61 protein-coding genes are annotated in these 55,792 nt (G+C 75.9%); 32 read left to right on the top strand and 29 right to left on the bottom strand.

From position 1 onward, the window contains the following. Positions 1–160: 160 nt before the first annotated feature. Positions 161–829, top strand: coding sequence for a potassium channel family protein (locus tag ACI79R_RS18935; protein ID WP_456575210.1), 669 nt, complete (start codon positions 161–163; stop codon positions 827–829). Beyond that, positions 829–1,491, top strand: coding sequence for a potassium channel family protein (locus ACI79R_RS18930; protein ID WP_456575209.1), 663 nt, complete (start codon positions 829–831; stop codon positions 1,489–1,491). The genes ACI79R_RS18935 and ACI79R_RS18930 overlap by 1 nt, the downstream gene beginning before the upstream one ends. 7 nt (positions 1,492–1,498) lie before the next feature. Here ACI79R_RS18930 and ACI79R_RS18925 read toward each other — a convergent pair whose 3' ends face one another. The 7 genes from ACI79R_RS18925 to ACI79R_RS18895 form a co-directional block, all read right to left on the bottom strand. Beyond that, positions 1,499–2,347 carry a DUF3159 domain-containing protein gene (locus ACI79R_RS18925; RefSeq protein WP_456575208.1) on the bottom strand — a complete coding sequence of 283 codons (849 nt, stop codon included), beginning with the start codon at positions 2,345–2,347 and terminating at the stop codon, positions 1,499–1,501. 56 nt (positions 2,348–2,403) lie between these two features. Beyond that, positions 2,404–2,781: an OB-fold nucleic acid binding domain-containing protein gene (locus ACI79R_RS18920; protein WP_456575207.1), complete on the bottom strand. Its 378-nt coding sequence runs from the start codon at positions 2,779–2,781 to the stop codon at positions 2,404–2,406. A 2-nt stretch (positions 2,782–2,783) separates the two neighbouring features. Beyond that, positions 2,784–3,572 carry an alpha/beta hydrolase family protein gene (locus tag ACI79R_RS18915; protein WP_456575206.1) on the bottom strand — a complete coding sequence of 263 codons (789 nt, stop codon included), beginning with the start codon at positions 3,570–3,572 and terminating at the stop codon, positions 2,784–2,786. Continuing rightward, positions 3,569–4,285 (bottom strand): DUF3710 domain-containing protein, encoded by a 717-nt coding sequence (locus ACI79R_RS18910; protein ID WP_456575205.1) that lies wholly within the window; start codon positions 4,283–4,285, stop codon positions 3,569–3,571. Before ACI79R_RS18910 ends, ACI79R_RS18915 begins: the two co-directional genes overlap by 4 nt. A gap of 1 nt (position 4,286) precedes the next feature. Further along, entirely contained in the window at positions 4,287–4,754 is a 468-nt protein-coding gene (dut, locus tag ACI79R_RS18905) for a dUTP diphosphatase (RefSeq protein ID WP_456575204.1), read from the bottom strand. A gap of 89 nt (positions 4,755–4,843) precedes the next feature. Then, a complete protein-coding gene (locus tag ACI79R_RS18900; protein ID WP_456575203.1) occupies positions 4,844–5,728 on the bottom strand; it encodes a hypothetical protein in 885 nt (294 codons plus the stop codon). Positions 5,729–5,765: 37 nt separating this feature from the next. Further along, positions 5,766–6,068, bottom strand: coding sequence for a DUF4193 domain-containing protein (locus tag ACI79R_RS18895; protein WP_456575202.1), 303 nt, complete (start codon positions 6,066–6,068; stop codon positions 5,766–5,768). A 339-nt stretch (positions 6,069–6,407) separates the two neighbouring features. Between ACI79R_RS18895 and ACI79R_RS18890 the strand changes: the two genes are divergently transcribed. Further along, positions 6,408–7,454, top strand: a complete 1,047-nt coding sequence (locus tag ACI79R_RS18890; RefSeq protein ID WP_456575201.1) for a phosphotransferase family protein — start codon at positions 6,408–6,410, stop codon at positions 7,452–7,454. Positions 7,455–7,584: 130 nt separating this feature from the next. Then, the gene (locus tag ACI79R_RS18885; protein ID WP_456575200.1) at positions 7,585–8,148 is read left to right on the top strand and encodes a LytR C-terminal domain-containing protein; all 564 of its coding nucleotides are present in this window, start codon (positions 7,585–7,587) and stop codon (positions 8,146–8,148) included. A gap of 28 nt (positions 8,149–8,176) precedes the next feature. On the opposite strand, the gene ACI79R_RS18880 is transcribed toward ACI79R_RS18885, so the two are convergent. After that, a complete protein-coding gene (locus ACI79R_RS18880; RefSeq protein ID WP_456575199.1) occupies positions 8,177–8,992 on the bottom strand; it encodes an inositol monophosphatase family protein in 816 nt (271 codons plus the stop codon). 45 nt (positions 8,993–9,037) lie between these two features. Between ACI79R_RS18880 and ppgK the strand changes: the two genes are divergently transcribed. The 5 genes from ppgK to ACI79R_RS18855 all read left to right on the top strand — a co-directional run bounded on the left by ppgK (position 9,038) and on the right by ACI79R_RS18855 (position 15,839). Then, a complete protein-coding gene (gene ppgK / locus ACI79R_RS18875) occupies positions 9,038–9,781 on the top strand; it encodes a polyphosphate--glucose phosphotransferase (protein WP_456575198.1) in 744 nt (247 codons plus the stop codon). 257 nt (positions 9,782–10,038) lie between these two features. After that, on the top strand, positions 10,039–11,397 hold the full coding sequence (locus tag ACI79R_RS18870; protein ID WP_456575197.1) for an RNA polymerase sigma factor: 1,359 nt from the start codon (positions 10,039–10,041) through the stop codon (positions 11,395–11,397). Positions 11,398–11,925: 528 nt separating this feature from the next. Next, a complete protein-coding gene (locus tag ACI79R_RS18865; protein WP_456575196.1) occupies positions 11,926–12,150 on the top strand; it encodes a DUF7455 domain-containing protein in 225 nt (74 codons plus the stop codon). 143 nt (positions 12,151–12,293) lie between these two features. Further along, positions 12,294–14,678, top strand: a complete 2,385-nt coding sequence (locus ACI79R_RS18860; protein ID WP_456575195.1) for a VanW family protein — start codon at positions 12,294–12,296, stop codon at positions 14,676–14,678. 81 nt (positions 14,679–14,759) lie between these two features. Beyond that, positions 14,760–15,839 carry a YihY/virulence factor BrkB family protein gene (locus ACI79R_RS18855; protein WP_456575194.1) on the top strand — a complete coding sequence of 360 codons (1,080 nt, stop codon included), beginning with the start codon at positions 14,760–14,762 and terminating at the stop codon, positions 15,837–15,839. Between the two features lie 78 nt (positions 15,840–15,917). Here ACI79R_RS18855 and ACI79R_RS18850 read toward each other — a convergent pair whose 3' ends face one another. After that, positions 15,918–16,148 (bottom strand): DUF3039 domain-containing protein, encoded by a 231-nt coding sequence (locus ACI79R_RS18850; protein WP_456575193.1) that lies wholly within the window; start codon positions 16,146–16,148, stop codon positions 15,918–15,920. 92 nt (positions 16,149–16,240) lie between these two features. Here ACI79R_RS18850 and ACI79R_RS18845 point away from each other — a divergent pair, with 92 nt between their 5' ends. The 6 genes from ACI79R_RS18845 to ACI79R_RS18820 all read left to right on the top strand — a co-directional run bounded on the left by ACI79R_RS18845 (position 16,241) and on the right by ACI79R_RS18820 (position 22,218). Beyond that, on the top strand, positions 16,241–17,167 hold the full coding sequence (locus ACI79R_RS18845) for a pseudouridine-5'-phosphate glycosidase (RefSeq protein WP_456575192.1): 927 nt from the start codon (positions 16,241–16,243) through the stop codon (positions 17,165–17,167). 5 nt (positions 17,168–17,172) lie between these two features. Continuing rightward, positions 17,173–18,048, top strand: a complete 876-nt coding sequence (locus ACI79R_RS18840) for a carbohydrate kinase family protein (protein WP_456575191.1) — start codon at positions 17,173–17,175, stop codon at positions 18,046–18,048. 155 nt (positions 18,049–18,203) lie between these two features. Next, positions 18,204–19,235, top strand: a complete 1,032-nt coding sequence (locus tag ACI79R_RS18835; protein WP_456575190.1) for an iron-siderophore ABC transporter substrate-binding protein — start codon at positions 18,204–18,206, stop codon at positions 19,233–19,235. A gap of 10 nt (positions 19,236–19,245) precedes the next feature. Beyond that, positions 19,246–20,292, top strand: coding sequence for a FecCD family ABC transporter permease (locus ACI79R_RS18830; RefSeq protein WP_456575189.1), 1,047 nt, complete (start codon positions 19,246–19,248; stop codon positions 20,290–20,292). Continuing rightward, entirely contained in the window at positions 20,289–21,341 is a 1,053-nt protein-coding gene (locus tag ACI79R_RS18825) for a FecCD family ABC transporter permease (RefSeq protein WP_456575188.1), read from the top strand. Before ACI79R_RS18830 ends, ACI79R_RS18825 begins: the two co-directional genes overlap by 4 nt. Before the next feature lie 52 nt (positions 21,342–21,393). Beyond that, positions 21,394–22,218, top strand: a complete 825-nt coding sequence (locus tag ACI79R_RS18820; RefSeq protein WP_456575187.1) for an ABC transporter ATP-binding protein — start codon at positions 21,394–21,396, stop codon at positions 22,216–22,218. On the opposite strand, the gene ACI79R_RS18815 is transcribed toward ACI79R_RS18820, so the two are convergent. The 3 genes from ACI79R_RS18815 to ACI79R_RS18805 all read right to left on the bottom strand — a co-directional run bounded on the left by ACI79R_RS18815 (position 22,205) and on the right by ACI79R_RS18805 (position 23,946). Then, positions 22,205–22,546: a DUF3099 domain-containing protein gene (locus ACI79R_RS18815; RefSeq protein ID WP_456575186.1), complete on the bottom strand. Its 342-nt coding sequence runs from the start codon at positions 22,544–22,546 to the stop codon at positions 22,205–22,207. The genes ACI79R_RS18820 and ACI79R_RS18815 overlap by 14 nt on opposite strands. 138 nt (positions 22,547–22,684) lie before the next feature. Beyond that, positions 22,685–23,281, bottom strand: a complete 597-nt coding sequence (locus tag ACI79R_RS18810; RefSeq protein WP_456575185.1) for an HhH-GPD-type base excision DNA repair protein — start codon at positions 23,279–23,281, stop codon at positions 22,685–22,687. A gap of 56 nt (positions 23,282–23,337) precedes the next feature. Beyond that, positions 23,338–23,946 carry a TetR/AcrR family transcriptional regulator gene (locus ACI79R_RS18805; RefSeq protein WP_456575184.1) on the bottom strand — a complete coding sequence of 203 codons (609 nt, stop codon included), beginning with the start codon at positions 23,944–23,946 and terminating at the stop codon, positions 23,338–23,340. A gap of 89 nt (positions 23,947–24,035) precedes the next feature. Between ACI79R_RS18805 and ACI79R_RS18800 the strand changes: the two genes are divergently transcribed. Beyond that, positions 24,036–24,542, top strand: a complete 507-nt coding sequence (locus tag ACI79R_RS18800; protein WP_456575183.1) for a DUF4188 domain-containing protein — start codon at positions 24,036–24,038, stop codon at positions 24,540–24,542. Between the two features lie 27 nt (positions 24,543–24,569). On the opposite strand, the gene ACI79R_RS18795 is transcribed toward ACI79R_RS18800, so the two are convergent. Beyond that, positions 24,570–25,118, bottom strand: a complete 549-nt coding sequence (locus tag ACI79R_RS18795; RefSeq protein ID WP_456575182.1) for a MarR family winged helix-turn-helix transcriptional regulator — start codon at positions 25,116–25,118, stop codon at positions 24,570–24,572. Between the two features lie 116 nt (positions 25,119–25,234). Here ACI79R_RS18795 and ACI79R_RS18790 point away from each other — a divergent pair, with 116 nt between their 5' ends. Then, positions 25,235–26,809 (top strand): LLM class flavin-dependent oxidoreductase, encoded by a 1,575-nt coding sequence (locus ACI79R_RS18790; RefSeq protein ID WP_456575181.1) that lies wholly within the window; start codon positions 25,235–25,237, stop codon positions 26,807–26,809. 52 nt (positions 26,810–26,861) lie between these two features. On the opposite strand, the gene ACI79R_RS18785 is transcribed toward ACI79R_RS18790, so the two are convergent. The 4 genes from ACI79R_RS18785 to ACI79R_RS18770 all read right to left on the bottom strand — a co-directional run bounded on the left by ACI79R_RS18785 (position 26,862) and on the right by ACI79R_RS18770 (position 28,934). Then, on the bottom strand, positions 26,862–27,056 hold the full coding sequence (locus ACI79R_RS18785) for a DUF1059 domain-containing protein (protein ID WP_456575180.1): 195 nt from the start codon (positions 27,054–27,056) through the stop codon (positions 26,862–26,864). Between the two features lie 222 nt (positions 27,057–27,278). Next, positions 27,279–28,046 (bottom strand): VOC family protein, encoded by a 768-nt coding sequence (locus ACI79R_RS18780; RefSeq protein WP_456575179.1) that lies wholly within the window; start codon positions 28,044–28,046, stop codon positions 27,279–27,281. Between the two features lie 25 nt (positions 28,047–28,071). Continuing rightward, positions 28,072–28,482 carry a VOC family protein gene (locus ACI79R_RS18775; RefSeq protein ID WP_456575178.1) on the bottom strand — a complete coding sequence of 137 codons (411 nt, stop codon included), beginning with the start codon at positions 28,480–28,482 and terminating at the stop codon, positions 28,072–28,074. Continuing rightward, the gene (locus ACI79R_RS18770; protein WP_456575177.1) at positions 28,479–28,934 is read right to left on the bottom strand and encodes a helix-turn-helix transcriptional regulator; all 456 of its coding nucleotides are present in this window, start codon (positions 28,932–28,934) and stop codon (positions 28,479–28,481) included. Before ACI79R_RS18770 ends, ACI79R_RS18775 begins: the two co-directional genes overlap by 4 nt. A 92-nt stretch (positions 28,935–29,026) precedes the next feature. Between ACI79R_RS18770 and ACI79R_RS18765 the strand changes: the two genes are divergently transcribed. Together ACI79R_RS18765 and ACI79R_RS18760 are read left to right on the top strand one after the other, a co-directional pair. After that, positions 29,027–29,977: an intradiol ring-cleavage dioxygenase gene (locus ACI79R_RS18765; RefSeq protein ID WP_456575176.1), complete on the top strand. Its 951-nt coding sequence runs from the start codon at positions 29,027–29,029 to the stop codon at positions 29,975–29,977. Continuing rightward, positions 29,974–31,041: a maleylacetate reductase gene (locus ACI79R_RS18760; protein WP_456575175.1), complete on the top strand. Its 1,068-nt coding sequence runs from the start codon at positions 29,974–29,976 to the stop codon at positions 31,039–31,041. The genes ACI79R_RS18765 and ACI79R_RS18760 overlap by 4 nt, the downstream gene beginning before the upstream one ends. A gap of 9 nt (positions 31,042–31,050) precedes the next feature. On the opposite strand, the gene ACI79R_RS18755 is transcribed toward ACI79R_RS18760, so the two are convergent. Beyond that, positions 31,051–31,923 (bottom strand): MOSC domain-containing protein, encoded by an 873-nt coding sequence (locus ACI79R_RS18755; protein ID WP_456575174.1) that lies wholly within the window; start codon positions 31,921–31,923, stop codon positions 31,051–31,053. Positions 31,924–31,951: 28 nt separating this feature from the next. Further along, positions 31,952–32,584 (bottom strand): LysE/ArgO family amino acid transporter, encoded by a 633-nt coding sequence (locus tag ACI79R_RS18750; RefSeq protein WP_456575173.1) that lies wholly within the window; start codon positions 32,582–32,584, stop codon positions 31,952–31,954. A gap of 70 nt (positions 32,585–32,654) precedes the next feature. Here ACI79R_RS18750 and ACI79R_RS18745 point away from each other — a divergent pair, with 70 nt between their 5' ends. Further along, a complete protein-coding gene (locus ACI79R_RS18745; RefSeq protein WP_456575172.1) occupies positions 32,655–33,545 on the top strand; it encodes a LysR family transcriptional regulator ArgP in 891 nt (296 codons plus the stop codon). A gap of 13 nt (positions 33,546–33,558) precedes the next feature. Here ACI79R_RS18745 and ACI79R_RS18740 read toward each other — a convergent pair whose 3' ends face one another. Continuing rightward, positions 33,559–34,347: an IclR family transcriptional regulator gene (locus ACI79R_RS18740; protein ID WP_456575171.1), complete on the bottom strand. Its 789-nt coding sequence runs from the start codon at positions 34,345–34,347 to the stop codon at positions 33,559–33,561. A gap of 79 nt (positions 34,348–34,426) precedes the next feature. Between ACI79R_RS18740 and ACI79R_RS18735 the strand changes: the two genes are divergently transcribed. The 4 genes from ACI79R_RS18735 to ACI79R_RS18720 all read left to right on the top strand — a co-directional run bounded on the left by ACI79R_RS18735 (position 34,427) and on the right by ACI79R_RS18720 (position 37,978). Then, positions 34,427–35,632 carry an FAD-dependent monooxygenase gene (locus ACI79R_RS18735; protein ID WP_456575170.1) on the top strand — a complete coding sequence of 402 codons (1,206 nt, stop codon included), beginning with the start codon at positions 34,427–34,429 and terminating at the stop codon, positions 35,630–35,632. A gap of 34 nt (positions 35,633–35,666) precedes the next feature. Next, positions 35,667–36,098: a D-aminoacyl-tRNA deacylase gene (gene dtd / locus ACI79R_RS18730; protein WP_456575169.1), complete on the top strand. Its 432-nt coding sequence runs from the start codon at positions 35,667–35,669 to the stop codon at positions 36,096–36,098. A gap of 248 nt (positions 36,099–36,346) precedes the next feature. Continuing rightward, on the top strand, positions 36,347–37,330 hold the full coding sequence (sigB, locus tag ACI79R_RS18725; protein ID WP_456575168.1) for an RNA polymerase sigma factor SigB: 984 nt from the start codon (positions 36,347–36,349) through the stop codon (positions 37,328–37,330). A gap of 84 nt (positions 37,331–37,414) precedes the next feature. Then, positions 37,415–37,978: a TIGR03086 family metal-binding protein gene (locus ACI79R_RS18720; RefSeq protein ID WP_456575167.1), complete on the top strand. Its 564-nt coding sequence runs from the start codon at positions 37,415–37,417 to the stop codon at positions 37,976–37,978. 13 nt (positions 37,979–37,991) lie between these two features. On the opposite strand, the gene ACI79R_RS18715 is transcribed toward ACI79R_RS18720, so the two are convergent. After that, positions 37,992–40,718 carry a bifunctional acetate--CoA ligase family protein/GNAT family N-acetyltransferase gene (locus tag ACI79R_RS18715; RefSeq protein ID WP_456575166.1) on the bottom strand — a complete coding sequence of 909 codons (2,727 nt, stop codon included), beginning with the start codon at positions 40,716–40,718 and terminating at the stop codon, positions 37,992–37,994. Continuing rightward, complete coding sequence (locus ACI79R_RS18710) at positions 40,711–41,892, bottom strand: acetoin utilization protein AcuC (protein ID WP_456575165.1); 1,182 nt, start codon at positions 41,890–41,892, stop codon at positions 40,711–40,713. The genes ACI79R_RS18715 and ACI79R_RS18710 overlap by 8 nt, the downstream gene beginning before the upstream one ends. A 162-nt stretch (positions 41,893–42,054) precedes the next feature. Here ACI79R_RS18710 and ACI79R_RS18705 point away from each other — a divergent pair, with 162 nt between their 5' ends. Both ACI79R_RS18705 and ACI79R_RS18700 read left to right on the top strand, forming a co-directional pair. Then, positions 42,055–42,762, top strand: a complete 708-nt coding sequence (locus tag ACI79R_RS18705) for a metal-dependent transcriptional regulator (protein ID WP_456575164.1) — start codon at positions 42,055–42,057, stop codon at positions 42,760–42,762. Between the two features lie 46 nt (positions 42,763–42,808). Then, entirely contained in the window at positions 42,809–44,872 is a 2,064-nt protein-coding gene (locus ACI79R_RS18700; RefSeq protein ID WP_456575163.1) for a S9 family peptidase, read from the top strand. 32 nt (positions 44,873–44,904) lie between these two features. On the opposite strand, the gene ACI79R_RS18695 is transcribed toward ACI79R_RS18700, so the two are convergent. The 3 genes from ACI79R_RS18695 to ACI79R_RS18685 all read right to left on the bottom strand — a co-directional run bounded on the left by ACI79R_RS18695 (position 44,905) and on the right by ACI79R_RS18685 (position 47,204). Next, positions 44,905–45,978 carry a DUF4192 domain-containing protein gene (locus ACI79R_RS18695; protein ID WP_456575162.1) on the bottom strand — a complete coding sequence of 358 codons (1,074 nt, stop codon included), beginning with the start codon at positions 45,976–45,978 and terminating at the stop codon, positions 44,905–44,907. Positions 45,979–46,070: 92 nt separating this feature from the next. Continuing rightward, positions 46,071–46,853, bottom strand: coding sequence for a hypothetical protein (locus ACI79R_RS18690; RefSeq protein ID WP_456575161.1), 783 nt, complete (start codon positions 46,851–46,853; stop codon positions 46,071–46,073). 57 nt (positions 46,854–46,910) lie between these two features. Then, a complete protein-coding gene (locus ACI79R_RS18685; RefSeq protein ID WP_456575160.1) occupies positions 46,911–47,204 on the bottom strand; it encodes a Dabb family protein in 294 nt (97 codons plus the stop codon). Positions 47,205–47,265: 61 nt separating this feature from the next. Here ACI79R_RS18685 and ACI79R_RS18680 point away from each other — a divergent pair, with 61 nt between their 5' ends. From ACI79R_RS18680 to ACI79R_RS18660, 5 genes are read left to right on the top strand one after another with little or no spacing between them, the layout of a single operon-like run. Beyond that, positions 47,266–48,519: a glycosyltransferase family 4 protein gene (locus ACI79R_RS18680; RefSeq protein ID WP_456575159.1), complete on the top strand. Its 1,254-nt coding sequence runs from the start codon at positions 47,266–47,268 to the stop codon at positions 48,517–48,519. Next, positions 48,513–49,298, top strand: a complete 786-nt coding sequence (locus ACI79R_RS18675) for a class I SAM-dependent methyltransferase (RefSeq protein WP_456575158.1) — start codon at positions 48,513–48,515, stop codon at positions 49,296–49,298. Before ACI79R_RS18680 ends, ACI79R_RS18675 begins: the two co-directional genes overlap by 7 nt. A 7-nt stretch (positions 49,299–49,305) precedes the next feature. Continuing rightward, a complete protein-coding gene (locus tag ACI79R_RS18670) occupies positions 49,306–50,391 on the top strand; it encodes a prenyltransferase (protein ID WP_456575157.1) in 1,086 nt (361 codons plus the stop codon). Next, on the top strand, positions 50,388–51,275 hold the full coding sequence (locus ACI79R_RS18665) for a glycosyltransferase family 2 protein (protein WP_456575156.1): 888 nt from the start codon (positions 50,388–50,390) through the stop codon (positions 51,273–51,275). Before ACI79R_RS18670 ends, ACI79R_RS18665 begins: the two co-directional genes overlap by 4 nt. Then, entirely contained in the window at positions 51,272–52,237 is a 966-nt protein-coding gene (locus ACI79R_RS18660; protein WP_456575155.1) for a glycosyltransferase family 2 protein, read from the top strand. Before ACI79R_RS18665 ends, ACI79R_RS18660 begins: the two co-directional genes overlap by 4 nt. A gap of 28 nt (positions 52,238–52,265) precedes the next feature. On the opposite strand, the gene ACI79R_RS18655 is transcribed toward ACI79R_RS18660, so the two are convergent. Genes ACI79R_RS18655 through ACI79R_RS18640 form a run of 4 tightly spaced genes read right to left on the bottom strand, consistent with a single transcriptional unit; the run spans position 52,266 to position 54,998 of the window. Then, complete coding sequence (locus ACI79R_RS18655; RefSeq protein WP_456575154.1) at positions 52,266–52,592, bottom strand: TraR/DksA C4-type zinc finger protein; 327 nt, start codon at positions 52,590–52,592, stop codon at positions 52,266–52,268. Then, positions 52,589–53,206, bottom strand: a complete 618-nt coding sequence (locus tag ACI79R_RS18650) for a class I SAM-dependent methyltransferase (RefSeq protein WP_456575153.1) — start codon at positions 53,204–53,206, stop codon at positions 52,589–52,591. Before ACI79R_RS18650 ends, ACI79R_RS18655 begins: the two co-directional genes overlap by 4 nt. Next, complete coding sequence (locus ACI79R_RS18645; protein WP_456575152.1) at positions 53,203–54,504, bottom strand: YibE/F family protein; 1,302 nt, start codon at positions 54,502–54,504, stop codon at positions 53,203–53,205. The genes ACI79R_RS18650 and ACI79R_RS18645 overlap by 4 nt, the downstream gene beginning before the upstream one ends. 50 nt (positions 54,505–54,554) lie before the next feature. Beyond that, a complete protein-coding gene (locus ACI79R_RS18640) occupies positions 54,555–54,998 on the bottom strand; it encodes an STAS domain-containing protein (RefSeq protein WP_456575151.1) in 444 nt (147 codons plus the stop codon). Between the two features lie 175 nt (positions 54,999–55,173). On the opposite strand from ACI79R_RS18640, the gene ACI79R_RS18635 reads away from it, so the two are divergent. Beyond that, the gene (locus tag ACI79R_RS18635) at positions 55,174–55,668 is read left to right on the top strand and encodes an Hsp20/alpha crystallin family protein (RefSeq protein WP_456575150.1); all 495 of its coding nucleotides are present in this window, start codon (positions 55,174–55,176) and stop codon (positions 55,666–55,668) included. The last annotated feature ends 124 nt before the right edge of the window (positions 55,669–55,792 follow it).

Raw genomic sequence — 55,792 nt, 5'->3', positions numbered from 1 at the left:
GTACGGACGCCGGGGCGCCGCGTGCCGCGCCCCACGGGCGGACCCCGCTCCTCCGGGTGGGCCGCCGGGTCGCACCGGCCGCCTCCGGCCTCCCCGGGTGTAGCTTCGCGCCCGGCACGCGGGCGGTGGGCGCCCGCGCCGCGGACAACGGGAGCGACACGTGCACGTGGTCGTCATGGGCTGCGGCCGCGTCGGCTCGGCCATCGCGCGACGGCTGGAGGAGGTCGGCCACAGCGTCGCGGTCATCGACCAGGACCCGGAGGCCTTCCGCCGGCTCGGGCCGGACTTCGCCGGCCGGCAGGTGACCGGGCTGGGCTTCGACCGGCAGACGCTGCTCGACGCCGGCATCGACTCGGCGGGCGCGTTCGCCGCCGTCAGCAGCGGCGACAACTCCAACATCATCTCCGCGCGGGTGGCCCGCGAGACCTTCGGCGTCCAGCACGTCGTGGCGCGGATCTACGACTCCAAGCGCGCCGAGGTCTACGAGCGGATGGGCATCCCCAGCGTGGCGACCGTCCCGTGGACGGTGAACCGGCTGCTGCGCGAGCTGCTGTCGGTCAAGGTCAGCGAGCTGTGGCGGGAGCCCACCGGGCAGGTGCTGCTGATGCGGGTCACCGTCACCGAGGGCTGGGTGGGCCACAAGCTCACCGAGCTGGAGGCCGCCTTCGGCGCCCGCGCCGCGTGGCTGGTGCGCTTCGGAGAGGCGCAGCTGCCCACCCCGGTCACCGTCCTGCAGGACGGCGACCAGCTGATGGTGGCGGTCACCGACGCGATCACCGCCCGCGTGCACGAGGTCGTCGAGCGCGGCCCGCAGGGAGGGGACCACTGATGCGCGTCGCCATCGTCGGGGCCGGCGCCGTGGGCCGCTCCATCGCCGGGGAGCTGCTCAACAACGGGCACACCGTGATGCTCATCGAGAAGGACCCCCGCAAGGTGCGCACCCGCGCGGTGCCCGGCGCCGAGTGGGTGCAGGCCGACGCCTGCGAGGTCAGCTCGCTGGAGGAGGCCCAGCTGGCCACCTGCGACGTCGTCGTCGCCGCCACCGGCGACGACAAGGCCAACCTGGTCGTCTCGCTGCTGGCCAAGACCGAGTTCGCGGTCAACCGCGTCGTGGCCCGGGTCAAGGACCCGCGCAACGAGTGGCTCTACACCGAGGCCTGGGGCGTCGACGTCGCCGTGTCCACGCCGCGGGTGCTGGCCGCCCTCGTCGAGGAGGCGGTGACCGTCGGCGACGTCGTCCGGCTGATGAGCTTCCGCAAGGGCGCGGCCAACCTGGTGGAGATCACCCTCGCCGAGGACACCCCCTGGGTGGGCCGGCCGCTGCGCGAGGTGCCGCTGCCCCGGGAGACGGTGCTCACCGCGGTGCTGCGCGGCGACCGGGTCATCACCCCGTCGCCAGACGAGCCGCTCGAGGCCGGCGACGAGCTGCTGTTCATCACGCACGCCGACGTCGAGGAGCAGCTGCAGGAGGTCCTCTCCGCGCGCGGCTGAGCCGGCCTCAGGCCGCCGGGCGCTCCCGGCCCGGCTCCCCGGGAGGCGGCGCGGTGCGGTGCCGGTGCAGCCGGGCGACGACCCAGAGGGTCACCGCGATCTCCACCGCGGTGACCGGCAGGCCCAGCAGCAGGGACACGACGCCGAGCAGGGTGGCGTCGCCGCTGCCGCTCTCCACGTACAGCGGATAGGCGATCGCCGCGCGGATGAGGAAGACCGCCGCCCACATGACGGTCAGCCAGGCGTAGGCGCGCAGCAGCCGGCGGTCCTCCCGCCAGTGCTGCTCGGCCTCCGGGTCGGCCGGGCGCTGCCCGGTCTCGGGATCGCGGTCGCCCGGCTCGAGCACCGCCCGGGCGCGGTGGATCCGCCCGCGCAGGCCGGTGTGCGGGCTGCCGTGCGAGGCCATCGCGCCCAGGTGGCTGGGCGCCAGGAACTCGGCGATCACGCCGACCAGCGGCCAGCGCACGGCCACCGACCCCAGCAGGACGACCCCGATGCCGGCGTTGCGCAGGATGCCGACGACGTAGAAGTCGCGGGCCTGGCCCGAGGCGGCGGCGATCGCCACGGCGATGCCGACGGCGAACAGCCCGCTGACCGCCTGCTGCACGCTCTCCCGGCGGACCAGCCGCAGCGCGAAGACCAGCAGCGCGGCGCCGATGGCGCTCCAGATGCCGACCCGCAGCCCGCCCAGGGAGTTGGCCACGATGAAGGCGACGGTCGGCAGGGTGGCGTCGAGCATGCCCCGCCACCCGCCGAGCTGGTCGAGCACCAGGTGCCGGTCGAACACCGGCGCGCGCTCGGCTCCGTCGTCCGTGCCGTCGTCCGTGCCGCCGTCCGCCGCGCCGGTCGCGGCCACCGGACGGTCCTCCCCCGCCGGCCCCGTCCCGGACCGGTCGTCCCCGGCCGCAGCCGTCACCCGATGCCCAGCTCGTACCAGGGGTTGTAGATCACCTGGCGGCCCTCGAAGGAACCGAAGCGGCCGCGCGCGGTGAGGCTGCGGCCCGGCTCGATGCCGGGGATGCGGCGGCGGCCCAGCCAGACCAGCGTCACCGAGCCCGAGCCGTCGAACAGCTCGGCCTCGAGGGTGGGCACGGTCTCGCGCGGCGTGTAGACCACCGACTTCAGCCGGCCGGTCACCGTCACGACCGCGCCCTTGCGGCAGGCGCTGACCGCCTCGCAGCCCGCGCTCGCCGCCTCCTCGCGCAGCCGCTCGGCGTCGCGTGTCTGGTCGTCGGCGGTGAGGCGCTGCAGGGTCCGGGAGAACCACCCCGCCGGACGGGTCTCTGTCACGGTTACAGCGTAGAGCGCTGCGGCGCGCCGTCGCGGCGTGTCCGCAGCCACTCCCGCACCAGCCGCCAGGGCTCCCCGGCGGGGTCGATCAGGACCATGTGGTCACCCGGCACGAGCCGCACCTCGACGTCGTCCCCGGCCGCCGTGGCGGCCTCGGCGTAGCGGGCGCTCTGCTCGGGCACCACGACGACGTCCTCGGTGCCGTGCACGCACAGCACCCGCGCGCCCGTGGGCAGCAGCCGCACCGGACTGGCGAGGGCGTAGCGCTCGGGCGCCTCGGCCGGCCCGGCGCCGAGGAAGCCCTGCACCGCGCGGTCGCCCATGTCCTGCGCGGCGGCCCGCTCCAGGTCGAGGACGCCGGCCTGCAGCACCGCGGCGGTCACCCGCACCCGCGGCCGGGAGCCCGGCGCGCCGTCGGGCAGCCGGTGCCGGCCGGCGGCCCAGGCGGCCAGGTGCCCGCCGGCGGAGTGCCCCACCACGGTGACGTCGCCGAGGTCCAGCCGGTCGGCGCCGGGCAGGTCCGGCAGCGCGTCGAGCGCGGCGCCGACGTCGGCGACCGTCTCGGGCCAGCCACCGCCCGCGCCCACCCGGCGGTACTCGACGGCGACCGCGGCGAAGCCGGCGGCGGCGAGGTCGGCGGCCAGCGGCCGGGCCAGCTCCACGCCGCGGGCGGCCCGCCAGAACCCGCCGTGCAGGACGACGGCCACCGGCGCCGGCCCCTCGCCCGCGGGGAGCGTCAGCTCCAGGAACTGGTCGGGGTGGGCGCCGTAGCGGGTGGTCGCCGCGGTCACGCCGGCGGTCGGGCCGGGCCACCGCCGGCACCCTGCTGGCGGGCGGCCTGCTGGGCGGCCACCTGCGCCGCGGCCTGCGGCGGGAGGGTGAGCGGGAGCTGCTCGCGGACCGGCATCGGGTCGCTGCCGCGGACGACGACGATCTCGCGGAACGCCTCCTCCAGCACCGCCGCGGCGGTCGGGTCCTCGGCGGCCGGGCCGCTGATCATGCCGCGCAGGAACCAGCGCGGGCCGTCGACGCCGAGGAACCGGGCGGCGCGGCGCACCGGCTGCGGGGCCGGCTGCCCCGGCTGGCCGGGCGGCGACGCGGTCACGTGGCCGACCAGCTCGGTGCCGAAGGGGCCGTCGGCCTCCTTGAGCGAGGCGCCCTGCCCGGAGGCGCTGCGCTGCAGGTCGGCGCGGACGTCGTCCCAGATGCCGCCCGCGCGCGGAGCGGCGAACGCCGAGACCTGCAGCAGCGAGTCGCCGTGGCGCAGCGTCGCACCGATCACCTTCTGCTGGGCGTTGACGTCGACCCGCAGCTCCATGCCGGCCATCGCCGGCAGCCGCACCGAGCCCAGGTCGACGCGGGGCCGGCCGTCGTCGGGGGCGTCGGCCTCGTCCCACGGGCCGGTGGTCTCGTCCACCTCCCGCACGCGGTGCTGCGGCTCCGGGGGGACCCCGCGCTCGCGCAGGCTGCGGTCGATCCGGTTGCGTCGCCGTCCCAAGGGCATGTCAGCCCCGCTCCCCTCGTCCGTCGGCCGATCCGGCGTGCCCGCCGGTGGACCCGTGCCCCGCCTCGCCCCGCGCGCTCTCCGGCAGCTCGGCCACCGCGACGAACCGGGCCCGCACGACCGGCTGGACGACCAGCTGGGCCACCCGGTCCCCGCGGCGCAGCCGCAGCGGGACGGCGGGGTCGAGGTTGACCAGGTTCACCTTGATCTCGCCGCGGTAGCCGGCGTCGATGGTGCCCGGCGCGTTGACCAGGCTCAGCCCGAGACGGTGGGCCAGCCCCGAGCGCGGGTGCACGAAGCCGGCGTAGCCCTCCGGGATGGCGACGGCGACGCCGGTGCCCACCAGCGCACGCTGCAGCGGGGCCAGCTCGACGTCCTCGGCGACCGACAGGTCGGCGCCCGCGTCCCCCGGCAGCGCATAGGCGGGGAGGACGTCGTCGGGCCCGGACAGCCGGACCGGGACGTCCACCTCCGTCGGGACCGGGGACGGTTCGGAGGGCGGCGCCACGTCGGCGACAGTAGCCGCGCGGAGCGGCGGCGGTGCAGGTGGGCGGCGGGTCAGCCGCGGGGCCGGCGGAGGTCGGCCAGCACCCGCCGGGCGAGGGTCTCGGTGGCCTTGCGGTTGCCCCGGCCGCCGAGCGCGGCGCCCACCAGGAAGGGCGCGGCCGACGGCGCATTGCGGGCCAGCCGGCGGGTCATGCGGCGCCGCAGCGCGCGCAGGCCGGCGCTGCCCAGGACCCCGCCAAGACCGGTGCCGCCGGACTCGTCGACGGCGTGCTGGGCCGACCAGCTGGCCAGGTAGGCCGCCGCGCGGGCGCCGGGGTCGCCGGCGGCCGGGCGGCCGTACAGCTCGTGCAGCTCGCCGAGCAGGACCACCTCGACGGCGGCGGTGAGCACGGTCTCCGCGCCCAGTTCCAGCGGCAGCGCGAGCAGCGACGGAGGGGCGAACCAGTGCGCCGCCGAGAGCCCGCCGGTGGCCGCGCCGATGGTGCCGGTCAGCCGGGCGGCGCGGGCGACGAGCGCGTCGGCGATCTCGTCGTCGCTCGCCCCCGGATGGGCGGCGCGCAGCCGCGCCGCGTCGCGGATCGGCAGCCGCGGTGCGGCGGCGGCCAGGAGGTCGCCCAGCAGCGCGGTGGGCGCGCGCGACCCCTCGGGCGTCGCCGCGCCCGCCGACCGGTCGCCACCGGCGCCGCGGACCGCGGCGGCGACCGCCGTGAGGACGTCGCGCAGCGCGCCGGCCGCGCGCCCGCTCCCGGCTCCCCCGTCGGGACGGGAACGCCGGGTCGAGTCGCCGACCAGCCCGCTCACGGCCTCCGCGACCAGCCGGGCCGCCCGGCCCAGCCCGCTCTCGGGGACCGGACCGCCGGCCGGGGACGCGGGAGGCGGGACAGGGCGCGGTGGCGGCACGTCGCGGACCTCGCCGGTCCGGTGCTGCTCGCTCACGCCGTCTCCTCCCCCGGCCCCGGGCCGGCTGCTGTGATCAGGCCGCGCAGTCGCGGCAGTAGAGCTGGTCGCCCCGCGTGGAGGCCAGCCGGCTCCGGTGCTGCACCAGGAAGCACCGCGAGCAGGTGAACTCGTCCTCCTGCTTCGGCAGCACGCGGACGGTGAGCTCCTCGTTGCTCAGGTCGGCACCCGGCAGCTCGAGGTTCTCGTTGAAATCCGTCTCGTCGACGTCGACGGACGCGGACTGCGCCTCAGCGCGCCGGGCCTTGAGCTCCTCGAGCGAGTCCTCGCCCAGCTCGTCGGCCTCGTTGCGGCGCGGGGCGTCGTAGTCGGTGGCCATGGGTGGTGCCCCTCCTCCGGGGTGTCACGCGGGCGCCGGGGCGCCCGCAACGTGCGAGACGGCGCCGGGGCGCCGCCGTCGGTGTCCGGTCACGGGGTGACCGGACGGTCTGTCCAACCGGCGGCCCGGGGGCGGGCACCGGTGCGGTCTCCCGCGCCGGGCCACCCCGTCACCGGCACGGTGTCGGCGTCGGGGAACCGGCAGCCCCCCAACGCCGTGCAGCTCCGGTTTGTGCCCGGCGGGCGCGACCCGACACATCCGGTGCCCGGGAACGCCCCTCGGGCCGACCCTGGTCGAGAGCCGGGCGGGCCGCAGAGCGCCAGAGGTTACCCTGCGCCGGTGTCGACTCCCGTGGGTGCTGACCCGTCCGTCGTCGGCCCGTACCTGGCCGCCGCGCTGCGGGACCGGAAGTGGCGCGAGGTGCAGGTCGAGCTGATCGCCGCGGGCATGTCCAACCTCACGTACACCGTCACCCCCGCCGGGCGGTCGGTCGACGAGGCGGTCATCCTGCGCCGGCCGCCGACCGGCGCCGTGCTGGCCACCGCCCACGACATGGGGCGGGAGCACCGGGTGATCTCCGCCCTCGGCGGAACCGCCGTCCCGGTGCCGCGCACGCTGCACCTGTGCACCGACCCCGGCGTGCTCGGGGCGCCGTTCTACGTGATGGAGCGCGTGGTCGGCGTCCACGTGATCGGCTCGATCCCGCCGGGCTACGCCGACGAGCCGCCGCAGCGCCGCCGCATGGCCGACGGCCTCATCGACGTCCTCGCCGACCTGCACTCGGTCGACCCCGCGGCCGTCGGCCTCGGCGACTTCGGCCGCCCCGAGGGGTTCATGGCCCGGCAGGTGCGGCGCTGGACCCAGCAGTGGGACGCCACCCGCGACCGCGACCGGCCCGGCATGGACGCCCTGGCGGCCCGGCTGGCCGAGACGGTGCCGACGACGCAGCGCTCCGGGATCGTGCACGGGGACTACCGGCTGGACAACTGCCTGCTCGATCCGCAGGACCCGGGCGTGGTCAGGGCGGTGCTCGACTGGGAGATGTCGACGCTGGGCGATCCGCTCGCCGACATCGGGATGCTCTTCGTCTACTGGCCCGAGCCCGGCGAGGACCGCCCCTACGCGCTCAGCCCGGTCACCACCCTGCCCGGGTTCCCGACCCGGCGGGAGATCGCCGAGCGCTACGCCGGGCGCAGCGGCCTGGACCTCGCCGACCTCCACTGGTACGTCGGCTTCGCCTTCTTCAAGTTCGCCGCGATCGTCGCCGGGATCATCGCCCGGTCGGCGGCCGGCGCGATGGCGGGCAAGGACACGACCGGCTACGCCGAGCGCATCGATCCCGTCGTCGAACTGGGACGCGCCGCGCTCGACGACGGTGCGATCTAGAAGCCCTGTCCGGTCCTAGACTCCGGCCGACCGCCAGCTCCCCGCACGGCGTCCGCTGACCAGGCCAGCGCCCCGCGCGCCGGCCGGTCGCAGCGAGCCGACCGCGGGCCCTCGCCGAGGAGACCCGACCGTGACCGCGAGCACCGACCGTCCCGTGGTGCGTCCGCGCAGCGGCCGGCGGCCGATCCCGCCGCTGATCTTCCTGCTGGTGCTGGCCCTGGCCGCGCTGGCGGTGTGGTGGAACGTGCTGCGGGACGCCGCCGAGGCCGAGCAGGCCAACGACGCCGCGTGCGCCTCGGCCGAGGCCGCGCCGCCGTCGCTGGACCCGGCGACGGTGTCGGTCCGGGTCTTCAACGCCACCGACACCGCCGGCCTCGCCCAGCAGGTGGCCGCCGAGCTGCAGTCCCGCGGGTTCGTGGTCGACGAGATCGCCAACGACCCCGAGGACCGCGAGGTCACCGGGGTCGGCGAGATCCGGCACGGCAAGCCGGGTGCGGACGTCGCCCGCTTCCTCCGGGTGCTCCTCCCCACCGCCGAGCTGTTCGAGGACACCCGCCCCACGGCCCAGGTCGACCTGGTGATCGGCCCGCAGTTCGCCGGCCTGGCCAGCACCGACGAGGTCGCGGCCGGCCTGGCGGGCGGCGCCGAGGCCGCGGCGGCCTGCGACACCGCGGCCCCGGTCGCCGCCGGCTGACCGCCCACCGGGTCGGCGCCGCCGGCGCTCAGCGCCGGTGCAGCCGCTCCAGCAGGGCGACCAGGGGCTCGGCCACCGACGGCGCGGCGGCGATCGCCATGGGGTCGGCGAAGGCGCGGCCCGGCAGCCCGGTGACCACCAGCCCGGCCTCCGCGGCCACCAGCGCGCCGGCCGCGTGGTCCCACGGCTTGAGGTCGAGCTCGTAGTAGGCGTCCACCCGGCCGGCCGCCGCGGCGCACAGGTCCAGCGACGCGCAGCCGTAGCGGCGGATGTCGCGCACCTCGGGGAGCAGCTCGGCGACGACGGCGCCCTGCGCCCGGCGCTGCTCGACGCGGTAGCCGAAGCCGGTGGCGACCAGCGTCTGCGCCAGGGAGGCCGGGGCGCTGCCGGCGAGCCGCACGGGCTCGCCGCGGCCCGGGGCCGACAGGTACGCCCCGCCGCCGGCGGTCGCGGTGAACAGCTCGCCGGTCGGCACGTTGAGCACCACGCCGGCCACCACCTGGCCGTCGACCTCCGCCCCGATGGAGACCGCGTAGCCGGGCTGGTCGTAGAGGAAGTTGACGGTCCCGTCGATCGGGTCGACGACCCAGCGGACGCCGGTGCTCCCGGTGCGGTCGGCGCCCTCCTCCCCCAGGAGGCCGTCGTCCGGGCGGGCGGCCAGCAGCCGGCTGGTGATCAGCGCCTCGGCCGCGGTGTCGACCGCGGTCACGACGTCGGTGGGGCTGGACTTGGTGTCCACCTGGGCGGCGGCCGTCGACCGCTCGCGGGCGATCAGGGCGGCGGCCTCCTGGGCGGTGGCGACGGCCAGGTCGAGCAGCTGGGCGGGTTCGGGCAGCGCGGTCACCCGGTGATCCTGCCCCGCGCACGAGGGGGTCACTAGCCTGGCTCCGTGCAGGGCTTCGGTGTGGACATCGGCGGCAGCGGCATCAAGGGATGCCTGGTGGACCTGGCGGAGGGCCGGCTGGTCGGGGAGCGGGTGCGGATCGAGACGCCGCAGCCGTCCCTCCCCGATCCGGTCTGTGCCGTCGTCGCCGAGATCGTGAGGACGTTCGGCTGGACCGAGCGGGTGGGCGTGACCTTCCCCGGCGTCCTCAAGCACGGGGTGGCGCACACCGCCGCCAACGTGGACAAGAGCTGGCTGGGCACCAACCTGGCCGCCGGCGTCGAGGCCCTCGTGCCGGGCACGGTGCAGACGCTCAACGACGCCGACGCCGCCGGCATCGCCGAGATGCGCTACGGCGCCGGCCGGGACGAGCGGGGCGTGGTGCTGATGCTCACCTTCGGCACCGGGATCGGCAGCGCGCTGTTCACCGACGGCGTCCTGGTGCCCAACACCGAGTTCGGGCACATCCAGGTCGACGGCGAGGACGGCGAGCGGCGGGCGTCGGCCTCGGCGCGGGAGCGGGAGGGGCTCAGCTACCCGGACTGGGCCAAGCGGGTCGACCGGTACCTCGACGTCCTCGAGGCCGGCGTCTGGCCCGACCTGATCATCGTCGGCGGCGGGGTGAGCAAGAAGGCGGAGAAGTGGGTGCCGCTGCTGAGCACCCGCACCCGCGTCGTCCCCGCGGCGCTGCAGAACGACGCCGGGATCGTGGGCGCCGCGCTGGCCGCGGCCGAGCGCATCGGGCAGTAGCAGCCGGCGGTCCGCGGCCCGCCGTCTCCCCCGGAACGGGCACTGCAGCCGCAACCGGTGGAATCGCCGTCCGGCGTCGTTACAATGGACGAGCCCCGCCCCGTCGCTCCAGCCGATCGGCATCCCCTGTCCGCGCGTCGGTCAAACGCCGCGCCGCGACCGCGGGACAGCCCCGGCACCGGACGACCGGCCAGGGCCGCTGCCCGGGGGTCACACGGCACCTCGGGGAACGAACCCAGCACGGGAAGGAACCCTGAGTGCCCGCCGACACGCCAGCACCGGAAGCAGCCGCGAGCCAGAACCGCTCGAAGACGGTTGCCGCCGGTCCCCGGGCCTCCCGGACCAGCGCCCCGGTCAGCTCCGAGGCGGCATCCGCCGCCAAGGCCCCGGCACGCAAGAAGGCCCCGGCGAAGAGCGCCGCCGCCGCCAAGGGCCGCACCAAGCCCACGATCTCCCCGTCCCCCGGCGCGGGTGAGGGCGGCGCCGTGCTGACCGCCGTCGCCTCCGACGACTCCGCGGTCGCGGTCATCGACGCCGGCGGTGAGGGCCTCAAGATCGACGAGACCGTCGTCGCCGGGCCGGACGGCCCGGAGAACGAGGCCACCGCCGAGGGCGCCGAGGGCGGCGACTTCGAGTGGGACGACGAGGAGGAGTCCGAGGCGCTGCGGCAGGCCCGCAAGGACGCCGAGCTCACCGCCTCGGCCGACTCGGTCCGCGCCTACCTCAAGCAGATCGGCAAGGTCGCGCTGCTCAACGCGGAGGAGGAGGTCGACCTCGCCAAGCGGATCGAGGCCGGGCTCTACGCCGCCGAGCGGCTGCGCCAGGTCGAGGAGGAGGGCCAGAAGCTCTCCCCGCAGATGCGCCGCGACCTCAACTGGATCGTCCGCGACGGCGAGCGCGCCAAGAACCACCTGCTGGAGGCCAACCTCCGCCTCGTGGTCTCCCTCGCCAAGCGCTACACCGGCCGCGGCATGGCGTTCCTGGACCTCATCCAGGAGGGCAACCTCGGTCTGATCCGCGCCGTCGAGAAGTTCGACTACACCAAGGGCTACAAGTTCTCGACCTACGCGACGTGGTGGATCCGCCAGGCCATCACCCGCGCCATGGCCGACCAGGCCCGCACCATCCGCATCCCGGTGCACATGGTCGAGGTCATCAACAAGCTCGGCCGCATCCAGCGCGAACTGCTCCAGGACCTGGGCCGCGAGCCCACCCCGGAGGAGCTGGCCAAGGAGATGGACATCACCCCGGACAAGGTGCTGGAGATCCAGCAGTACGCCCGGGAGCCCATCAGCCTCGACCAGACCATCGGTGACGAGGGCGACAGCCAGCTCGGTGACTTCATCGAGGACTCCGAGGCCGTCGTCGCCGTCGACGCGGTGAGCTTCACGCTCATGCAGGACCAGCTGACCAGCGTCCTGCAGACGCTGTCGGAGCGGGAGGCCGGCGTCGTCCGGCTGCGGTTCGGCCTCACCGACGGCCAGCCGCGCACCCTGGACGAGATCGGCCAGGTCTACGGCGTGACCCGCGAGCGGATCCGCCAGATCGAGTCGAAGACGATGTCCAAGCTGCGCCACCCCAGCCGCTCGCAGGTGCTGCGCGACTACCTCGACTGACGAAGGGCCCTCCTGGGCTCCTGCCGACGGCCCCGGCCTCCCACGCGGAGGTGCGGGGCCGTCGCCGTCCCGGCTCCGTCGGCGGCCCCCGTGGCCGGAGCAGCGCTTCCGGTCGCGGCGCGGCCGGGCAGGGCCGGGGTGGGTCCGGGAGGACCGCGAACAGCAGAGCCCTCCGCCTCTGTTGCGGAGAGGTCACGATCTCACCCTTCGGTGCCGACCGGGCGGTGTACGACGCCGCCCGCCGGGTAGACGGCGTAGCGTGGGTGTCGTTCAACAACAGCAGCGGACCCCATGGCACCTCAGCCGGACACTGCCGGCGCACGGAACCGACGAGCAGCACGACCGACAGATCTGCACCACCCGGGATGCGTCCACTGCTGAACCTCCCACCGGCACCAGTGGTCCCGGACTCACCGCCCTCGGCGAGTCCGGTCACGAAGGTCGGTGGAACGGGAACAGAGAGGCCCATCCTGGCGCTGTGCAGGAGGCCGATCCGCGTTCGCGGGTCCGTGCGGTAGAGAGCGAGTGATGACCCAGATGACCCAGACGCTGACGACGACCCCCGCCGCCGACGACCTCGTCGTCCCCTTCCACTGCGACCGTTGTGGCGCGCTGGCCAAGGTGCGGGTCGTGCTCCCGAGTGGCAGCGACCTCGTGTTCTGCGGGCACCACGCCCGTGAGTACGAGGGGAAGCTGCGCGACCTGGCCGCCGACATCATCGAGACTGACGGCGAGCAGAGCCTCAGCCACTGACGGAGGCGCTATCGTCGCGGACAGCGATGAAGCCCTCACCCGACGCCGCCGCCGGCGTCCCCGAGCCGCCACGCGCGGACGGGGACCCGGCGGCTCCGTCGTTCCCGGGGATCCCCGGTCGACGGCGACCCGGAGAAGACCCCATGCCCCAGTCCCCCGTCCCCCACGACCAGACCGCCCGGCTGGACGAGCCCGGGCTCGCCGACGGCGGTCTGAGCGACGACACCCGTCCGGTGCCCCGGGACCGCGGCCCGGTCGGCGACGAGGCCGGCACGCCCGCCGTGCCGCCGCCGGCCGCGCCCGCCGGGAACGCGGGCGGCGAGCCGGCCGCCCCGGCCGTCCCGGCGGAGGACGTGCCGCCCGTGGACGGCGACGGCACCCCGGTCGCCGGCACCGCCCCCATCACCGGCGGGCCGGCTGCCGACGTGGACTGGGACCGCACCGCCGACATCCGCTTCGCCCCCGGCCAGGCTCCGGGCCAGCTGGCACCCCCCGCCCCGCCGGCGGAGGGCAGCAGCGCTCCCGTGACGCCGACCGCCGAGCAGCCGGCGCCCGGCTCCGACGGTCCCGGCCCGGACGGTCACGGCCCGGACGGTCCCGGCGGGCCCGGTGGGCCCGGTGGCCCCGGGGACGGCGGCGCCGGCTCCGAGGGCCCGGGCGCCGGCGCGCCCGCGCCCCGCCGTCCCTGGTGGCGGCGCCCCGCGGTGCTCACGCCGGCCGCGGCCGTCGTCGTGCTGGCCGGCGCCTACGGCGTGGACCTGCTCGTCGCCGGGAACGACATCCCGCGCAACACCGTGGTCGCCGGCGTGGACCTCGGCGGCCTCTCGCCGGCCGCCGCCGCCGACCGGCTGGACGCCGAGCTCGGGCCGCGGATCAACGCCGACCACACCGTCGTGGCCGACGACGTGACGCTGCCGCTGTCCCCCGCCGCCGCGGGCATCGCGCTGGACGTGGACGAGACCGTCGAGGTCGCCGCGGAGCAGCCGCTGAACCCCTGGACCCGGCTGGTCAGCTTCTTCAGCGACCGCGAGGTCGACCCGGTGATCACCGGCGCCGACGACGCGCTCGCCGCGCAGGTCGAGCTGATCGCCACGCAGGTCGACCGGGCCCCGGTCGACGCCACGATCGCGCTCGAGGGGACCACCCCCAGCGTCGTCCCGCCCGTCCCCGGCCGGACGCTGGACCAGGACGGCGCCGCCACCGCCATCAGCGAGGCGCTGTCCACCGGCGGCGACCCGGCGACGCCCATCGAGCTGCCGGTCGACGTCGACGAGGTCACCGTCGACGAGGCCGAGGCGCAGCGGGTGCTGGACGAGACCGTCACGCCGGGCCTGGCGGCGCCGATCACCGTGGTCAGCCAGGACGGCGCGACCTCCGTCGAGGTGCCGGTGGAGGCGATCGCCGCCTCGCTCACCTTCACCCCGGAGGAGAGCGGCGAGCTCACCGTCGGCGTCGACCCGGCGCTGCTCGCCGAGGCGATGGGTGCCGACTTCGCCGCCTTCGGCACCCCCGCGCAGGACGCGACCTTCGAGATCCAGGGCGGGACGGTGCAGATCGTGCCGTCGGTCGACGGCACCGGCGTCGACCCGGCGGTGCTCGCCGGCCAGCTGGTCGAGGTGCTCCCGGACGCCGCGCCCCGGACGGTGACCGCGCAGCTCGGGCCCATCCCGGCCGACCTCACCACCGAGGAGGCCCAGCAGCTGGGGATCAAGGAGGAGATCAGCTCCTTCACCACCAGCACCGGCAACAGCGCCAGCGGCACCAACATCCGCGTGGTGGCCGAGGAGGTCGACGGCGCCCTGGTGCTGCCGGGCGAGACCTTCAGCCTCAACGGCTACACCGGCCCGCGCGGCGCCGCGCAGGGGTACGTGCCGGCCAACGTGATCAGCGGCGGGCAGCTGTCGACGGCGATCGGCGGCGGCATCAGCCAGTTCGCGACGACGATGTTCAACGCCGTCTTCTTCGCCGGCCTCGAGGACGTCTACCACAAGACGCACAGCTTCTACATCAGCCGCTACCCCGCCGGCCGCGAGGCCACGGTGTACGACGGGCAGATCGACCTGCAGTGGCGCAACGACACCGACACCGGCGTCTACGTGCAGACCCAGTGGGTGCCGTCGGGCTCCGGGGGCGGGTCGATCACCGTGCGCTTCTGGGGCACCAAGCACTACGAGATCGAGGCGATCGAGGGTCCCCGGCGCAACGTCACGCAGCCGGCGGTGCAGGAGAAGGTCGACGACGGCAGCTGCATCCCGCAGGGCGGAGCGGCCGGGTTCGACATCACCGTGACCCGGGTCTTCCGCGACCTGCAGACCGGGGCGGAGATCCGCCGCGAGACCTTCGAGACCCACTACGCCCCCGAGGCGGTCATCCGCTGCATCGCGCCCCCGCCGGCCGCGCCGGAGACGCCGCCGGCCACCCCGGGCGGCGGGGCACCGGCGACCGGGCCCGCCGGCCGCCGGCCCGGCGGCAGCACGCCCGGAACGCCGCACCGGCACCGCCGCCGCAGCGCCGCGCGAGTGGCCTGACCGGTCGCCCGGGCAGGCGAACCGCCGTCCCGACCGGCCCGGACGGCGGTCGCCCCCCTGGCCGACGTGCACACTGGTCCGGTGAGCGCGGTGCTGCCCGGAGGGTCCCCGGCCCGCGCCGGGGACCCCGAGGCGGTCGCCGGCGCCGGCGGTGACCAGGCGCCGCCCGGCACCTCCTCGGGCAGCACGGCCGCCGGCGCGGCCCGGCCCCGCGGGCTGGCCCGGTGGCCGCGACCGATCCGGGTGCCGCTGCAGGTGCTGGGCCAGACCGTCGCCAAGGCGTGGTCCGACCGCATCCTCGGGCTGTCGGGCGAGGCGGCGTTCTGGCAGATCCTCTCCGTGCCGCCGCTGCTCATCGGGCTGCTCGGGACGCTGGGCTACCTGGGCAACCTGATCGGCGAGGCGTCGGTCGCCGAGATCGAGGCGCAGCTGCTGGACGCCTCGGCCAAGGCCCTGACGCCCGACGTCGTCGACTCGCTGGTGCGGCCGACCCTGGCCGACATCCTCGGCTCGGGCCGGCTCGACGTCATCAGCCTCGGCTTCCTGCTGTCGCTGTGGGCCGGGTCGTCGGCGACGGCGACCTTCATGAACACGATCGTGATCGCCTACGACCAGCGCGACGTCCGCGGGCCGATCGCCACCCGCCTCATGGCGCTGTGGCTGTTCGTCGTCGGCCTGCTCATGGCGGTGCTGACGCTGCCGCTGCTGGTGCTCGGCCCCGACATGCTCGTGTCGCTGCTGCCCGACGACTGGCAGGACGAGGCCACCGTCCTGGTGAACGCCGTGTACTTCCCGATCGTGCTGCTGGGCCTGGTGCTGGCCCTGACCAGCTTCTACCACGTGGTGCTGCCGCGGCGGCTGCCCTGGCGGCGACACCTGCCCGGCACGGTGCTCGCGCTGACGTTCTTCGTCGTCGCCGCGCTGCTGCTGCGCACCTACGTCGCCGACATCCTCGTGGCGGCACTCCCCTACGGCGCGCTGGCCACCCCGATCGCCGCGCTGCTGTTCTGCTTCTTCTTCGGCATGGCGGTGCTGCTGGGTGCCGAGCTCAACGCCACCATCCAGGCCCGCTGGCCGGCACCGCTGCGCCGGCACCTGAAGCGGCGCCAGGAGCGGCGGGCGGAGAAGCTGGAGCGCGCCCGCCGCCTCGACGCCCTCTGAGAAGCCACGTGCACGGTGCGCCCGGCCCCGTGCAGGGTCCCGCCGCGAGCGTGCGGGCGGCGGGGGGCACGGGGGCCCTTACTCCTTCTTGAGCTGCTCGTAGATCTCCTTGCACGCCGGGCACACCGGGCTGCCCGGCTTCGGGCTCTTGGTGACCGGGAAGACCTCGCCGCAGAGCGCCTCGACGAGCGTGCCCATGACCGCGCTCTCGGCGATCTTGTTCTTGCGCACGTAGTGGAAGACCTCGTTGACGTTGCCGGTGTCGCTGTCGCGGACGTCCGGCCGCTCGAGGATGTCGCTGCTGCTCATGCGCTGCCTCCAGGGAGATACGGCTCCGATGGCGGCCCGGGCACCCGAGGGCGGGCCCCGGGCGCGGCCACCCCGCCCACCATGATGGCAGGGTGCCCGCTCCCCGCCCCGCCCCGCTGACCCTCTCCCCCGAGGTCGCCGACGCGCTCGCCGCCGGGGCGCCCGTCGTCGCCCTCGAGAGCACGCTGCTGGCCCACGGCCTGCCGCGCCCGGACAACCGCGCGGCCGCCGACCGCGTGGAGGACGCCGTCCGCGCGGGCGGCGCCGTGCCGGCGACGATCGCCGTCCTCGACGGGGTGCCGCACGTGGGGCTCACCGCCGAGCAGGTCGACCGCGTCTGCGCCGATCCCGACCTGGCCAAGCTCGGCGTCCGCGACCTGCCGGTCGCCGCCGCGCTCGGCCTGTCCGGGGCCACCACCGTCTCCAGTACCGCGCTGCTGGCCCAGGCCGCCGGGATCGGGGTCTTCGCCACCGGCGGGCTCGGCGGCGTGCACCGGGAGTCGGCCGAGACCTTCGACGAGTCCGCCGACCTGACCGCCCTGTCCCGGACGACGCTGGCCGTCGTCTGCGCCGGGGTGAAGTCGATCCTCGACGTCCCGGCCACGCTGGAGCGGCTGGAGAGCCTGTCGGTGACCGTGGTCGGCTACCGCACCCGCGCCTTCCCCGGCTTCTACGTCGCCGACTCCGGCTCGCCGCTGGACTGGTCGGTCGAGACCCCGGCGCAGGCCGCCGCCGTGCTGGCCGCCCGCCGCGGCGTGGCGCCCGGCGCGGTCGTCGTGGCCAACCCGCTGCCGGCCGAGGACCAGCTCGATCCGGCCCTGCACGACCGCGTCATCGCCGACGCGCTGGCCGCCGCCGGCGCCGCCGGGGTGCGCGGCAAGGCGGTCACCCCCTTCGTCCTCGACCACCTGCACCGGGCCAGCGACGGCGCCACCCTGGAGGTCAACGTGCGCCTGGTGCTGCGCAACGCCGAGCTGGCCGGGCGGATCGCCGCCGAGCTCGTCGCGCTAACCCGCTGAGCGACGTGCGCCCGGTCCTCGTCGTCGGCGACCTCGCCACCGACGTCGTCGCCGTGCTGTCCGGCGATCCGGCGCCCGGCTCCGACCGCCCGGCGCAGGTCCGGATGCGCGGCGGCGGGGCCGGCGCCAACGTCGCGGTGCACCTGGGCCGGCTCGGCGTGCCGGTGACGTTCGCCGGCTGCGCCGGGGACGACGCCGCGGCGGACGCCCGGCTGGCCGAGCTCGAGCGGGCGCGGGTCGCGTTCGCCGTCCGGACGGTGCCCGGCGCGGTCACCGGCACGATCGTGAGCCTCGTCGAGCCCGGCGGGCAGCGCAGCATGCTGGCCGACCGCGGGGCCAACCTGGCCCTCCTCCCGGCCGACGTGCCGGAGATCCCCGCCGGGGCGCACCTGCACCTGTCGGGCTACACCCTGCTCGACCCGCGGCCGCGGCCCGCCGGCCTGGCCGCCCTCGCCGCGGCGGCGGCCGCCGGGGCGACCACCTCGCTGGACCCGGCCTCGACCGGGCCGCTGGCCGCCTACGGCGTCGACCGCTGGCTGGCCGACACCGTCGGCGTGACGCTGCTGCTGCCCAACGAGGACGAGGCCCGGCTGCTCACCGGCTGCGCCGACCCGGGCGACGCCGCCCGCTCGCTGGCCGCCCGGCACCCGGCGGTGGCGGTCACCCTCGGCGCCGAGGGCGCGCTGTGGTGCGCGGGCGACCGGCTGGTGCACCGGCCGGCCCCGCCGGCCCGGGTCGTCGACACCACCGGCGCCGGCGACGCGTTCACCGCCGGCCTGCTCGCCGAGTGGCTGGCCGCGGGCGACGGCGACCCCGCCCGGCTGCTGGACGCCGGCATGGCGGTGGCCGCCGCCGTGGTCGCCCGTCCCGGCGCGCGGTGACGATCAACCGTGACCACATCGTGATCTGCGATCGGCGAAGGACACCCTAAGTTCGGTAAGGCAACCCTCACATAGTCGGGCAGCGCAGCCACGTGCGAGGGCAGCCGACTGCGGCGCACCGACCGAGGCGCCCCACCTCCGACCGGAAGGACACCATGCGCCGCACTTCGCGACTGGCCACGCTCGCCACCGCCACCCTGCTCGCCGGCGGCCTCGCCGCCTGCTCCTCCTCCGCGGCCGACGACGGGGACGGCGGCTCCGGCACCGCCTCCGGCGGCTCGGACACGATCACCGTCGAGCACGCGTTCGGCACGACCACCATCGAGGGCACCCCCGAGCGCGTCGCCACGGTGAACTGGGCCAACCACGAGGTGCCGCTGGCCCTCGGCGTCGTGCCCGTCGGCATGGCGGCGGCCAACTTCGGTGACGACGACGGCGACGGCATGCTGCCCTGGGTCTCCGAGAAGCTCGAGGAGCTCGGCGGCGAGACCCCGGTGCTGTTCGACGAGACCGACGGCATCGACTTCGAGGCGGTCGCCGACACCGAGCCCGACGTCATCCTCGCCGGCTACTCGGGTCTGACCGAGGAGGACTACGAGACCCTCTCCGAGATCGCGCCCGTCATCGCCTACCCCGAGGCGCCGTGGTCGACGCCGTGGCGCGAGATGATCGAGATCAACGCCGCCGGCATGGGCATGGCCGAGGAGGGCGAGGAGCTCGTCGCGAGCATCGAGCAGGAGATCGCCGACGCCGCCGCGGAGTACCCGCAGCTCGAGGGCAAGCGGACGATGTTCATGACCCACGTGGACACCACCGACCTCAGCGAGGTCAGCTTCTACACCCCGTTCGACACCCGCGCGGCCTTCTTCGAGGACCTCGGCCTCACCACCCCGGAGAGCGTGACGGCCGCCTCCGAACCCGGCGTGTTCAACGGTTCGGTCAGCGCCGAGCAGGTCGACGTGTTCGACGACGTCGACATCATCGTGACCTACGGCGACCAGGAGCTGGTCGCCGCCCTGAACGCCGACCCGCTGCTGTCGCAGATCCCGGCCGTCCAGAACGGGTCGATCGTGCTGCTGCCCGACACCCCGCTGGGCACCGCCGCCAACCCGACGCCGCTGGCCATCGGCTGGGTCCTCGACGACTACCTCGCCCTGCTCGCCGAGGCCGCCGACAAGACGGCGTGACCACCTCCCCGTGACGTCGGTCGACACGACCCCGACGACCCCGGGTGCCGCCCCTGCGCGGCGCCCGGGGTCGCTCCGGTTCGCCTGGCTGCTGGTCGTCGTCGCCGTCCTGGTGCTGCTCGTGGTCGCCTCGGTGGCCATCGGCTCGCGGAACGTCGGCTGGTCCGACATCCTCGCCGCGCTCGGCGGCTCCTCCGACGGCATCGACGAGGCGGCGGTCACCAAGCGCATCCCCCGCACCGTGCTCGCCGTCCTCGTCGGCGCGGCGCTGGGCCTGTCCGGCGCGGTCATGCAGGGCGTGACCCGCAACCCGCTGGCCGACCCCGGCGTGCTCGGCATCAACATGGGCGCCTCGCTCGCCGTGGTCGCGGGCATCGCCTGGTTCGGCCTGTTCTCGGCGACCAGCCGGATCTGGACGGCGATCGCCGGCGCCGCGCTGGCCGCGGTGTTCGTCTACGCCGTCGGGTCGCTGGGCCGCGGCGGGGCCACCCCGCTGAAGCTGGCGCTGGCCGGGGCGGCGACGTCGGCGGCCCTGACGTCGTTCGTCACCGCGATCGCGCTGCCGCGCGGCGACATCTCCGAGAGCGTCCAGTCGTGGCAGGTCGGCGGCGTGGGCGGGGCGACGTTCGCAAACATCACGCCGGTGCTGCCGTTCCTGCTGGCCGGCCTGGCCATCAGCCTGCTGTCGGCCCGCAGCCTGAACTCCCTGGCCCTCGGGGACGAGCTCGCGGCGGGCCTCGGCGAGCGCGTCGCGCTGGCCCGCGGGCTGGCCGCCGCGGGATCGGTGCTGCTGTGCGGTGCGGCCACCGCGGTGGCCGGGCCCATCTGGTTCGTCGGGCTGATCGTCCCCCACCTGTGCCGGCTGCTGGTCGGCGTCGACCACCGCTGGCTGCTGCCGTTCTCCGCCCTCGCCGGCGCCTGCCTGCTGACCGCCTCCGACGTGCTCGGCCGCATCCTGGCCCGCCCGGAGGAGCTGGACGTCGGCATCGTCACCGCGCTGATCGGCGCCCCGGTGTTCATCGCCATCGTCCGCCGGCAGAAGGTGCGGGAGCTGTGACCGCCGTCCTCGCACCGGCCGCCGCGACCGTCGAGGCGGTCGCGCGCGCCCGGCACCGCCGCGCCACGCGGCGGCGGGCCGTGATCGTGCTGCTCGCCGTCCTGGTCGTCGCGACCTTCGCCGTCACCCTCATGGTCGGGCGCACCTTCTACCCGCCCGGCGACGTGCTGCGGGTCGTGCTCGGCGAGCAGGTGCCGGGCGCCTCGTTCACCGTCGGGCGGCTGCGGCTGCCCCGGGCGGTGCTCGCGGTGGTGGCGGGGCTGAGCTTCGGCCTGGCCGGCGTCACCTTCCAGACGATGCTGCGCAACCCGCTGGCCAGCCCCGACGTGATCGGCATCAGCACCGGCGCGAGCGCGGCGGCGGCGTTCGCGATCGTCGTCCTCGGCTGGACCGGCACGGCCGTCTCGCTCACCGCGATCGTCGCGGCGCTGGGCGTCGCGCTGCTGATCTACGGGCTGGCCTTCACGGGGGGCGTCGCCGGCACCCGGCTCATCCTGATCGGCATCGGCGTCGCCGCGATGTCCACGAGCGCCACCAACTACGTGCTGTCCAAGGCCGGCGCCTGGGACTACGCCGAGGCCCTGCGCTGGCTGACCGGCAGCCTCAACGGCACCACCTGGGCGGGAACCGTCCCGGCCCTGGTCGCGCTGGTCGTGCTCGGCCCGGTGCTGCTGGCCCGCACCCGGGACCTCTCCGCGCTGCAGCTGGGCGACGACACCGCCTCGGCGCTGGGCACCCGGGTCGAGCGCACGCGGGTGGTGGCGATCGTCGCGGCCGTCGGCCTGATCGCGTTCGCGACGGCCGCCTGCGGGCCCATCGCGTTCGTGTCCTTCCTCGCGGGGCCGATCGCGGCGAGGATCGTGGGGCCCAACGGCTCGCTGCTGGTGCCCGCCGCGCTGGTGGGGGCGCTGCTCGTGCTCGTCGCCGACCTCGCCGGCCAGTTCGCCCTCGGCACCCGCTTCCCGGTGGGCGTCGTCACCGGGGTGCTCGGCGCGCCGTACCTGATCTACCTGATCGTCCGCACCAACCGGGCCGGAGGCTCACTATGACCGGCTCTGCCGGCCCAGCGGCTCCGCCGCACGCGAGGGAACGAGGCACACCATGACCGCCACCCACTCCCTCACGGCCGAGCAGCTGACGCTGGCCTACGGCGAGCGAACTGTGATCGACGGCCTCGACCTGGTGGTGCCGGCCGGCCGGGTGACCGCCATCGTCGGCGCCAACGCCTGCGGCAAGTCCACGCTGCTGCGGTCGATGAGCCGGCTGCTGGCGCCCCGCCGCGGCCAGGTGCTGCTCGACGGCAAGGCGGTGCACCGGATGCCGGCCAAGGAGCTGGCCCGCACCCTCGGCCTGCTGCCGCAGTCGCCGATCGCGCCGGAGGGCATCACGGTGGCCGACCTCGTCGGCCGCGGGCGGCATCCGCACCAGGGCGTCTTCACCCGCTGGCGCACCGAGGACGACGTCGCGGTGGCCGCCGCCCTGGAGGCGACCCGGACCGCCGAGCTGGCCGACCGCCCCGTGGACGAGCTCTCCGGCGGGCAGCGGCAGCGGGTGTGGATCGCGATGGCCCTGGCCCAGCAGACCGACCTGCTGCTGCTCGACGAGCCGACGACGTTCCTCGACGTCGCCCACCAGGTCGAGGTGCTGGACCTGCTGACCGACCTCAACCGCACCCGCGGGACGACGATCGTCATGGTCCTGCACGACCTGAACCTGGCCGCCCGCTACGCCGACCACCTGGTCGCGCTGGTCGACGGCCGGATCCACGCGGCGGGCGCGCCGGCCGAGGTGCTGACCGAGGACTGCGTGCGCGCCGTCTTCGGCCTGGAGAGCCGGGTCGTGGTCGACCCGACCTCGGGCGCGCCGCTGATGCTGCCGAGGGGGCGGCACCACATGCGCGCCGACCAGGAGGTCAGTGGTCGATGACGCGGCCGCCCGCGGAGGGGTTCTCGAGCACGCGGTCGGCCGGCGGGCTGACGTAGCGGTTCGGGTCGAGCTTCTTCTTCGGCGGCCGGTCGTTGGCCATGACCACCGCGACCCACGGCAGCACGGTGCCGAGCACCGCGAAGATGATCGCCAGCCAGAGGATCTGGTAGAAGGCCGCGGCCAGCACGAGGCTCACGGCGCGCACCGCCATCGTGATGACGTACCGCTTCTTCCGGGCCGCGTGCTGGTCGACGAGGCTCGGTGCCGCCTCGGTGATGAGGACCGGCTCTGCTCGCCGGGAGCGTGCGGACTGCTGGCTGGAGGCCACGAGCGCCCTTCCCTGGACCGGTCGGGGGAGGTGGCAGGTGTCGGCACTCGGGTTCGGGCCCGGCTCCTGGAGCCCCCGGCTCCGCCGACCATCGTGCCACCGGATCGGGCCCGGTGCAGCCACCTCCCGGTGCCGCGCTCAGGCCCCGGCCGCGGCCGCCTTCGCCTGCTTCGCGGCCTGCTTGACCGCCTGCTTGGTGGCCCGCACCTCGGCCAGCGACTCGGGGCCGGTGATGTCGGCGACCGAGCGCCGGGAGCCCTCCTCGCCGTACTCCCCCGCCGCCTCGCGCCAGCCCGGCGGCGTGATGCCGTACTGCTTGCCGAGCAGCGCCACGAAGATCTTCGCCTTCTGCGCGCCGAAGCCCGGGAGCTCCCCGACCCGCTTCAGCAGGGTGCGGCCGTCGGGGGCGTCGGCCCACAGCGCCTCGGCGCGGCCGTCGTAGCGCTCGACCAGCAGCCGGCACAGCGCCTGGGCGCGGGCGGCCATCGACCCGGGGTAGCGGTGCACGGCCGGTGGTCCCTGGAACCAGGCGGCCACCTGCTCGGGGTCGGCGTCGGCCAGGTCGGCGGCGGACAGGGTGTCCACGCCCATCCGGTCGGCGAGCAGCCGGGGCCCGGCGAACGCGCGCTCCATGGGGAACTGCTGGTCGAACAGCATCCCCAGCAGGAGCGCGAGCGGGTCACGGCCGAGCAGCTCGTCGGCAGCGGGGTCCTGGGTGAGGCGGAGGCTCGGCACGCCCGAGATGGTGCCCTACCCCGGTCCGGGTGCGATCACCTGCGGCGGGGCGGCCCTCAGAGCCCGCGCGCCACCCGCTCGAGCAGCCCGTCCAGCTGCGCCTCCCGCTCCTGCTCCGGCAGGCCCTGCAGGGGCCCCTGCAGGCAGAGCAGGGCGAATCCGTGCACCGCCGCCCAGCAGGTGACGTCGGCGCCGGGACGTCGCTCGGCGGGGAGCACACCGGTCGCGACCAGCTCGTCGAGCACGGTGGAGAGCACGCCGTAGGGGCCCTGCCCCGGTGCGCCGTCCTCCGGCCGGGCGCAGGCGAAGGCGGTGGCGAACAGCCCGGGCTCGGCGAGCGCGAAGTGCACGTACTCCCGGCCCACCGCCCGCAGCCGCGCGCACGCCGGCGCACCGCGGTCGTCGTCGGGGAGGTCGGCCAGCCGGTCGCGCATCCGCTGCTCCAGCTCGGCCATGGCCCGCACGGAGACCTCCGCGAGCAGGTCGTCGCGGTCGACGAAGTGCCGGTAGGCGGCGTTGTGCGAGACCCCGGTGCGGCGGGCGGCGTCGCGCAGCACGACGGCGTCGGCGCCGCCGGCGCGGGCCTGGTCGACGGCGGTGTCGATCAGCGCGGCCCGCAGGTTGCCGTGGTGGTAGCGGCGTGCGGCGCTGGGACCTTCGACCATGTTGACAGTGTCCACCACCCGTGCTGGAGTGTCCATGTTGCCGGTGTCCACATGCGTGGCACCCCAGGCGCCACGACAGGAGAAGCCCGATGAGCAGGACAGCCCTCGCCGGCCGGATGACCGCCGACGCACCGCCCGGAACGGTCGTCTTCCTCATCGGCATGCGGATCAACCGGCCGGGGAAGATCCGGCAGTGGCTGCCGGTCGCCACGGCGATGCCCCGGATGCTGCGGGAGCTGGCCGCGCATCCCGACCTCGGCCTGCTCGCCGCCCGCACCTACGTCAGCGGGCGCACGGTGCTGACCGTCCAGTACTGGCGCAGCGCCGAGGACCTCGACCGCTACGCCCGCGCCCGCGACCACGCCCACCTCCCTGCCTGGCGGGAGTTCAACCGGCGAGTCCGGGACAACGGCGACGTCGGCATCTTCCACGAGACCTACGTCCTGGAACGCCAGGAGACCGTCTACGTCAACATGCCGGCCGACTTCGGTCTCGGCGGCGCCACCGGCCTGGTGCCGCTGGCCGCCCGCGGGCAGCGCGCGGCCCACCGGCTGGACCCCTCGGTGCCCGACGTTCCCGCGGTCGCCCCCTACTGACCAGGCAGCCGGGCGGTCCCGCCGCGCTCAGCCCCGCCGTCGCCTGTGGGATGCCGTCGGCGGTGCGGCCGGCGGCTCCTCGGCCGGCAGCACGTGCCGCGCCGCCTCGCACAGGTCGTCGAGGGGATCGAGGGCCTGCGCCGCGCAGGCCAGCTCCTGGAGCAGGGTCCGGAACGTCGCGGCGCGCGCCGGAGGAAGCGGGCCGAGGAGGTGCGTCTCCACGTGGTCGAGGGCCTGACGGCGCTGCTGCCACTCCGCACGTCCGGTGTCGGTGGCGACGACGAGCCGGCTGCGGCGGTCGGCGGGGTCGGGACGGCGGACCACCAGGTCGAGCCGCTCGAGGTCGTCGATCAGGTAGGTGAGCACGGTGCGGTCGATCCCCAGTTCCTCGGCGATCGCACCCTGGTTGCGGGGCGGCTCCCCGATGGCGGCAGTGAGGACCTGGTAGCCGCGCGGCCCGCCGGGGAGGTCCCGCAGCGTGGACTCGGCGGCCCTCACGTAGGAGCGGAACAGGGCGCCGAGCATCCACCCCAGGTCGTGGTCCAGCTGTGCAGCCTCGGCAGGTTCCGTCGCCATGCGTCGAGGATAGCTCTGCGCCATAGACGTTCTCCATCGGAGATCTTCTGTCCGGCATAACATCGAGCGGGCCGCGGTTGTCGTGGCCGGCACGGTAGGCCGATCGAGGAGATCCGATGAGCAGGCATCCCGAGGAGGGGACGGCGACGACCCGCTACGGCCACCGGCTGGAGTTCGGGTCCTTCATCACGCCGGCGAGCGCCGACCCGGCGCGCACGGTCGGCCTGGCCGTGCTGTCCGAGCAGGTCGGGCTGGACCTGGTGACGTTCCAGGACCACCCGTACCAGCCGGGCTTCCTCGACACCTGGACGTTGCTGAGCTTCGTCGCGGCGCGCACCAGCACGGTGCACCTGTCGGCGAACGTCATCAACCTGCCGCTGCGCCCGCCGGCGGTGCTGGCCCGCAGCGTGGCCGGCCTGGACCTGCTCAGCGGCGGCCGGGTCGAGCTCGGCCTGGGTGCCGGTGCGTTCTGGGACGCGATCGAGGCCATGGGCGGGCGGCGGCTCAGCGGCGGTCAGGGGGTGCGGGCGCTGGAGGAGGCCATCGAGGTCATCCGTCAGACCTGGGACGCCGAGGCGCGCGGCGGCGTCCGCGTCGACGGCGAGCACTACCGGGTCGTCGGCGCCAAGCGCGGCCCGGCGCCGGCCCACGACGTCGGCATCTGGCTGGGCGCCTACAAGCCCCGCATGCTGGCGCTGACCGGTCGCCGCGCGGACGGCTGGCTGCCGTCGCTGGGCTACCTGCAGCCGGGCGACCTGGCTGCGGGCAACGCGCGCATCGACGAGGCGGCGCAGGAGGCCGGGCGGTCGCCGTCGCAGATCCGCCGGCTGCTCAACGTCACCGGCCGGTTCGACCCCGTCGGCCGCGGACCGCTGCACGGGCCGGCCGAGCAGTGGGCCGAGGAGCTCGCCGACCTGGCGCTGCGCGACGGGATCGGCACCTTCATCCTGGGCAGCGACGACCCCGACGACCTGCGCCGCTTCGCCGGCGAGGTGGCCCCGGCGGTCCGCGAGCTGGTGGCCGCCGAGCGCTCGCCCGCGCCGGCCCCGGCACGCGCGACCCCGGCGGCGCCGCGGCCGGCCGTCCCCCGCGGGCCCTTCGCCGTCGTCCCCACCCCCGACGACGGCACCCGCCGCAGCACCCGGCAGGTGTGGGAGGAGTCGACCCGCCCCACCGGGCCCGCACCCGATCCCGGGCGCACCTACACCGCGCACGAGCAGGCCGGCGGCCAGCACCTGATCGACGTGCACGACGGGTTGCGCGCCGAGCTCGCGCAGATCCACGACCTCGTCGAGCAGGTCGCCGCCGGCGGGATGGACGTCGGCACGGCGCGCTCGCACATCAGCACGATGACCATGCGGCAGAACAAGTGGACGCTGGGCACCTACTGCGAGTCCTACTGCCGGATCGTCACCACCCACCACACCCTCGAGGACAGGTCCCTGTTCCCCCACCTGCGCAACGCCGATCCGCGGCTGACCCCGGTCATCGACCGGCTCGAGCAGGAGCACCGCGCCATCCACGACGTCCTCGAGGGCGTCGACCGCGCGCTGGTCGCCTTCGTCGCCGCCCCCGACGGCATGGCCGGGCTGCGCGCCGCGGTCGACCTGCTCAGCGACAGCCTGCTCTCCCACCTCGGCTACGAGGAGCGCGAACTCGTCGAGCCGATCGCCCGGCTCGGGCTGGGCTGACCGCGTCGCGGCCCCGTCCGCGGGCAGCGGACGGGGCCGCGCCCGGGAGGGCTCAGGCGAGCGCCGGCTCGGCGTCCACCAGGGCGCCCCGGAGCATCTCCCGCAGTTCCGGCGTCTTCTCGTGCCCGTGCTTGTCGGCGGCGTGCACGACCGCCGCGTCGAGGACGTCGTCCTCCTCGCCGGCGATGGTGAGCGAGCAGGCGATGTCGCTGGGGATGGTGCGGCAGTCGATCATCTTGCGGGTCATGGGCTGCGCCTTCCTGTGCGGGCCGGGCCCCCTGCGGCACCCGGCCGGGGAGCCGCCAGGCCGGCGACCTGGCGGCAGCGGCGCCCTCGACGCGGACGTCCCGGCGTGCTCAGCGGGCGTGTCCGGGGGCGCCGTCGGCGCCGCGGGGCAGGGGTACGTCCGGGCGCGCCGGGTGTCCAGGGTCGGAGGACTCCCCACGCGCCGGGGCGCGGGTCCGCCCGGTCACCCGCTGGCGACCGACCACGGGAATCCGTCGGGATCGGTGAACCGCCCGCCGTGCCCGCCGGCCGGCAGCTCCGCCGCCGGGGCGACGATCCGGCCCCCGGCGGGTGCGACCGCCGCCAGGAGCGCGTCGACCTCGTCGGCCGATCCGGCCCGGCAGACCAGCGGCGCGGACCCGGCGTCCCCGAGGTCGGTGCCGGCGTCCTTCGCCAGCTCACGGCCCGGCATGAGGCCCAGCCGCACGCTGCCGGGCCGGAAGCGGAAGTCGACGAACGTGGTGCCGTAGTCCCGGTCGACGGTCATGCCCAGGGCCGTGTAGAACGCCGCGGAGACCTTCGGCCGGGCCACCCCGAGGATGGTCACGACCTCGGTCGGCACCGGCGGGTCGGCGGCCGGGCCGGTGTCCTTCTTCGTGGGTGCCGCCAGCTTCCACACCGTGCCGTCGGGTGCCCGCACCACCGCGGTGAAGCCGCCGAAGAAGCCCTTCTTCGCCGGCTTGAGGACCGTCGCGCCGTGCCGGGCGGCGGCGGCCACGAGCGCCTCGACCTCGCTGGGCTGGGCGACGACGAGGTTCAGGACGCGGCCGCCGGCACCGGCGGTCGCCGGTCCGTCGGCGGGCTGCAGCTCCAGCTGCCCGGCGCCCCGGAGGTCCAGCCGGATGCTCCCGGCGGCCTCCCGGACGGGAAAGGAGAACGCGCTCCGGTAGAAGACGCAGGCGGCGTCCACGTCGGGAACGGGGAGACCGACGACGTCGAGCGACAGGGCCATGGGAACTCTTCGGTCGCCGACCGGCTCAGACGAGCTGGTTGACGCGGATCAGGTTGCCGGCGGGGTCGCGGAAGGCGCAGTCGCGCACGCCGTAGTCCTGGTCCATGGGCTCCTGCAGCACCTCGGCGCCGCCGGCCTCGAGCCTGGCGAACAGCCCGTCGAGGTCGTCGCTGGCCAGGGTGACCGCGGCGAAGTTGCCCTTGGCGATCAGCTCCAGGATGGTCCGGCGCTCGTCGTCGGTGATGGTGGGATCGGCGGCCGGCGGGTGAAGGACGATCGAGGTGTCCGGCTGGTCGGGCGGGCCGACGGTGATCCAGCGCATGTCGCCGTAGCCGACGTCCTTGCGGACCTCGAAGCCGAGCACGTCGCGGTAGAAGGCCAGGGACGCCTCGGCGTCGGTGTGCGGCAGGAAGGTGTAGTGGATGATCACGGTCATGCCGGGGACGCTAGCGACGGCGCCGTCCCCGGTACTTCTCGATTCCTGACCGGTCGGGTGACCTGCTTGGCCAGGCACGGCGGGATGCCCGCCCCGTCGTGCGCCGCCCGCCGGTACGCGCCCGGCGCCATGCCCACCAGCTCGGTGAACCGGTTGCTGAAGGTGCCCAGCGACCCGTAGCCGACGGCGAAGCAGACCTCGGTGACGCTCAGGTCGCCGCGGCGCAGCAGCGTCATCGCCCGCTCGATGCGCCGAGTCATGAGGTACTGGTACGGCGACTCGCCGTAGGCCCGGCGGAAGGCCCGGCTGAGGTGCCCGGCCGACATGTGCACGCCCCGCGCGAGCGCCTCGACGTCCAGCGGCTCGGCGTACTCCCGGTCGATCCGGTCGCGCACGCGCCGCAACCGCACGAGGTCCTGCAGCCGCTGCTCCGAGGCCGACGCGCTGGTCACGGGCGGGAGCCTAGAGGCGCGGAGGGACGGCGGGCGTCCGGAACCGGACCCCGTCCGCTGTCACGGGGTGGACTCGGGAGGAGGATCGGGACGTGGACGTCGACGAGGGCACGCGGGAGCTGTTCAGCGAGGAGCGGTCGGCGGAGGTGGTCGCGGCCAGCTTCGCGGGGACGCCGGATCCGCGGCTGCGGGAGGTGCTGACGTCGCTGGTGCGGCACCTGCACGCGTTCGTCAAGGACGTGGAGCTGACCGAGGAGGAGTGGGCGTTCGCCATCGACTTCCTCACCCACACCGGGCACATGAGCGACGAGGTGCGCCAGGAGTTCATCCTGCTGTCCGACGTCCTCGGGGTGTCGATGCTGGTGGAGACGATCAACCACCGCACCGGCGGCACCTCGACCGAGTCGACCGTGCTCGGACCGTTCCACATGGTGGAGTCCCCGCCCCGGCAGCTGGGCGACGACATCAACCTCGACCGCAAGGGCACCCCGTGCCTGGTGTCGGGTCAGGTGACCGGGCCGGACGGCGAGCCGCTGGCCGGGGCGACCGTGGACGTCTGGCAGACCAACGAGGACGGCTTCTACGACGTCCAGCAGCCCGACGTCCAGCCGCCGGGCAACCTGCGCGGGCTGTTCACCGCCGACGAGCAGGGCCGGTTCTGGTTCCGCTCGGTGGTGCCGCGCTACTACCCGATCCCCGACGACGGCCCGGTCGGCCAGTTGCTGGCCGCGACCGGGCGGCACCCCAACCGCCCGGCGCACCTGCACTTCATCGTCACCGCTCCCGGCTACCGGCCGGTGACCACGCACGTGTTCGTCGCCGACTCCCCCTATCTGGACTCCGACGCCGTATTCGGGGTCAAGGAGAGCCTGATCCGCGAGGTCGGCACCGTCGACGACCCGGTCCGCGCCGCCGAGGTCGGGCTGGCCAACCCGTTCCGCACCCTGACCTTCGACCTGGTGCTGCTGCGCGAGGACCAGGCGCCGCCGGCGGCGCAGCCCGCCGAGGTGCAGCCGACGATCGTCCGCGGAGCCCCGGCGTGAGCCGGGAGTTCACCTACAGCGCGCTGCCCATGCGGGTCCGGTTCGGGCCCGGGTCGCTGGCCGCGCTGCCCGAGGAGGTCGCCGCCCTCGGGCTCACCCGCGTGCTGGTGCTGTGCTCCCCGGAGCAGGCCGACACCGGCCGGCAGGTGGCCGACGCCCTGGGCGACCGCGCCGCCGGGGTGCTGCCCGAGGCCCGCATGCACGTGCCGGTCGAGGTCGCGCACCGGGCGCGGCAGATGGCCGCCGACCTCGGGGCCGACGGCTGCGTGGCCGTCGGCGGCGGCTCGGCCGTCGGCCTGGGCAAGGCCATCGCGCTCGAGCACGGGCTGCCGGTGATCGCCGTCCCGACCACCTACGCCGGATCGGAGATGACCCCGGTCTGGGGGCTGACCGAGGGCGGCGCCAAGCGCACCGGCCGCGATCGGCGGGTGCTGCCGGTCAGCGTCCTCTACGACCCGCAGCTCACCCTCACCCTGCCCGCGCAGATGACGGTGACCAGCGGCATGAACGCCATCGCGCACGCCGTCGAGGGCCTCTACGCCCCCGACGCCAGCCCGATCGTCTCGCTCATGGCCGAGGAGGGCACCCGGGCCCTGGCCGCCGCGCTGCCCGCCGTCGTCGCCGACCCCACCGACCTGGACGCCCGCGGCGAGGCCCAGTACGGCGCCTGGCTGTGCGGCGCGGTGCTCGGCGCCACGACCATGGGCCTGCACCACAAGCTGTGCCACGCCCTCGGCGGCACCCTCGACCTGCCGCACGCCCCCACCCACACCGTCGTCCTCCCCCACGCCCTCGCGTACAACGCCGCCGCCGCTCCCCAGGCCGTGGCCGCGCTGTCGCGGGCCCTCGGCGGCGCCGACGACCCGGCCCGGGCCCTGTGGGAGCTGGCCGGCCGCCTCGGCGCCCCCCGCTCCCTGCGGGAGCTGGGGATGGCCGAGGACGACGTCGACCGGATCGCGGAGGCAGCGGTGGCCAGCCCGTACGCCAACCCCCGGCCGGTCACGCGCGAGGCCGTCGCCGGGCTGCTCCGGGCCGCCTGGTCGGGCGCCGAGCCGGGCCGGTAGCCGCGCCGGTCAGACCGTCCGGAGCGGCGCGCCCAGCCGGATCTCCCCGTCGGAGAGGACGTCGGCGCGCAGCCCGCCGCGGTGGATGAGCGGGCGGAGGACGCCGGGCCCGCTGAGCCGGTCGAGATGCACGCAGGGCTCGCAGAGCCGGCGCCCCTCGCACAGCACGTCCCCGATGCGGAAGCGCCGGCCGACCAGCGCGTTCAGGTCGACGCCGCGGGTGAGGACGTTGCGCCGGGTGCCGGGGAAGTCCAGCGCCTGCCCGGCGGCCGCCATCCCGTCGAGCACCTCGGCGGCCATGAGGGTCAGGTCGTAGCCGGGCCGCCGGCCGGCCCGCGGGCTGAAGGTGCCGGCGCCGGCGGCGTAGCGGTCGCCGTCGAGCCCCTGGCCCGCGCGGGCCCGCACGGCCTCCAGCAGCTGCATCGGCGCCTCCGCGGCCGGCGCGACGGCGAGCCCGGCGACGGTGCCGCTCAGGGCCCCGTCCGCCGCCCCGCGGCGCAGCACCGGGTCCAGCGAGGCGACGGCGAAGGCGGCCCCGATCGGCAGGTCCGCGGTGGCCCGGCCGAGCAGCGCGGGCTCCTGCGGGCTGAGGACGACGCCCGGCGGGGTGCCGAAGGCCAGGACGGCGGCCGGCCCCGGCGGCTGCTCCACGACCGCGATCCACCACCCGGCCCACTGGAAGCGCACGGGGTCGTCGATGGGCACCAGCCCCGAGCCGTGCTCGGCCAGCCAGCTCCGCCAGGTGCCCAGCGCCTGCGCGAGGTCGCCGGCCGGCTGCGGCAGGTCGGTCACGGGCACCTCGAGGACCGATGCCAGGCACGCCGCGACACCGCGGGCGAGCGCGGTCCCGGCGGGGCCGGGCGGGAGCTCGACGTCGATCACAGGTCCTCCAGGGAGTGGATGGGCACGGTCACGCGCCCGAGAAGCCGCGGACGGCCAGCGAGACCGCGAGCGCGGTCATGACCACGGCGATCGCCGCGTCGAGCACCCGCCAGGCCGCCGGGCGGGCGAACACCGGCCGCAGCAGGCGGGCACCGAAACCGAGGCCGGTGAACCACAGCAGGCTGCCGACGCCGGCTCCGGCGGCGAACGCCCAGCGGTGCTCGCCGTGCGTCGAGGCCATCGAGCCCAGCAGCACCACGGTGTCCAGGTACACGTGCGGATTGAGCCAGGTCAGCGCCAGGCAGGTGCCGACCGTGACGGCGAGACCGGTCCGGGCGCCGGCCGAGTCGGGCAGCAGCGCGCCGGGCCGCAGCGCCCGCCGGGCGGCGAGCAGCCCGTAGCAGAGGAGGAACGCCGCCCCGGCGAAGCACACCGCCGGCACCAGCCACGGCACCCGGGAGAGCACCGCGCCGGCGCCCAGCACGCCCGCGCCGATCAGCACGATGTCGGACAGCGCGCACACCGCCACCACGGCGGCGACGTGCTCGACGCGCAGCCCCTGCCGGAGCACGAAGGCGTTCTGCGCGCCGATGGCGACGATGAGACCCAGCCCCAGCGCCAGCCCGGAGACGGCGGCGAGCAGGGCGGGGGTGGTGAGCACGCCGACGACGGTAGGAAGCCCCGGACGTGCAGTCCAGCTCATGATCCTGATGCCTCATTAGCATCGCTTCATGGAATGGGACCTCGCCCAGCTGCGGGCGCTGGACGCCACCGTGCGGGCGGGCACGCTCGAGGCCGCCGCGCGGGCCCTGCACGTCACCCCCTCGGCGATCAGCCAGCGGCTGCGGGCGCTCGAGGTCGCGACCGGCCGGATCCTGCTCGTGCGCAGCAAGCCGGTGCAGGTCACCGGGTCCGGGCAGGCGGTGCTGCGACTGGCGCGGCAGATCGACCTGCTCACCGCCGACGTCGCCCGCGAGCTCGGGGAGGCCCCGGCGCCCGGGGTGGTGCCCACGCTGCCGATCGCGGTCAACGCCGACTCGATGGCCACCTGGGCGCTGCCCGCGCTGGCGCCGCTGGCCGGCGAGGTCTGCCTCGACCTGCACCGCGCGGACCAGGCGCACACCAGCGCGCTGCTGCGGGCGGGCACGGTCATGGCCGCGGTGACGTCAGACGCCGACCCCGTGCCCGGCTGCAGCGCCACCCGCCTGGGCGGCATGCGCTACCGGCCGATGGCCGCCCCCGCCTTCGCCCGGCAGTGGTTCCCCGACGGCCCCACGCCCGGGGCGCTGGCCCGCGCGCCGGTCGTCGTCTTCGACCGGGAGGACGACCTGCAGCACCGCTGGCTGCGCGCCCGGGCCGGCGACGGCGCCGCGCCGCCGATCCACCTCGTCCCGGCCTCGGCGGACTTCGTCGCCGCGGTCGGCCTCGGCCTGGGCTGGGGCATGGTCCCCGACCAGCAGGCCCGGACGGCGAGCGCGCCGCTGGTCGAGCTGGACCCGGGTGCCGCGGAGCACGTCGTCCTGTACTGGCAGCAGTGGCGGCTGCGCTCCCCCACGCTCGACCGGGTCCGCGAGGCGCTGCTGGCCGCCGCCGCCCGCGAGCTGGACCAGCCCGCCGGCTGACGGCCGGCCGCCGTCAGCGCGCCGGCGCGGACCGGACGCCGGTGCCGGGGACCCAGCCCAGCCGGCGGGAGATGCCGAGCGCGCTGGCCATCAGGGACGGCGTGGCCGTCGCGAGCTCCACCGAGCCGGCCCGGACGACCACCGACAGCGCCGCGACCACCCGGCCCTCGGCGTCCACGATCCGGGTGGCCACCGAGTCCACGCCGGCGGTCATCTCCCCGCGCACGGTCGCCGTGCCGGTCCGCCGGCACTCCGCCAGCTGGCGGCGCAGCGCGGCCCCGTCGGTCAGCGTGGCCGGGGTGTACCGCGGGAGGCCGGCGGCGAGCACGTCGTCCAGCAGGTCCTCGCCGGCGTGCGCCAGCAGCACCTTGCCGACCCCGGAGCTGTGCAGCGGGAGCCGCCCGCCGACCTCGGAGGCGACGCCGACCGCGCCCGCCGCCGACAGCCGTTCGACGACGACCGCCTCGCGGCCCTCCAGCACCGCCAGCTGCACGTGCTGCTGCAGCGCCGCGTAGAGGTCCTCGAGGAAGGGCAGCGCGAGGGTCCGCAGCGGCACGCTCAGCGGAGCCCGCGTGCCGAGCTCCCAGAGGCGCAGCCCGACCGTGAGGCTCCCGTCGGCCGCGCGCTCCAGGGCACCGGCCGCCAGCAGCTCGCGCACCAGCCGGTGCACCGTGGCGTGCGGCAGGCCGGTGTGCCGCGTCAGGTCGGCGATCGAGAGGCGGCTGCGCCCGGACCGGAAGGCGAACAGCACCGCCAGCAGGCGGGAGCTCACGCTCCGGCCGGGCTCGCTCGTCCTGGGCACGCGGTGGCTCCCTCGGCCGCTGTCCGTTGGATGGACAACCCTATTCCGCAGCCCTGCAGCCGAACCCCACGATGCTGCGGTGCCCCCGGACGCGACCTCACTCCCCCGGATCGCCGTCGTCGGCGGCGGGATCGGCGGCCTGGCCGCGGCCGGCTTCCTCCGCGCCGCCGGGCTGCCCAGCACGGTGTACGAGCAGGCCCCCGCGCTGGGCGAGGTCGGCGCGGGGCTGGTGGTCGCCCCCAACGCCGCCCGGCTGCTGCGGCGGCTCGGGGTGATGGAGCGGTTCCTGCGGCGCGCCGTCCGGCTGGACGTCGGCTGGGAGTTCCGCCGGTGGGCCGACGGCCGGGTGCTCTCCGCCGAGGACCTCGCCGGCTCGTGCGAGCGCCTCTACGGCGAGCACACCTACGCCAGCCACCGGGCCGACCTGCTCGACGCGGTCCGGTCGGCGGTGCCGCCGGAGTCGATCCGGCTCGGCGCGCGCTGCACCGCCGTCGAGGTCCGGGGCGACGGCGCGGTGCTCCGCTTCGCCGACGGGACGGCCGCCGAGGCCGACGTCGTGATCGGCGCGGACGGCGTGCACTCCACGGTCCGCGGCGCGGTCACGACGCCGTCCCCCGCGACCTTCTCGGGCATGTGCGCCTTCCGGGCCACGGTGCCGGCGGCCGAGGCGCCGGAGTTCTCCCGGCGCCGGGCCCAGACGCTGTGGATCGGCCCCGGCCGGCACCTCGTGCACTACCCGATCTCCGCCGGGGCGGCGGTCAACCTCGTGGCGTTCGCCCCCGCCGGGGAGGACACCGTCGAGTCCTGGAGCGCCACCGCGACGGTGGCCGAGTTCCTCGCCGAGTTCGCCGGCTGGGACGACCGCCTCACGGCGCTCATCCGCGCCGCCGGCACCCCCGGCCGCTGGGCGCTGCTCGACCGTGCGCCCCTGCCGTCCTGGAGCGCCGGGCCGCTCACCCTGCTCGGCGACGCCGCCCACCCGATGTTCCCCTTCTTCGCCCAGGGCGCCGCCCAGTCGATCGAGGACGCCGCCGTGCTGGCCGGCTGCCTGGCCGCCGAGCCCGCGGCGCCGGCCCGCGCGCTGCGACGCTACGAGGCCCTGCGGATCGAGCGCACCACCCGCCTGCAGCAGCTCAGCCACGGCCGCGCCGAGGTCAACCACCTGCCGGACGGGCCGGAGCAGCAGGCCCGGGACGCCGCGCTGGCGGCTGCCGACCCGCTGGTGGCCAACGGCTGGATCTACGGCTACGACGCGGCGGCAGCGGCGACCGGCCCGGCCGCCTGAACCGCGCCCCGGGGGCGCGGGCGAGGATGGCCCGGTGCGCGCCGTCGTGAGCAGGGTGACCTCCGCCGCCGTGACCGTGGACGGCGCGGTGGTCGGCGAGATCGGTGCCGGGCTGCTCGCCCTGGTCGGGGTGGGCCGGGAGGACGACGCCGCCCGCGCGCGGGCGATGGCCCGCAAGATCGCCGAGCTGCGGATCCTGCCCGGGGAGGACGGCGCCGTCTCGGTGGCCGACCTCGGGCGGCCGGTGCTGGTGGTCAGCCAGTTCACGCTCTACGCCGACACCCGCAAGGGCCGCCGCCCGTCCTGGCAGGACGCCGCGCCCGGCGAGGTGGCCGAGCCCCTGGTCGACGAGGTGGTCGCCGAGCTGCGCCGGCGGGGCCTCGAGGTGGCCACCGGCGTGTTCGGCGCGGCGATGTGCGTGTCCTCGGTGAACGACGGCCCGATGACGCTGCTGCTGGAGATCTGAGGTCTACCTCGCGTCACGGGCGGGTAGTCCGGGGTGACACAACACACGTCCTGTGGGTTTGCTGGGAACCGGCCTCCCGTGGAACAGCGGCCCCGTGGCCGCCGTTGGACAGGGCGTACCACACGGACGAGAAGACGAGGGGCCTGTCCGGTGAACCCGGGGCCCCCTCACCCAGACGCCCGGACGTCCCGCCGCCCACCGTTGCCCGGTGGGGCATCCGGATCCTCACGCAAGGACGAAGACAGACCGTGACGCTCCTGCAGTCTTCCCCCAACGACGCCCTCGAGGTCCGCTCGCCGCGCCGCGAGCCCGACACCACCGGCCTGGTGTCCACCGACCTCGTGCGCGTGTACCTGAACACCATCGGCAAGACCGCCCTGCTGACCGCCGAGCAGGAGGTCGAGCTCGCCAAGCGGATCGAGGCCGGCCTCTACGCCGAGCGGCTGCTCGCCGAGCGCAAGCTGACCCCGGCGGTCGAGCGCGACTACAAGGCCCTGGCGATCGACGGCAAGGCCGCCAAGCGGCACCTGCTCGAGGCCAACCTGCGGCTGGTCGTCTCGGTGGCCAAGCGCTACACCGGCCACGGCATGACGTTCCTGGACCTGATCCAGGAGGGCAACGTCGGCCTGATCCGTGCCGTCGAGAAGTTCGACTACACCAAGGGCTTCAAGTTCTCGACCTACGCGACGTGGTGGATCCGCCAGGCGATCACCCGCGCGATGGCCGACTCCGGCCGCACGATCCGGCTGCCCGTGCACCTGGCCGAGCAGGTCAACAAGGTGGTGCGCACCCGCCGCCGGATCCACCAGGAGCTGGAGCGCGAGCCCACCGCCGAGGAGCTCGGCCTCGAGCTGGACATGACGCCCGAGCGGATCACCGAGCTGCTCGAGTACAGCCGCGACCTGGTCAGCCTCGACCAGACCGTCGGTGCCGACGAGGAGTCCCGCCTCGGTGACTTCATCGAGGACGCCGACGCCGCCGTGGCCGAGGACGCCGTCGCCTTCCAGATGATGAAGGGCGACGTCCGGAACGTGCTGTCCACGCTGGAGGAGCGCGAGCGCGACGTCGTCGTGCTGCGCTTCGGCCTCGACGGCGGCCAGCCGCGGACGCTGGAGCAGATCGGCAAGCAGTTCGGGCTCTCCCGCGAGCGGGTGCGCCAGATCGAGCGCGAGACGATGGCCAAGCTGCGCGACCCGCAGCGCGCCGACGCCCTGCGCGACTACCTCGCCTGATCCCCCTCCCCCGAGGGGAGCAGCCGGGAGCCCGGACACCACATCGGTGTCCGGGCTCCCGGCGTTCGCGGCAGGATGCGCCCCGTGACGGCGACGGGACCGACGACGGCGCAACGGTGGCAGCGGCTGGCCGACGAGTTCGGCCGGCGGGTGGACGGCGTTCCGCCCGGGCGGTGGGACGACCCCGCGCCCTGCGCCGGGTGGGTCGCCCGCGACGTCGTCCGGCACCTGGTGGAGTGGATGCCCGGGCTCTACCTCGGCAGTGTCGGGCTGCCCCTGCCGGCCGGCCCGTCGGTGGACGACGACCCCGCCGGCGCCTGGCACGCCGCCGACGGGGCGATCCGCGCCGCCCTGGCCGACCCGGCGACCGCGCGGCTCCCGACCCGCAGCCCGGCCGGCGAGATGCCGCTCGAGGACCTCGTGGCCATGACCGGGCTGATGGACCTGCTGGTGCACGCCTGGGACCTCGCCCGCGCCACCGGGCAGGACGAGCGCCTCGACCAGGACGAGTGCGCCGGCTTCCTCGTCGGCCTGGAGGCCTGGGACGACGCGCTGCGCAGCAGCGGCCACTTCGGCCCCCGGGTGCCGGTGCCCGCGGACGCCGACGCGCAGACCCGGCTGCTGGCCTTCACCGGCCGGCAGCCCTGACGGCCCCTGCGGCTCACACGGGGCTGCGCATCCGCCGCGGGCCGGGTTCGACGCGGGCGGTCGGCTGGCCGACGTGCGCCCGGCCGCCGGCGACCACCAGCGAGCGGCCGCCGTGCCAGGGCCGGGCGGGGCCGACGATGACCGGCTCCAGGGTCAGGCCCAGCACCTCGGGCAGGTCGTCGGCCATCCGGGCGACGCGGAGCAGGAGGTCCTCCAGCGCCGCGACGTCGACCGGCTCGGAGCCGCGGTAGCCGTTGAGCAGCGGCCACGCCCGCGGGGCACGCACCAGCTCGGCGGCGTCCAGGTCGGTCAGCGGCAGGGTGCGGTAGGCGCGGTCGCCGAGCAGGTCGGTGGCCACCCCGCCGACGCCGAAGCTGACCAGCGCGCCGAACGACGGGTCGTCGACGATCTCCACGACCGTCGACACCCCGGGCGCGGCCATCTCCTGCACGATCACCGGATCGCCGGCCGGGATGGCGCGGAACGCCGACCGCACCGCCGCGGCGTCCACGAGGTCCATGCGCACGCCGCCCAGGTCGGTGCGGCCGCGCAGCCAGGGCGCGGTGGACTTGAGCACCACCGGATAGCCGATCGCGTCGGCCGCGGCCGCGGCCTCCTCGGCGCTGGTGACCGTGCGGGTGCCGAGCATCGGGACGCCGTAGGCCCGCAGCAGCTGGATGAACTCCTCGTCGGTGAGGTCGCGGCCCCGCGGCTGCTCGGCGAGCACCCGCTGGACCAGCGCGCGGGCGCCGGCCTCGTCGACGTCGGGGAGCTCCGGCAGCTCGCCCACCGGCCGCCGCCGCCAGCGGGCGTACTCGGTCACCTTGGCCAGGGCGATGACCGCCCGCTCCGGCGTCGAGTACGACGGCACCGAGCCGCGGGCGGGCGTGCCGTCCTCCCCGGGCACCGCCAGCTCGGGCGGGATGCCCTCGGTGGAGAGGAAGGTGGCGACCACGGGCTTGGCCGAGTCGCGGGCGACCTCGAGCAGCGCGCGGCCGTAGTCCTCGGCGTTGCGCGACAGCGGCGGCAGGAACACCGCCACGACGCTGTCGACCGCCTCGTCGTCGAGCACCTCCTGCAGCGCGGCGCGGAACTGCTCCGCGCTGCCGTCGACGCCGATGTCGACCGGCCCCTCGTGCGCCAGCTGCAGGCCCTGCTCCAGGACCGCGTCGGTGACCAGCACGCCCATGGCCGTGGAGTTGCCGACGACGCCGACCCGGTCGCCGGCCGGCAGCGGCTGGTGGGCCAGCAGCGTGCCGACGTCGAACAGCTGGGCGAGGGTCTCGACCCGGATGACGCCGGCGGAGGCGAACAGCGCCGCCACCGACTGCTCGGGCACCGCCACCGAGGTGCCGGCCAGGCCCGCGGTCATGCGCACGTGCCGGCCGCTCTTCACCGCGACCACCGGCTTGGTGCGCCCGACGCTGCGGGCCAGCCGGGCGAACTTGCGCGGGTTGCCGAAGCTCTCCAGGTGCAGCAGCACGACCTCGGTGCCGGGGTCGGTGGCCCAGTACTGCAGGAGGTCGTTGCCGCTGACGTCGGCGCGGTTGCCGGCGGAGACGAAGGTGGACAGCCCGATGTTGCGGCCCCGGGCCCGCTCCAGCAGGGCCACCCCGAGCGCGCCGGACTGGGCGAAGAAGCCGACCCGGCCGCGGCCGGGGATCTTCGGCGCCAGGCTGGCGTTCAGCCGCACCGCCGGGTCGGTGTTGACCACGCCCAGGCAGTTGGGCCCGACCACCCGCATGCCGGAGGCCCGGGCGGCGGCGACCAGCTCGCGCTGCCGGGCGCGGCCGTCGTCACCGGCCTCGCCGAAGCCCCCGGAGATGACCACCAGCCCGCGCACCCGCTTGCGGCGGCAGGCCTCGACCACGCCGGCGACCTCCTCGGCCGGCACCGCGATCACCGCGAGGTCGACGTCGTCGGGGATCGCCTCGATGCTGGCGTAGGCCGGCACCCCGCGGACGTGCCGGGTGCCCGGGTTCACCGGGTAGATCGGCCCGGCGAAGCCGTAGTCGAGCAGGTGCCGCAGCACCGCGTGGCCGATCTTGTGCTCGTCGTTGCTGGCGCCGACCACCGCGACCGACGACGGCGTGAGCAGCCGCGCGATCGACCGCGACTCGCTGCGCTGCTCGCGTTCGTAGGTGACCGCGAGCGCGGTCTCGGTCGGCGCGATCGGGAAGGTCAGGTGGACCACGCCGTCCTCGTAGGAGCGGGTCGGGGTGTACCCGGCGTCGAGGAAGACGCGCACCATCCGGTTGTTCTGCGCCAGCACCTCGGCGACGAAGCGGGCGATGCCCCGCTCCCGGGCGGCGGCGGCCAGGTGCTCGAGCAGCACCGAGCCCAGGCCGCGGCCCTGGTGGGCGTCCTCGATGAGGAAGGCGACCTCGGCGTCGTCGGTGCCGGGGTACCGGTCGTAGCGGCCGACGCCGATCAGCTGGCCGCCGAGCAGGAGCACGAAGGCCACCCGGTTGTCGTGGTCGACGTGGGTGAACCGGTGCAGGTCGCGCTCCGACAGCCGCTTCATCGGCCCGAAGAACCGGTAGTAGCGGGTCTGGTCGGAGCTGCGCTCCATCAGCCCGACCAGGCCCTCGTCGTCCTCGGGGCAGATCGGGCGCAGGTGCACGGTGCCGCCGTCGGCGGCGATGACGTCGGCCTCCCAGTGCGGCGGCGGCGCAGGCACCTCCTCGACGGCGGCAGGGGCGGTACCGGTCGGCTGGGAGGGGGCGCCTTCGTCAATCACGGGGGTCATCCGGGTCGAGTCCGAAGTAGGGGAAGGAGGCCCGGCGGGTCCGCAGGATGGCGCGGTCCACGCGGGTCTCGGTGAACGGGTCCCAGTGGGCGAAGCCGGTGTAGCCGCCCTCGGTCATGTGCGTGGGTGGCCGGGCGCGCAGCCCCCGGGCGACGACGTCGTCCCGCCAGCTCTGCGGGATCTCGGTGGCCGGGTCCAGCCGGGCGCCGGCCGCCTCGGCGATCAGGTGGGTCCAGGCCCGGGGCACGCACCGCACCAGCCCGTACCCGCCGCCGCCGAGGGCGATCCACCGGCCGTCGCAGATCTCGTGCGCCAGGTCGTGCACCGCCCGGTAGCTGGCGCGCTGGCCGTCGACGGTGAGGCCGAGGTCGGCCAGAGGGTCCTCGTGGTGGGCGTCGCAGCCGCACTGGGTCACCAGGATCTGCGGCCGGAAGGCCCGCAGCACGCTGGGGACGACGGCCCAGAACGCCCGCAGCCACGCGGAGTCGTCGGTGCCGTTGGGCAGCGCCAGGTTGACCGCGCTGCCCATGGCCTTGTCGGCGTCGCCGGTCTCCTCGGGGAAGCCGGTGCCCGGGAACAGGGTGAGCGGCGTCTGGTGGATGCTCACCGTCAGCACCCGCGGGTCCTCGTAGAAGGCGGCCTGCACGCCGTCGCCGTGGTGCACGTCGAGGTCGACGTAGGCGATCCGCTCGTAGCCCTGCTCCAGCAGCCAGGCGATGGCGATCGCCGCGTCGTTGAAGACGCAGAACCCCGAGGCGCTGTTGCGCATGGCGTGGTGCAGCCCGCCGGAGATGTTGACCGCGTGCTGGGCGCGGCCGGCGTGCACCTGCTGGGCGGCGAGCACGCTGCCGCCGGTGATCAGCGCCGCGGCGTCGTACATCCCCTCGAAGATCGGGTTGTCCGCGGTGCCCAGCCCGTGGCCGACGGTCGGGTCGGCCGGCGCGCGGCGCACCGCCTCGAGGTAGGCCGGGTCGTGCACCAGCGTCAGCAGGTCGACGTCGGCCGGCGTCGGCTTCAGCACCTCGACCCGGTCGCCGGCCAGGACGCCGAGGGAGTCGGCCAGCCGCACGGTGAGGTCCAGGCGGACGGGGTGCAGCGGGTGGTCCCCGCCCATCGTGTAGCCGAGCAGCGCGTCGTCCCACACGACGGCGACCGAGTCGCTCACGGGCCCTCCTCGCCTCTGCGCCCGACCGTGCGCCGCTGCCCGGTCCGACCGCCCGACGCTACCGCCGGGTGCCCCGTCCGGCCGGTGGTGTCCACCACCCGCGAGACGACCCGGGGTGGGACCGCCGTCCCCGTACGATGGGCACCGACACGGAGGAGACCAGTGAACGACCTCATCGACACCACCGAGATGTACCTCCGGACGATCTTCGAGCTCGAGGAAGAGGGGATCGTCCCCCTGCGCGCGCGGATCGCCGAACGGCTGCACCAGAGCGGCCCGACGGTGAGCCAGACCGTGGCGCGCATGGAGCGCGACGGTCTGCTGACCGTGGAGGGCGACCGGCACCTGCAGCTGTCGGAGCAGGGCCGGGCGCTGGCCACGGCGGTCATGCGCAAGCACCGGCTGGCCGAGTGCCTGCTCGTGGACGTGATCGGCCTGGACTACGCCGACGTCCACGAGGAGGCGTGCCGCTGGGAGCACGTCATGAGCGAGGCGGTGGAGCGCAAGCTGCTCGCCCTGCTCGGCAACCCGACGGTCTCGCCGTTCGGGAACCCGATCCCCGGCCTGGACGCGCTCGGTGGCGAGACCTCCGCCGTGCTCGACGCGCTGACGCTGCTGTCGACCACCGCCACCCCCGAGGGGCGCCGCGTGGAGATCAAGCGGATCAGCGAGCAGCTCCAGGAGGACACCGAGCTGATGCGCGTGCTGGCCGAGCAGGGCCTGCGCCCCGGCGCGGTGGCCGTCGCCCGGCTGACCAACGGCTCGGTGAGCCTGGACGGCGAGGTGCTGCCGCTCGGCGTGGCCCAGCACGTGTTCGTCAGCGCGATGGACGAGGAGCTCACCCCGGTCGAGGCCGCGCCCCGGCTCTGAGCGAGGCCCCCTGCGCGGGGGCCGGGCGCCTCCTACGGTGGGCCGGGTGAGCGAGCCCTCCTCCCCGGCCACCACCTCCTCCTTCGCCGACCTCGCGGCCTACGTCGCGCTCCCCCGCGTCGCCGGTCTCGCGCTCTCCGCCGACGGCACCCGCCTGGCGATCGGCGTCCAGACTCTCGACCCCGACGGCACCAAGTGGGTCTCGGCGCTGTGGGAGGTCGACCCGGAGGGCCGGCGGCCCGCGCGCCGGCTGACCCGCAGCGCGCCCGGGGAGTCGGCGCCGGTCTTCGCACCCGACGGGTCGCTGCTGTTCACCTCCGCTCGCCCCGACCCGGCCGCCGGGTCCGACGCCGGCGAGCCGAAGGCGGCGCTGTGGAGCCTGCCCCCCGACGGCGGTGAGGCCCGCGTGGTCGTCGCCCACCCCGGCGGCATCGGCGGGGTGACCGTCGCCGCCGGCACCGGGGACGTCGTGGTGGCCGCCGCCACCCTTCCCGGGAGCGTGGACGCCGAGGCCGACCGGGAGCGCCGCAAGGCCCGCAGCGACGCCGGGGTGACGGCGGTGCTGCACGAGCGCTATCCCGTCCGCTACTGGGACGCCGACCTCGGCCCCGACACCCAGCACCTGTTCTGGGTCGGGCAGCTGCCCGCCGAGCCGCCGCCCGGCACCCCGGCGGAGCCGCCCGCGCTGCGCGACCTCACCCCCGACGCCCTGCCCCCCGCCGGCGGCGGGGAGGACCCCGCGCTCTCCCCCGACGGCCGGCTGCTGCTGGTCGCCGACGCCGTGCCGGACGGCCCGGCCGGCCAGCGCACCCGCGTGCTGCTGGTCGAGACCGCCACCGGGGCCGCCCGCCCGCTGGTCGACGATCCGCTGGCCGACGTCTACGCCGCCCGGTTCTCCCCCGACGGCAGCGCGGTGGTGTGCGTGCGGGAGTCGCTGTCGACCTACGCCGACCCGCCCGACTACACCCTCCTGCTCGTCGACGTCGACGGCGGGCCGGCGCGGGACCTCACCCCCGGCTTCGACCGGTGGCCCAGCGCCCCGCAGTTCAGCGCCGACGGCTCCGCGGTCTACTTCCTCGCCGACGACGACGGCCGGCACGCGCTGTTCCGGGTGCCGGTGGCCGGCGGCGAGCCGGTGCGGCTGACCGCCGACGGTGCCTACAGCGACCTCCGGGTGGCCCGCGACGGATCGGCGCTCTACGCGCTGCGCTCGGCCTACGACTCCCCGCCGGTGCCGGTGCGGCTGGACCCGGAGGCGACCGGCCAGGACCCGCAGCCGCTGCCCAACCCCGGCACGCTCGACCGGCTGCCGGGCACCCTGCACGAGGTGTCGGCCACCGCCGCCGACGGCAGCCGGGTGCAGTCCTGGCTGGTGCTGCCCGAGGGCGCCTCGGCCGAGCAGCCGGCGCCCCTGCTGCTGTGGATCCACGGCGGCCCGCTGATGAGCTGGAACTCCTGGTCGTGGCGGTGGTGCCCCTGGGTGATGGCCGCCCGCGGCTACGCCGTCCTGCTGCCCAACCCGGCGCTGTCGCAGGGGTTCGGGCTGGACTTCGTGCGGCGCGGCTGGGGGCGCTGGGGCGAGGAGCCCTACACCGACCTCATGGCCGCCGTCGACGCCGCCCTGGAGCGCCCGGACCTCGACGCCGGCCGCACCGCCGCCATGGGTGGCTCGTTCGGCGGGTACATGGCCAACTGGATCGCCACGCAGACCGACCGGTTCCGGGCGATCGTCACGCACGCGAGCCTGTGGCACCTGGACTCGTTCCTGGGGACGACGGATGCGGCCTACTACTGGGAGAAGGAGTGGGGCGACCCGCTCACCGAGCCGCGCCGCTACGAGCTGAACTCGCCGCACCGCTTCGCCGACGCGATCCGCACGCCGATGCTGGTGATCCACGGCGACCGGGACTACCGCGTGCCGATCGGCGAGGCGCTGCAGCTCTGGTACGCGCTGCAGAAGCGCGGCATCCCCTCGAAGTACCTGTACTTCCCGGACGAGAACCACTGGGTGCTCAAGCCAGGGAACAGCACCGTCTGGTACGAGACGGTGCTGGCCTTCCTGGCCGAGCACGTGCTCGGGGAGGACTGGCAGCGCCCCGTCCTGCTGTGATGCCGGCCTGCTGTGATCCCGGCCGGCGGCGCTCAGCCGGCGGCACGGCCGTCCTCCAGGTCGGCCACGGTGCGCTCGAGGAGGGCGCGCAGCTCGGCCGGGGGCAGGCAGGCGGCCAGCCCGTCGGCGAGCAGCCGGGCGAGGGTCAGGTCGGGGTCGCTGTCCAGCGCCCGCTCCAGCGCGATGCCGGCCAGCGCGCCGTCGCCGCGCAGCCAGGCACTCACCGCCAGCAGCGTGGCCGGGACGGCGTCCAGCGGAACCGGCGCCCGCCGGGTGCACTCGGTCCAGAGCACCTCGGCGGCGGCCCGCTGCGGGCCGAGCGCCAGGCCCAGCGCCCGGTCGCGGACGTCGGGGTCGCGCAGGCCCCACAGCACGCGGGCCAGCTCGGCGTCGGCCAACCGGGTGCCGGCGGACCGCGCGCCCGGCGTGCAGGCCGCGACCGCGGCCCGCACGGCGGCGTCGGACTCGGCGGCCAGCGGCGAGGGCCCGCCGTCGAGGGCCCGGGTGGCGCAGTCGCGCCCGATCCGCAGCACCGCGGCGGCCATCGCGCCGGCGGCCGGCCCGCCGACGGGCGCGATGCGGGCGGCCAGCGCGGCACGGTCGCGCTCCACGACCGCACCCGCGGCGACCGACGCGGCCGCCAGCTCGGTCACCCCGGCCGGCAGCGGCGTGCCGGCGCCCGGCGCGCAGCACGGGTGCGGGCAGTCGTAGGACCACCACCGGCCGCGGCGCACGAGCAGCAGCTCCGGCACCGGGATGCCGGCGTCGGTCAGGGCGAGGACGAAGGCGTGCACCAGCTCGCGGTGCGGCAGCTGCGGGGCGGGATCGCCGGGCCGGCGGACGTCGGGGGCGTCGGAGACGACGGCGAGCAGCACCCGGTCGGGGGCGTCGGTGGCGATGCTCCGGGTGAGCGCCCGGGCGAGCTCGCAGGCCCGGGCGGGGTGCGGCAGGTCGGCGCGCGCGGTGAGCCCGACCCGGCGGTCGGTCCTGGTCAGGCTGACCAGGACCACCGACTCGGCCGGGTGGAAGCCCAGCAGGTGCGGCAGCGCCGCGGCGACCTCTCCCGGATCGGAGATGCGGACCAGGGGGCGGAGGGGATCGTCCATGCGCCGACCCTCGCGGCGGCGGGGCCGCCGGAGGGACGGCGCGGGTCATCTGTGGAACGGCCGGCCGGATGTGGACGGCCGGTCGCGGAACGTCAGTCGAGGGCCTCGGCCTGGGTCTCGTAGGCCTGCTCCAGCAGCGCGGTGAACGCCGCGGGGTCCAGCTGCGCGTCGCCCTGCGGCGCGGTGCTGATCAGGATCAGCTGCCGCTCGCCGTCCTGGACGATGCCGACCAGCGCCGGCACGGTCACCTGGCTGCCGTCGGCACCGGCGCCCGTGGTCGTCGTGGACAGGCCCACCGCGCCGTCGCCGAGGTCGGGGACCTCGAGCGCCTGCAGCGACGCCGTGGCCGTGCCCTGAGGGGTCGCCACCGTCACCTGGGAGCAGTTCGCCAGCTGGCCCTCGACGTCCTCGAAGGCGACCTCCGGCCCGCCGCTGGCCAGCAACTGCACGGTGGCCGTCGTGCCGACGACCGCGACCTGGGCGGCCAGGTCGTCGTACTGGTCGAACTGCGGCTGGGTCGTCTGCAGGGCCGCGGCGCACTCCGGCGGGGTGATCTGCGCGCCGTCCAGTGCCCCTGCCGCCGAGACCGCGCCCTGCTCCAGCTGCTCCTGGGTCAGCTCCTGCACCTGCGCCTGCGGGCCGAACGCCTCGGCGGGGAGCAGGCCGGCCGACAGGTCGCCGCCGCCCTCGGCCTCCGAGGTGCTCGCCGGCGCGGAGGACTCCGACGACGAGGGCGCCGACGAGCTGCCGGCGGCGGGCTCCTCGGAGCCATCGCCCCCGCAGCCGGCCAGGAGGGCGCCGGCGGTGAGCCCGGCGGCCAGGACGGCGGGCACCCGGAGCGCGCGACGGCGGACGGAGGTCAGCGAGCGAGACATGACCGGAACCTAACGAAGCCGCTCAGGGGCCGCATGCGCGCGCCGCCGATCGGGCGCTCAGACCTCGAACTGCACCGCGCTGCGCGCGGCGAGGTTCGGCGTGACGTGCTCGGTGAGGATCCGCACGTGCTCCGGGTGCTCGGCGTAGCGCCGCCAGGCCGCCTCGTCCGGGAAGTCGGCGACCAGCGCGGTGTGCCCGTTGCCCGCCCGCAGGCCCAGGTCGTCGCCCACGGTGAACGCGGTCATGCCGCCCACCGACTCGGGCAGCCGGCGCAGCGCGGCGACGGCCGTGGCGCGGATGTCGGCATCGGCGTCGTCGGACCAGGTGAAGACGACCACGTGGCGCAGCATGGGGTCAGCCTGTCAGGTGACCGGAACTGGCCGGTCACGACGGGCGGTTAGAGTCCGCGGCATGGGACGGTCGTTGCGCATCGCACTGCTGTCCTACCGGAGCAAGCCGCACAGCGGCGGCCAGGGGATCTACGTGCGGGCGCTGTCCCGGGAGCTCACCGAGCTCGGCCACCGGGTGGAGGTGTTCAGCGGCCAGCCCTATCCCGAGCTCGACGACGGCGTGCCGCTCACGCGGGTGCCGAGCCTGGACCTCTACCGGGAGCCCGATCCGTTCCGCACGCCCCGGCCCTCGGAGATCCGCGACTGGGTGGACGTCGCCGAGTGGGCGGCCATGTGCACCGCCGGGTTCCCCGAGCCGCTGACCTTCAGCCTCCGCGCCGCCCGGCTGCTCCTCCCGCGCGCCGCCGACTTCGACGTCGTCCACGACAACCAGAGCCTGGGCTACGGCCTGCTGCGGCTGACCCGAGCGGGGCTGCCCACGGTGGCCACCGTGCACCACCCGATCGCGATCGACCGCGACCTGGAGCTCGCGGCGGCGCCGTCGCTGCGGCGGCGGTTCACCCTGCGCCGCTGGTACGCCTTCACCCGCATGCAGGGCCGGGTCGCCCGCCAGCTCGACGGCGTCGTCACGGTCTCGGAGAACTCGCGGCGCGACATCGAGACGCACATGGGCGTGCCGGCGTCGGGCATCGACGTCGTGCCGGTCGGCATCGACCCCGACGTCTTCACCCCGCCGCCGCCCGGCAGCACCCGCGAGCCCGACACCATCACCGCCGTCACCAGCGCCGACGTGCCGCTCAAGGGCCTCGTGCACCTGCTGGAGGCGGTCGCCAAGCTGCGCACCGAGCGCCCGGTGCGGCTGACCGTCGTCGGCACCGCCCGCCCCGGCGGGCCGGCGCAGGCCGCGCTGGACCGCCTCGACCTCGGCGACGCCGTCCGCTTCACCGGCCCGGTGAGCGAGGCCGAGCTGGTCGGGCTGCTGCAGCGCTCCGCCGTGGTCGCCATCCCGTCGCTGTACGAGGGCTTCTCGCTGCCGGCCATCGAGGCGATGGCCTGCGGCACCCCGCTGGTGACCACCGACGCCGGGGCGCTGCCCGAGGTGGTGGGCACGCAGGCGGGCCTGCGGGTGCCGGCCGGCGACGTCGGCGAGCTGACCGCGGCGCTGGAGCTGGTGCTCTCCTCCCCCGCGCTGCAGGAGCAACTGGGCCGCGCCGGCCGCCGGCGGGTGCTGGCCTCCTACACCTGGCGGGCGGCCGCGGAGCGGACGGCGGACTGGTACCGCGAGGTGCTGGAGCGGAAGGGAACCCCGTGCTGACCGTCGACTACGACCGGCTGGACCTCCGCCCGGGGATGACCCTCCTCGACCTGGGCTGCGGCGAGGGCCGGCACGCCTTCGAGGGTTTCCGGCGCGGCGCGCGGGTGATCGCCCTCGACCACGGGGTGCCGGAGGTGGAGACGACCCGGCGGTGGCTGGACGCCATCGCCGCGGCCGGGGAGGCGCCCACGGGCGCCTCGGCCGAGGTCGTGCGCGGCGACCTGCTGGCGCTGCCGGTGCCCGACGCCAGCGTCGACCGGGTCATCGCCGCCGAGGTGCTCGAGCACATCCCCGACGACCGCGCCGCGATGGCCGAGATCGCCCGGGTGCTCAAGCCCGGCGGCCGGGTCGCGGTCACCGTGCCGCGCTGGCTGCCGGAGCGGATCTGCTGGGCGCTGTCGGACGAGTACCACGCCAACGAGGGCGGCCACATCCGCATCTACCGGGGCGACGTCCTGCGCGACCGGCTCGCCGCGGCCGGCCTGGTGCCCGGCGCCGAGCACCACGCGCACGCCCTGCACGCGCCGTTCTGGTGGCTCAAGTGCGCCGTCGGCGTCGACGACGACAACCCCGCCGTCCGGGCGTACCACAAGCTGCTGGTGTGGGACCTCACCGAGCGGCCCTGGCTGACCCGCACCGCGGAGAAGCTGCTGGACCCGCTGATCGGCAAGAGCCTGGTCGTCTACGCCGACAAGCCCGCGGCGCCGGGGCACCCCGCGGCGCGCACCTGGTCGGCCACCACGGGGAGGCTGGACCGGGAGCGGGTCCCTGCCCGCTGACCGGGCCGTGCTGCCCGAGCTGCCGGGGGTGCTGGCCGGCGAGCAGGTGCGCGTCACGGTCGGGTGGATCGCCGCGCAGCAGGACGCCGACGGCGCGCTGCCGTGGTTCCGCGGCGGCCAGCTGGACCCGTGGGACTCCGTCGAGGCCGCGATGGCCCTCGACGTGGGGGGCGAGCACGAGCGGGCGGCGGCCGCCTACCGCTGGCTGGCCCGGCAGCAGCGCCCCGACGGCTCCTGGGCCGCGGAGTACCGCGACGGCGCGGTGTCCTCGCCGGGCACCGAGAGCAACCACGCCGGCTACCTCGCCGTCGGCCTGTGGCACCGCTGGCTGGCGCTCCGGGACGACGCGCTGGTCGCCGAGCTGTGGCCGGTGGTCCGCCGCGGCCTGGACCTCGTCACCCGCATGCAGCTGCCCGGCGGCGCGGTCGGCTGGGCGCTGCGCCCCGACGGGCGGGCCGACGACACCGCGCTGCTGACCGGCAACGCCAGCCTCTTCCAGGCGCTGCGCTGCGGCGTCGCCCTGTCCGCGCTCACCGGGGAGCCCCAGCCGGACTGGGAGCTGGCCGCCGACGACCTCGGGACGGCGCTGCGCACCCGCCCGGAGCTGTTCGCCGACCGCTCCCGCTACTCGATGGACTGGTACTACCCGGTGCTCGGCGGTGCCCTGACCGGCGCCGCGGCCACCGAGCGGCTGGCCGCGCACTGGGACACCTTCGTCGTGCCCGGGCTCGGCGCGCGGTGCGTCTCCGACCACCCCTGGGTGACCGGCGCGGAGACCGCCGAGCTGGCCCTCGCGCTGACCGCGGCCGGTCAGCGGGACGCCGCGCTCGAGCAGCTGGCCGCGATGCAGCACCTGCGCGACGACGACGGCGCGTACTGGACCGGGCTGGTCTTCGCCGACGGCGTCCGCTGGCCGGTCGAGCGCACGACCTGGACCGCCGGCGCGGTCGTCCTGGCCGCCGATGCCCTCGCCGGGGCCACCCCGGCGGCCGGGCTGTTCGCCGATCCGGCGGCGCTGCCGCCCGCGGGCACCGGGGGGAGGGACGACTCGGCCGGTTGGCTGCCCGGGAGTGCGGGCACGGTGTCCCCGTGACCAGCACCTCCGCACCCGACCGGGATCTCTCCCCCGCCCCTCTCGACGACGTCACCGTCGTGGTGATGAGCCGCGACCGGCGCGAGGACCTGCTCGCGTCCCTGCCGCGGCACGAGGCCCCCGTCGTCTTCGTCGACAACGGCTCGACCGACGGCTCGGTGGCCGCCGTGCGGGCCGCCCACCCCGACGTCACGGTGCTGCCGCTCTCCGACAACGTGGGCGCCCGCGCCCGCACCATCGGCGCCGAGCACGCCGGCACCGCGTTCGTCGCCTTCGCCGACGACGACTCCTGGTGGGCTCCGGGCGACCTCGCCCGCGCCGCGGAGATCATGCGCGCCCACCCGCGGCTGGCGGTGCTCAACGCCCGCATCCTGGTCGGGCCCGAGGAGCGGCTGGACCCGGTGTGCGCAGAGATGGCCGACAGCCCGCTCGGCACCCCCGACGACCTGCCCGGTCCGGCGCTGCTGGGCTTCATCGCCTGCGGGGCCATGGTGCGCACCGAGGCCTTCCTCGCCGTCGGGGGCTTCGACCCGGTGGTGCGCTTCCCCGGCGAGGAGGAGCGGCTCTCCCTCGACCTCGCCGCCGCCGGCTGGGGCCTGGCCTACGTCGACGAGGTGACCGTGCACCACCACCCCTCGACCCGCCGGCACGACGCCGCCGCCCGCCGGACCGCCATCTGGCGGAGCAGGGTGCTGACCGCGGTGATGCGGCGGCCGTGGGGCGACCTCGCCCGGCTGCTCGTCCAGGCCGTGCGCACCGGCGCCCCGGAGCGGCGCGGGGTGCGGCGCGCGCTGCCCGACCTGCCGGCCGCGCTGCGCCGCAGGAGGCGGGTACCCGACCGCGTGCTGGCCGACCTCCGGCTGCTCGCCGGGGACGCCCGGTGAGGAAGGACGCTCCTGCCCGCCACCACTCCGGAGCTCGCGGCGGGACCCTGCAGGAGGGCCGGCCGGGCCCCGACCCCCGGGTCGCCGTCGTCGTCATCACCCACCAGCGGCGCGAGGAGCTGTTGCTCGCCCTCGAGCGGATGACCGCGCTGCCCGAGCAGCCGCACGTCGTGGTCGTGGACAACGGGTCCACCGACGGCACCGCCGACGCCGTCCGCACCGGCTTTCCGCAGGTGGAGCTGATCGCCAGCCCGGAGAACCTCGGCGCGATCGGCCGGAACGTCGGCGTCGCCCGGCTGACCACCCCCTACGTCGCCTTCTGCGACGACGACACCTGGTGGGACCCGGGCTCGCTGCGCACCGCCGCCGACGTGCTGGACGCCCATCCGCGGCTGGCCGTGGTCACCGCGCGGATCCTCGTCGAGCCCGGCGGCCGCGAGGACCCGATCGTGCCGGAGCTGCGCGACTCCCCCGTGCCCGGCGCCGACTGGCTGCCGGGTCCGGCGCTGGGCTCCTTCCTCGCCGGCGCGTCGGTCGTGCGCCGGGAGGCCTTCGCCGAGGTGGGCGGGTTCTCCGAGCGCCTGTGGCTCGGCGGCGAGGAGGAGCTGATGGCCGGCGACCTCGCCGCCGCCGGCTGGGAGCTGTGCTACCTCCCGCAGCTGACGGTGCACCACCAGGCCAGCCGGGCCCGCGACGCGCACCGGCGCCGCCGCGACGGCATCCGCAACACCCTCTGGACGACGTGGCTGCGCCGCCCGCTGCGCCCGGCGCTGCGCCGCACCGCGCACCTGCTGCGCACGCTGCCGCGCGACCGGGTCACCGTGCAGGGCCTGCTCGCCGCCGCACGCGGCATCCCGTGGGTGGTGCGCGAGCGCCGGGTGCTGCCGCCGCACGCCGAGGCGCGGTTCGCGGCGCTGGACGAGGTGCAGCGCCGGTCGACGGCCCGGCGGTACGTCAGTTGACGGCCATTCGCGCGCGAATGGCCCTCACCTAGCGGGCGCAGGCGATGCAGGTGCGGGCGGCCGGGCGGGCGGCCAGCCGCTCGGCGGCGATCGGCCGCCCGCAGCTCTCGCAGATGCCGTAGCCGCCGGCCGCCCGGCGGGCCAGCGCCGCCTCGGCGTCGGCCAGCCGGCGGCGGGCGGCGTCGAGCAGCGCGGCGACCTGCTGCCGCTCGAAGGCGATGGTCGCGCCCTCGGGATCGTGCTCGTCGTCGGCGTTGGACGACTTCGAGGCGGCCACCACGGCGTCGAACTCGCCGGTCAGCGCGGCGATCGCGGCGAGCGCGGCGTCCCGCTCGGCCAGCAGGGGGTCGCTCACCGGAGCCGGCGGAGCAGCCGCAGCGACCCGGTGCCGGGCAGCTCCTCGAACTCCCCGGAGGCCAGCACCCGCTGGTAGACCCCGAAGGGCGCCTGCCCGCCGTCGGCGGGATCGGGGAAGACGTCGTGGATGGCCAGCGTGCCCCCGACGGCCAGCTTGGCCACCCAGGCGTCCTGGTCGCGGCGCGCGGACTCCTCGGTGTGGCTGCCGTCGAGGAACAGCAGCGCCAGCGGGGTCGACCACAGCGGGGCGAGCACCTCCGACCGGGTGACGACGGCGACGACGACGTCCTCCGCGCCGGCCTCGGCGATGGTGCGCCGGAACCGCGGCAGCGTGTCGATCAACCCGACGGCGGGGTCGACCAGCGACGGGTCGTGGTACTCCCAGCCCGGCTGGTGCTCCTCGGAGCCGCGGTGATGGTCGACGGTGACCACCTGCCGGCCGGTCTCGCGGGCGGCGGCGGCCAGGTACAGCGCCGACTTGCCCATCCAGCTGCCGATCTCCAGCAGCGGCCCGGGCACGGGAACCGCGCGGGCGGCCTCGTAGAGGGCGCGGCCCTCGTCGGCGGGCATGAAGCCCTCCGCGGCCTCGGCGGCCGCCAGGAGGTCGCTCACCTGGCGAACCGCGACCGCAGCGCGGCCATCCGTCGTTCGGGCACCGCTCCGGCCTCCGTTCCCGCGGCCGTGGCGAAGAACGCCCCGGCCGCCGTCGTCACCGGCACCGCCAGCACGAGGGCGATCGCCCCGACCAGCGTACGGATGACCTCCTCGGCCACCGCCGAGCTGGTCAGCACCGTGCCCGCCGGCTGCGCGTAGACCTCGAACAGCAGCAGCAGCGGCAGCGCGGCACCGGCGTAGGCGAAGACGATCGTGTAGACGGTCGAGGCGATGTGGTCGCGGCCCACCGCCATGCCGCGGGCGTAGAGCTGCCGCCACGACATCCCGGGGTCCACCTCGTGCAGCTGCCAGATCGCCGAGGCCTGGGTGATCGTGACGTCGTTGAGCACGCCCAGCCCGGCCACCACCACCCCGGCGATGACCAGCCCGGAGAAGTCCAGCGCCGGGTCGTAGGTCTGCAGCTGGACGGTCTCCTCGCTGGTCAGCCCGGTGAGCCGGGCGACCTCCACGGCCACCGAGCCGAGCACGGTCACCAGCGCGAGCCCGAACAGCGTGCCGACCAGCGCCGTCGTCGTCCGTGCCGAGAAGCCGTGCGCCAGGTAGAGGACGACGAACATGATCGCCGCCGATCCCACGAGACTGACCAGCGTCGGCGACTCGTCGGACAGCAGGCCCGGCAGCACGAACTGCAGGAGGACGACGAAGGCGAACGCCAGCCCGAGGAGTGCGGCCAGCCCGCGGAGCCGGGCCACGGCGCCCACCACCACGGCGAAGGCGATCGCGAGGACGACGATCGGCGTGGCCCGCTCGTAGTCCTGGAACAGGTAGCTCGGCCCGCCCTCGGCGCCCGGGTCGCGGCTGAGCACCAGGACGTCGTCCACCTCGATCCCCGAGGCGTAGACCTCCGGCGGGAGGTCGAGGGTCGCGTAGTCACCGGCGCCCTCGCCGTCGAGCACGACCACGACGACGCTGGCGCAGGTGAGGTCCAGCACCGTGCCGTCGGCGTTCTCGAACGGGCACGGCTCGGGATCCACCTGCACCACCCGACCCTCGGGATACGTGGTGCCGGCCGGGAAGTACACCTGGGCGGCCTGCTCGGCCCGGGTCGGCTCGCCGGAGGGCCAGAGCGCGAACAGCCCCACCACGGTGGCGATGCCGACCGGCACGAGCAGCAGGAGCATCAGCCAGACCGCGCGGCGCCGGCGGGTCAGGACCTCGGGGGTCGGCGGCGGCGCGTCCGGGTCGTGCCCGTGGGAGTGGCCGTGGGCTCCGGGGCTGTGGCTGTGGCTGGGCACCGGTCCAGGCTAAGGAGGCCCGGCTCCCGCACCCCGCGACGACACCGGCCTCAGTGCGAGCGGTCCGCCGGGCGGTCCCCGTGCGCCCCCGCCGGCGGGCCGGCCGGTTCCGGTCCACCGCCGGCCGGCTCCTCGACGAGGAAGCGGTGCCACAGGCCGGTCATCTGCAGCGGCCGGGTGACCGCCGTCGGCGGGTCGACCAGGACGAGCTCGATCCCCCGGGGCTGGGCCAGCTTCTGCACCTGGACCAGCAACGCCATCCCCGCGGAGTTGGTGTAGGCCACCGACCGGAGGTCCAGCCGCAGCGTCCGCAGCGAGTGGGTGCTGAGCAGCAGGTCGGTGACCGTGCGGACCAGCGGCTTGCGGGCCTGCTCGGTCAGCTCGCCGTCGACGGTCACCGTGGCGCTGTCCCCGGCCACGGTGAGGCCGACCTCGGGCGCGTCCTCGGCATCGGGTCCTGTCGCCGCTCGTGCGGTGCTCGGTGCGTCGTCCACACGAGGGGTCTTCCCCGTCGGCCGCGGGTCCACTCGTCGTCGCACGACCCCGGGAACAAACTTCGCGACGGGACGTTTACACCGGTGCACGCCTGAGGTAATCTCCAGTCGCCACTAGAGGTTCACCCCTCGGGCAGCGAACAGAACCACCATGTCACCAGGAGGTTGACCAGCCATGATGCTGACCGCCTACGACCCGTTCGCCGCCACGTCCGCCGCCTTCCGCGCGCTGGACCAGCTCACCGGCCGCGCCGGGTCCACCGCCCGCCCGCTCTCCGGCATGCCGATGGACGCCTACCGCGTCGGCGACAACTTCGTCGCCCACTTCGACCTGCCGGGTGTCGACCCGGGCTCGATCGACCTCTCGGTCGAGGGCAACACGCTGACCGTGACCGCCGAGCGCTCGGTACCCCAGCTCGAGAACGCCGAGTGGACCGTCGCCGAGCGGCCCTACGGCAGCTACACCCGCCAGCTGGTGCTCGGCCGCAGCCTCGACACCGACCGGCTGGAGGCCAGCTACCACGACGGGGTGCTGACCCTGAGCATCCCGGTCGCCGAGAAGGCACGGGCCCGGAAGATCACGGTGACCCGCGCGGACGCGCCGGCCGCCGTCGAGAACCGCACCATCGAGGGCGAGCACAGCGAGCCGTCGAAGGCCGTCGAGGCCTGAGCCGGACCGGGGGGGGGGGGGGGGGGGGGGGGGGGGGGGGGGGGGGGGGGGGGGGGGGGGGGGGGGGGGGGGGGGCGGGGGGGCGGGGCCCGTGCCGGGGCCCGTCCCCCCCTCCGCGTCTCCC

The organism is Blastococcus sp. SYSU D00820 (assembly GCF_054050695.1).
Note: the sequence above shows the minus strand (reverse complement) of the source record. Positions and strands in the feature narration are given on the sequence as shown.

Coding starts and splice junctions, on each gene's coding strand:
- ACI79R_RS18895 (WP_456575202.1), bottom strand. CDS start 6,068: ATGGCCACCGACTACGACGCCCCGCGCCGCAACGAGGCCGACGAGCTG.
- ACI79R_RS18680 (WP_456575159.1), top strand. CDS start 47,266: ATGGGACGGTCGTTGCGCATCGCACTGCTGTCCTACCGGAGCAAGCCG.
- ACI79R_RS18690 (WP_456575161.1), bottom strand. CDS start 46,853: ATGTCTCGCTCGCTGACCTCCGTCCGCCGTCGCGCGCTCCGGGTGCCC.
- ACI79R_RS18860 (WP_456575195.1), top strand. CDS start 12,294: ATGCCCCAGTCCCCCGTCCCCCACGACCAGACCGCCCGGCTGGACGAG.
- ACI79R_RS18800 (WP_456575183.1), top strand. CDS start 24,036: ATGAGCAGGACAGCCCTCGCCGGCCGGATGACCGCCGACGCACCGCCC.
- ACI79R_RS18865 (WP_456575196.1), top strand. CDS start 11,926: ATGACCCAGATGACCCAGACGCTGACGACGACCCCCGCCGCCGACGAC.
- ACI79R_RS18635 (WP_456575150.1), top strand. CDS start 55,174: ATGATGCTGACCGCCTACGACCCGTTCGCCGCCACGTCCGCCGCCTTC.
- ACI79R_RS18910 (WP_456575205.1), bottom strand. CDS start 4,285: ATGCCCTTGGGACGGCGACGCAACCGGATCGACCGCAGCCTGCGCGAG.
- ACI79R_RS18805 (WP_456575184.1), bottom strand. CDS start 23,946: ATGGTCGAAGGTCCCAGCGCCGCACGCCGCTACCACCACGGCAACCTG.
- ACI79R_RS18850 (WP_456575193.1), bottom strand. CDS start 16,148: ATGAGCAGCAGCGACATCCTCGAGCGGCCGGACGTCCGCGACAGCGAC.
- ACI79R_RS18745 (WP_456575172.1), top strand. CDS start 32,655: ATGGAATGGGACCTCGCCCAGCTGCGGGCGCTGGACGCCACCGTGCGG.
- ACI79R_RS18790 (WP_456575181.1), top strand. CDS start 25,235: ATGAGCAGGCATCCCGAGGAGGGGACGGCGACGACCCGCTACGGCCAC.
- ACI79R_RS18835 (WP_456575190.1), top strand. CDS start 18,204: ATGCGCCGCACTTCGCGACTGGCCACGCTCGCCACCGCCACCCTGCTC.
- ACI79R_RS18930 (WP_456575209.1), top strand. CDS start 829: ATGCGCGTCGCCATCGTCGGGGCCGGCGCCGTGGGCCGCTCCATCGCC.
- ACI79R_RS18820 (WP_456575187.1), top strand. CDS start 21,394: ATGACCGCCACCCACTCCCTCACGGCCGAGCAGCTGACGCTGGCCTAC.
- ACI79R_RS18785 (WP_456575180.1), bottom strand. CDS start 27,056: ATGACCCGCAAGATGATCGACTGCCGCACCATCCCCAGCGACATCGCC.
- ACI79R_RS18685 (WP_456575160.1), bottom strand. CDS start 47,204: ATGCTGCGCCACGTGGTCGTCTTCACCTGGTCCGACGACGCCGATGCC.
- ACI79R_RS18795 (WP_456575182.1), bottom strand. CDS start 25,118: ATGGCGACGGAACCTGCCGAGGCTGCACAGCTGGACCACGACCTGGGG.
- ACI79R_RS18695 (WP_456575162.1), bottom strand. CDS start 45,978: ATGGACGATCCCCTCCGCCCCCTGGTCCGCATCTCCGATCCGGGAGAG.
- ACI79R_RS18775 (WP_456575178.1), bottom strand. CDS start 28,482: ATGACCGTGATCATCCACTACACCTTCCTGCCGCACACCGACGCCGAG.
- ACI79R_RS18780 (WP_456575179.1), bottom strand. CDS start 28,046: ATGGCCCTGTCGCTCGACGTCGTCGGTCTCCCCGTTCCCGACGTGGAC.